48 protein-coding genes (2 of these 48 only partly in view) are annotated in these 57,357 nt (G+C 71.4%); 14 read left to right on the forward strand and 34 right to left on the reverse strand.

Going from position 1 to position 57,357, the window contains the following annotated elements; translation table 11 throughout:
- From M8H82_RS16700 to M8H82_RS16725, 6 genes are all read left to right on the forward strand, one after another.
- Nucleotides 1-157 carry the 3' end of a DUF742 domain-containing protein gene (locus M8H82_RS16700; RefSeq protein WP_015657618.1) on the forward strand. Its footprint begins 242 nt before the window's first position, so the window shows 157 of its 399 coding nt (coding positions 243-399); the start codon falls outside the window, past its left edge; it ends in the stop codon at nt 155-157.
- Entirely contained in the window at nt 138-713 is a 576-nt protein-coding gene (locus M8H82_RS16705; protein WP_046258886.1) for an ATP/GTP-binding protein, read from the forward strand. Before M8H82_RS16700 ends, M8H82_RS16705 begins: the two co-directional genes overlap by 20 nt.
- A gap of 379 nt (nt 714-1,092) precedes the next feature.
- Complete coding sequence (locus M8H82_RS16710; protein ID WP_250074678.1) at nt 1,093-4,317, forward strand: nitrate- and nitrite sensing domain-containing protein; 3,225 nt, start codon at nt 1,093-1,095, stop codon at nt 4,315-4,317.
- Nucleotides 4,318-4,327: 10 nt separating this feature from the next.
- Complete coding sequence (locus tag M8H82_RS16715; RefSeq protein WP_030948713.1) at nt 4,328-4,741, forward strand: roadblock/LC7 domain-containing protein; 414 nt, start codon at nt 4,328-4,330, stop codon at nt 4,739-4,741.
- Between the two features lie 96 nt (nt 4,742-4,837).
- Complete coding sequence (locus M8H82_RS16720) at nt 4,838-5,428, forward strand: DUF742 domain-containing protein (protein ID WP_250074679.1); 591 nt, start codon at nt 4,838-4,840, stop codon at nt 5,426-5,428.
- Nucleotides 5,409-5,990: an ATP/GTP-binding protein gene (locus tag M8H82_RS16725; RefSeq protein WP_026248371.1), complete on the forward strand. Its 582-nt coding sequence runs from the start codon at nt 5,409-5,411 to the stop codon at nt 5,988-5,990. The genes M8H82_RS16720 and M8H82_RS16725 overlap by 20 nt, the downstream gene beginning before the upstream one ends.
- 72 nt (nt 5,991-6,062) lie before the next feature.
- Here the strand turns inward: M8H82_RS16725 and M8H82_RS16730 are convergent, their stop codons facing one another.
- The 3 genes from M8H82_RS16730 to M8H82_RS16740 form a co-directional block, all read right to left on the reverse strand.
- Complete coding sequence (locus tag M8H82_RS16730; RefSeq protein WP_250074680.1) at nt 6,063-6,254, reverse strand: acyl-CoA carboxylase subunit epsilon; 192 nt, start codon at nt 6,252-6,254, stop codon at nt 6,063-6,065.
- A 46-nt stretch (nt 6,255-6,300) separates the two neighbouring features.
- Nucleotides 6,301-7,884 (reverse strand): acyl-CoA carboxylase subunit beta, encoded by a 1,584-nt coding sequence (locus M8H82_RS16735; protein ID WP_250074682.1) that lies wholly within the window; start codon nt 7,882-7,884, stop codon nt 6,301-6,303.
- Between the two features lie 154 nt (nt 7,885-8,038).
- Entirely contained in the window at nt 8,039-10,336 is a 2,298-nt protein-coding gene (locus M8H82_RS16740) for a polysaccharide lyase 8 family protein (RefSeq protein ID WP_250074684.1), read from the reverse strand.
- A gap of 142 nt (nt 10,337-10,478) precedes the next feature.
- Between M8H82_RS16740 and M8H82_RS16745 the strand changes: the two genes are divergently transcribed.
- Entirely contained in the window at nt 10,479-11,075 is a 597-nt protein-coding gene (locus tag M8H82_RS16745; RefSeq protein WP_250074686.1) for a YceI family protein, read from the forward strand.
- 43 nt (nt 11,076-11,118) lie between these two features.
- Here the strand turns inward: M8H82_RS16745 and M8H82_RS16750 are convergent, their stop codons facing one another.
- Nucleotides 11,119-11,718: a YdeI family protein gene (locus M8H82_RS16750; protein WP_250074688.1), complete on the reverse strand. Its 600-nt coding sequence runs from the start codon at nt 11,716-11,718 to the stop codon at nt 11,119-11,121.
- 173 nt (nt 11,719-11,891) lie between these two features.
- Here M8H82_RS16750 and M8H82_RS16755 point away from each other — a divergent pair, with 173 nt between their 5' ends.
- Nucleotides 11,892-12,671, forward strand: coding sequence for a serine protease (locus M8H82_RS16755; protein WP_250074690.1), 780 nt, complete (start codon nt 11,892-11,894; stop codon nt 12,669-12,671).
- Nucleotides 12,672-12,720: 49 nt separating this feature from the next.
- Here the strand turns inward: M8H82_RS16755 and M8H82_RS16760 are convergent, their stop codons facing one another.
- The 7 genes from M8H82_RS16760 to ureA all read right to left on the reverse strand — a co-directional run bounded on the left by M8H82_RS16760 (nt 12,721) and on the right by ureA (nt 21,530).
- On the reverse strand, nt 12,721-14,076 hold the full coding sequence (locus tag M8H82_RS16760) for a hypothetical protein (RefSeq protein WP_250074692.1): 1,356 nt from the start codon (nt 14,074-14,076) through the stop codon (nt 12,721-12,723).
- Between the two features lie 106 nt (nt 14,077-14,182).
- The gene (cimA, locus tag M8H82_RS16765) at nt 14,183-15,787 is read right to left on the reverse strand and encodes a citramalate synthase (RefSeq protein ID WP_250074694.1); all 1,605 of its coding nucleotides are present in this window, start codon (nt 15,785-15,787) and stop codon (nt 14,183-14,185) included.
- A gap of 323 nt (nt 15,788-16,110) precedes the next feature.
- Nucleotides 16,111-17,379, reverse strand: a complete 1,269-nt coding sequence (locus M8H82_RS16770; RefSeq protein WP_250074696.1) for a hypothetical protein — start codon at nt 17,377-17,379, stop codon at nt 16,111-16,113.
- 108 nt (nt 17,380-17,487) lie between these two features.
- Nucleotides 17,488-18,087: a TetR/AcrR family transcriptional regulator gene (locus M8H82_RS16775; RefSeq protein ID WP_250074697.1), complete on the reverse strand. Its 600-nt coding sequence runs from the start codon at nt 18,085-18,087 to the stop codon at nt 17,488-17,490.
- Between the two features lie 10 nt (nt 18,088-18,097).
- Nucleotides 18,098-19,117 carry an agmatine/peptidylarginine deiminase gene (locus M8H82_RS16780; RefSeq protein WP_250074699.1) on the reverse strand — a complete coding sequence of 340 codons (1,020 nt, stop codon included), beginning with the start codon at nt 19,115-19,117 and terminating at the stop codon, nt 18,098-18,100.
- A gap of 8 nt (nt 19,118-19,125) precedes the next feature.
- A complete protein-coding gene (locus tag M8H82_RS16785) occupies nt 19,126-20,838 on the reverse strand; it encodes an urease subunit alpha (protein ID WP_250074701.1) in 1,713 nt (570 codons plus the stop codon).
- Nucleotides 20,835-21,530 carry an urease subunit gamma gene (gene ureA, locus M8H82_RS16790; protein WP_250074704.1) on the reverse strand — a complete coding sequence of 232 codons (696 nt, stop codon included), beginning with the start codon at nt 21,528-21,530 and terminating at the stop codon, nt 20,835-20,837. The genes M8H82_RS16785 and ureA overlap by 4 nt, the downstream gene beginning before the upstream one ends.
- Before the next feature lie 148 nt (nt 21,531-21,678).
- Between ureA and M8H82_RS16795 the strand changes: the two genes are divergently transcribed.
- Nucleotides 21,679-23,115: a cytosine permease gene (locus tag M8H82_RS16795; protein WP_250074705.1), complete on the forward strand. Its 1,437-nt coding sequence runs from the start codon at nt 21,679-21,681 to the stop codon at nt 23,113-23,115.
- Here the strand turns inward: M8H82_RS16795 and M8H82_RS16800 are convergent.
- The gene (locus M8H82_RS16800) at nt 23,112-24,200 is read right to left on the reverse strand and encodes a branched-chain amino acid aminotransferase (protein WP_250074707.1); all 1,089 of its coding nucleotides are present in this window, start codon (nt 24,198-24,200) and stop codon (nt 23,112-23,114) included. The two genes, M8H82_RS16795 and M8H82_RS16800, sit on opposite strands and share 4 nt — an antisense overlap.
- 244 nt (nt 24,201-24,444) lie before the next feature.
- The gene (locus M8H82_RS16805; RefSeq protein ID WP_250074709.1) at nt 24,445-25,497 is read right to left on the reverse strand and encodes a 3-isopropylmalate dehydrogenase; all 1,053 of its coding nucleotides are present in this window, start codon (nt 25,495-25,497) and stop codon (nt 24,445-24,447) included.
- Between the two features lie 142 nt (nt 25,498-25,639).
- Between M8H82_RS16805 and M8H82_RS16810 the strand changes: the two genes are divergently transcribed.
- Nucleotides 25,640-27,199, forward strand: coding sequence for a metallophosphoesterase family protein (locus M8H82_RS16810; RefSeq protein WP_250074712.1), 1,560 nt, complete (start codon nt 25,640-25,642; stop codon nt 27,197-27,199).
- 51 nt (nt 27,200-27,250) lie between these two features.
- On the opposite strand, the gene M8H82_RS36445 is transcribed toward M8H82_RS16810, so the two are convergent.
- From M8H82_RS36445 to M8H82_RS16820, 3 genes are all read right to left on the reverse strand, one after another.
- Nucleotides 27,251-27,379 (reverse strand): hypothetical protein, encoded by a 129-nt coding sequence (locus tag M8H82_RS36445; protein WP_284048964.1) that lies wholly within the window; start codon nt 27,377-27,379, stop codon nt 27,251-27,253.
- Nucleotides 27,380-27,651: 272 nt separating this feature from the next.
- Complete coding sequence (gene pruA / locus M8H82_RS16815) at nt 27,652-29,283, reverse strand: L-glutamate gamma-semialdehyde dehydrogenase (protein ID WP_250074714.1); 1,632 nt, start codon at nt 29,281-29,283, stop codon at nt 27,652-27,654.
- 39 nt (nt 29,284-29,322) lie between these two features.
- On the reverse strand, nt 29,323-30,249 hold the full coding sequence (locus M8H82_RS16820; protein WP_250074716.1) for a proline dehydrogenase family protein: 927 nt from the start codon (nt 30,247-30,249) through the stop codon (nt 29,323-29,325).
- Nucleotides 30,250-30,411: 162 nt separating this feature from the next.
- Here M8H82_RS16820 and M8H82_RS16825 point away from each other — a divergent pair, with 162 nt between their 5' ends.
- Nucleotides 30,412-31,599: a helix-turn-helix domain-containing protein gene (locus M8H82_RS16825; protein ID WP_250074718.1), complete on the forward strand. Its 1,188-nt coding sequence runs from the start codon at nt 30,412-30,414 to the stop codon at nt 31,597-31,599.
- 21 nt (nt 31,600-31,620) lie between these two features.
- Here M8H82_RS16825 and M8H82_RS16830 read toward each other — a convergent pair whose 3' ends face one another.
- On the reverse strand, nt 31,621-32,205 hold the full coding sequence (locus M8H82_RS16830) for a TetR/AcrR family transcriptional regulator (protein ID WP_250074720.1): 585 nt from the start codon (nt 32,203-32,205) through the stop codon (nt 31,621-31,623).
- A gap of 84 nt (nt 32,206-32,289) precedes the next feature.
- Between M8H82_RS16830 and M8H82_RS16835 the strand changes: the two genes are divergently transcribed.
- Nucleotides 32,290-33,828 carry an MFS transporter gene (locus M8H82_RS16835; protein WP_250074721.1) on the forward strand — a complete coding sequence of 513 codons (1,539 nt, stop codon included), beginning with the start codon at nt 32,290-32,292 and terminating at the stop codon, nt 33,826-33,828.
- A gap of 12 nt (nt 33,829-33,840) precedes the next feature.
- Here the strand turns inward: M8H82_RS16835 and serA are convergent, their stop codons facing one another.
- The 6 genes from serA to M8H82_RS16865 all read right to left on the reverse strand — a co-directional run bounded on the left by serA (nt 33,841) and on the right by M8H82_RS16865 (nt 43,760).
- Complete coding sequence (gene serA / locus M8H82_RS16840; protein WP_250074723.1) at nt 33,841-35,430, reverse strand: phosphoglycerate dehydrogenase; 1,590 nt, start codon at nt 35,428-35,430, stop codon at nt 33,841-33,843.
- 228 nt (nt 35,431-35,658) lie between these two features.
- Nucleotides 35,659-36,657, reverse strand: a complete 999-nt coding sequence (ilvC, locus tag M8H82_RS16845) for a ketol-acid reductoisomerase (protein ID WP_250074725.1) — start codon at nt 36,655-36,657, stop codon at nt 35,659-35,661.
- 118 nt (nt 36,658-36,775) lie between these two features.
- On the reverse strand, nt 36,776-37,300 hold the full coding sequence (gene ilvN / locus M8H82_RS16850) for an acetolactate synthase small subunit (RefSeq protein ID WP_007496172.1): 525 nt from the start codon (nt 37,298-37,300) through the stop codon (nt 36,776-36,778).
- A gap of 21 nt (nt 37,301-37,321) precedes the next feature.
- The gene (locus M8H82_RS16855; RefSeq protein WP_250074728.1) at nt 37,322-39,178 is read right to left on the reverse strand and encodes an acetolactate synthase large subunit; all 1,857 of its coding nucleotides are present in this window, start codon (nt 39,176-39,178) and stop codon (nt 37,322-37,324) included.
- 214 nt (nt 39,179-39,392) lie between these two features.
- A complete protein-coding gene (locus M8H82_RS16860) occupies nt 39,393-42,395 on the reverse strand; it encodes an EAL domain-containing protein (protein WP_250074730.1) in 3,003 nt (1,000 codons plus the stop codon).
- A 390-nt stretch (nt 42,396-42,785) separates the two neighbouring features.
- Nucleotides 42,786-43,760 (reverse strand): 2-hydroxyacid dehydrogenase, encoded by a 975-nt coding sequence (locus M8H82_RS16865; RefSeq protein WP_250074732.1) that lies wholly within the window; start codon nt 43,758-43,760, stop codon nt 42,786-42,788.
- Between the two features lie 76 nt (nt 43,761-43,836).
- On the opposite strand from M8H82_RS16865, the gene M8H82_RS16870 reads away from it, so the two are divergent.
- Nucleotides 43,837-44,835 carry an aldo/keto reductase gene (locus tag M8H82_RS16870; RefSeq protein WP_250074734.1) on the forward strand — a complete coding sequence of 333 codons (999 nt, stop codon included), beginning with the start codon at nt 43,837-43,839 and terminating at the stop codon, nt 44,833-44,835.
- A gap of 103 nt (nt 44,836-44,938) precedes the next feature.
- Nucleotides 44,939-46,111, forward strand: coding sequence for a sorbosone dehydrogenase family protein (locus tag M8H82_RS16875; protein WP_250074736.1), 1,173 nt, complete (start codon nt 44,939-44,941; stop codon nt 46,109-46,111).
- 5 nt (nt 46,112-46,116) lie between these two features.
- On the opposite strand, the gene M8H82_RS16880 is transcribed toward M8H82_RS16875, so the two are convergent.
- The 11 genes from M8H82_RS16880 to M8H82_RS16930 form a co-directional block, all read right to left on the reverse strand.
- Nucleotides 46,117-49,176, reverse strand: coding sequence for a helix-turn-helix transcriptional regulator (locus tag M8H82_RS16880; RefSeq protein WP_250074738.1), 3,060 nt, complete (start codon nt 49,174-49,176; stop codon nt 46,117-46,119).
- Nucleotides 49,177-49,241: 65 nt separating this feature from the next.
- Entirely contained in the window at nt 49,242-49,427 is a 186-nt protein-coding gene (locus tag M8H82_RS16885; RefSeq protein ID WP_250074741.1) for a hypothetical protein, read from the reverse strand.
- Nucleotides 49,428-49,615: 188 nt separating this feature from the next.
- Complete coding sequence (locus tag M8H82_RS16890) at nt 49,616-50,158, reverse strand: hypothetical protein (protein ID WP_250074743.1); 543 nt, start codon at nt 50,156-50,158, stop codon at nt 49,616-49,618.
- Nucleotides 50,159-50,193: 35 nt separating this feature from the next.
- Entirely contained in the window at nt 50,194-50,769 is a 576-nt protein-coding gene (locus M8H82_RS16895; protein ID WP_250074744.1) for a GNAT family N-acetyltransferase, read from the reverse strand.
- Nucleotides 50,747-52,990, reverse strand: coding sequence for an MMPL family transporter (locus M8H82_RS16900; RefSeq protein WP_250074747.1), 2,244 nt, complete (start codon nt 52,988-52,990; stop codon nt 50,747-50,749). The genes M8H82_RS16895 and M8H82_RS16900 overlap by 23 nt, the downstream gene beginning before the upstream one ends.
- A gap of 194 nt (nt 52,991-53,184) precedes the next feature.
- On the reverse strand, nt 53,185-53,487 hold the full coding sequence (locus tag M8H82_RS16905) for a hypothetical protein (protein WP_250074749.1): 303 nt from the start codon (nt 53,485-53,487) through the stop codon (nt 53,185-53,187).
- Nucleotides 53,488-53,607: 120 nt separating this feature from the next.
- Nucleotides 53,608-55,125 carry an Asp-tRNA(Asn)/Glu-tRNA(Gln) amidotransferase subunit GatB gene (gene gatB, locus M8H82_RS16910; RefSeq protein WP_250074830.1) on the reverse strand — a complete coding sequence of 506 codons (1,518 nt, stop codon included), beginning with the start codon at nt 55,123-55,125 and terminating at the stop codon, nt 53,608-53,610.
- 12 nt (nt 55,126-55,137) lie between these two features.
- On the reverse strand, nt 55,138-55,377 hold the full coding sequence (locus tag M8H82_RS16915; protein WP_086601598.1) for a hypothetical protein: 240 nt from the start codon (nt 55,375-55,377) through the stop codon (nt 55,138-55,140).
- Nucleotides 55,374-56,867, reverse strand: coding sequence for an Asp-tRNA(Asn)/Glu-tRNA(Gln) amidotransferase subunit GatA (gene gatA / locus M8H82_RS16920; protein WP_250074751.1), 1,494 nt, complete (start codon nt 56,865-56,867; stop codon nt 55,374-55,376). The genes M8H82_RS16915 and gatA overlap by 4 nt, the downstream gene beginning before the upstream one ends.
- Before the next feature lie 4 nt (nt 56,868-56,871).
- Nucleotides 56,872-57,168, reverse strand: coding sequence for an Asp-tRNA(Asn)/Glu-tRNA(Gln) amidotransferase subunit GatC (gene gatC / locus M8H82_RS16925; RefSeq protein WP_007384860.1), 297 nt, complete (start codon nt 57,166-57,168; stop codon nt 56,872-56,874).
- Between the two features lie 168 nt (nt 57,169-57,336).
- Nucleotides 57,337-57,357: the final stretch of a bifunctional diguanylate cyclase/phosphodiesterase gene (locus M8H82_RS16930; RefSeq protein WP_250074753.1), read on the reverse strand. It continues 2,199 nt past the right edge of the window; 21 of the gene's 2,220 nt are visible here — the last part of the coding sequence; its start codon lies off the right edge, out of view — the gene reads right to left on this strand; it ends in the stop codon at nt 57,337-57,339.

The following is a 57,357-nucleotide window of genomic DNA, read 5'->3' on the forward strand; positions in this document are numbered from 1 at the left end:
GCTGTCGATGCCTCTCGGTGTGGCCCGGATCCTCGTCGCGGACCTCGCGGAGGCGGGCCTGGTCGCCATCCACCAGCCGGGTGGTGACGAGAACAACGGCGGTGCACCGGACGTGACACTGCTCGAAAGGGTGCTCAGTGGACTTCGCAAGCTCTGACGGAGGCCGGGCGACCACCTCCGCGAAGATCGTGGTGGCGGGCGGCTTCGGCGTCGGCAAGACGACGTTCGTCGGCGCCGTCTCCGAGATCAACCCGCTGCGCACGGAGGCCGTGATGACGTCCGCGAGCGCGGGCATCGACGACCTCACCCACACCGGAGGCAAGACGACCACCACGGTCGCCATGGACTTCGGCCGCATCACGCTCGACCAGGACCTGATCCTGTACCTGTTCGGCACGCCCGGCCAGGACCGCTTCTGGTTCATGTGGGACGACCTGGTGCGCGGTGCCATCGGCGCGATCGTGCTGGTCGACACCCGGCGGCTGGCCGACTGCTTCCCGGCGGTCGACTACTTCGAGAACAGCGGGCTGCCGTTCGTCGTGGCGCTCAACGGCTTCGAGGGGCACCAGCCGTACGCCCCCGAGGAGGTCCGCGAGGCGTTGCAGATCGGGCCCGACACCCCGATCATCACGACGGACGCGCGGCACCGCTCGGACGCCAAGAGTGCGCTGATCACGCTGGTCGAGCACGCCCTGATGGCACGCCTGCGGTAGTGGATCAAGTTTTCGTTCGCGTACGGCAGTTGTCGTAGATGTCCCGGAGCCGGCTGTGGCTTTTGACACGGTCGGCTTCGGTGTTCATAACGTTTCGGCAGAGGTATCGGGTGGTACGGCCACGCGTCGCGGTCAACCGGTCTCACTGCGCTCACGTAAGCCCCGCCTTTTGGCGGGGCTCGCTCTTTATGACCGTTTTATCTGGGGCGTGCGTCACGTGGAACCAGCGCTCTTCACTGTTTGGAACTGCGCTGGTCCACGTGCTGGAATGCCTGAACTGCCCAATAGTCAATGACGTACTCCCCAGCCGAGGACGTACCGGGCTCTGAGACACTGCGGCACAACGATAGGTGCCGACCGCCGAGAGGTTGTTGGTCGAGTGAGGCGAAGCAAGAACAGTCCCGAGCCGTCGGCCCGGGGCAACTTCACCCCGCCGCCGCGCGGAGCGGCGCCCGCCCCTGTGCCTGGTTCGGAGCCGACGTCCGGCCCCGCTCCGAGCGGCGGCCGGCTCTCCCCGCGCAACTGGCGGGTGCCGACCCGGCTGAACGCGATCCTGCTCATACCCGTGCTGGTCGGCCTCGTCATGGGCGGCTTCCAGGTGAAGAGCTCGATCGACACCTGGCAGGAGGCGGAGGACGCGGAGAGCACCGCCGTTCTGGTGCGGGCCTCCCTCGCCTACGCGGACGCGCTGTACAACGAGCGCGACATCACCGCGGCGCCCCTGCTGCTGAAGCAGGACGAGGACGTCGTCACCACGGCCCGCAAGAAGACGGACGCCGCCGCCGACGCCTTCGACGAGGCGGCCCGGGGCATGCCCTCGAAGGCCGGCCTCGAACGCCGTCTGACGCTGTTCCGCAAGGTCGAGCCCGAGTTGGCGATCCTGCGCGAGGAGGCGTACACCACCAAGCGCCCCGGCGTGGAGACCGAAGAGGGCTACGTCGACATCGCCCACCCGCTGACCGAGTTCGCCAACGAGCTCGGCCTGGGCACCGGCAACATCACCTCCTACGGCCGTACCGTCTACGCGATCGAGCTGACCAAGGGCGCCCTGTCGCTCCAGCGCTCCATCGGTATGCACATGCTGGTCGCCCCCGGTCCCGGCACCGGCAGCTTCACCAGCCAGAAGGTCGCCCTGACCTCGTACGCCTACCTGGAGGGCATCGCCGTCCAGGAGTACCTCGGCGGTGGTACCGAGGCGGACGCGCAGAAGCTGGCGGACGCCGAGGCGGACATCAAGGCCAAGGGTGCGGCGATGGCCAAGGAGGCGGCCCAGAAGGCCGCCGCCGAGGGCAAGGAGTACGTCCCGCCGCCCGCCAAGACCACCGCCATGGTGGGGCTGATCGCGGGCCTGAAGTCCACCGACCCCGCCGAGCGGCAGACCCTCGCCCAGAAGGGCGTCACCGCCGAGAACTGGTGGGCGGTCAACACCCTCAAGTACGACGCCTACGGGCAGATCGAGTCCGACCTCGCCGACAGCGCGGTGAACGAGGCCGCGACGATCGCCGACGAGGCCAAGCGGGACGCCTTCATCGTGGGTGCCGCCGTCGTGATCGCCCTGCTCGCCGCGTTCATCCTGGCCGGCATGATGGCCCGCCAGATGTCCCGCGCCATGCGCCAGCTGCGCAACGCCGCCTTCGGCATCGCCGAGCAGCGGCTGCCGATGCTGGTCGACCAGCTCTCGCGGACCGACCCCGGCCGGGTCGACACCCGCGTGCAGGCCATCCCGATCACCACCACGGACGAGATCGGCGAGGTCGCCCGCGCCTTCGACCAGGTTCACCGCGAGGCGGTCCGGCTCGCCGCCGAGCAGGCCCTGCTGCGGGGCAACATCAACGCGATCTTCACCAACCTCTCGCGCCGCAACCAGTCCCTGATCGAGGGCCAGCTGACCCTGATCACCGACCTGGAGAACAACGAGGCCGACCCGGACCAGCTGGAGAACCTCTTCAAGCTGGACCACCTCGCGACCCGTATGCGCCGCAACGGCGAGAACCTCCTGGTCCTCGCCGGCGAGGAGCCCGGCCGCCGCTGGGACCAGCCGGTCCCGCTGGTCGACGTGCTGCGCGCCGCCTCCTCCGAGGTGGAGCAGTACGAGCGCATCGAGCTGTCCGGTGTCCCGGAGGCCGAGATCCACGGCCGCGCCGTGACCGACCTCGTGCACCTGCTCGCCGAGCTGCTGGAGAACGCGACGACGTTCTCCTCCCCGCAGACCAAGGTCCGCGTCACCGCGACCCGGCTGCCCGACGGCCGTGTGATGGTCGAGATCCACGACAAGGGCATCGGCCTCACCGCCGAGGACTTCGCGGACATCAACCACAAGCTGGCCAACCCGCCGACCGTGGACGCCGCGATCTCGCAGCGCATGGGCCTGTTCGTGGTCGGCCGGCTGTCCGACCGGCACGGCATCCGCGTCCAGCTGCGCCCCTCCGGCGAGCAGGCCGGCACGACCTCGCTGGTCATGCTGCCCGACGCGATCACCCACGGTGGTGGCGGCGACACCCCGATGCAGGACCAGTTCACCGTCTCGCAGATCATCCCGGAGCAGAACTTCCAGGGTGAGGACTTCAACCGCCAGCCGATGCGCACGGCGGCCGAGCTCGGCTTCGACGACAGCCGCTACGAGGTCCCGGACGACATCCGCGACCTGGACCCGGTCGGCCGCTCCCTGACGCGCCAGGAGCGCCGGGCGGCCCTGGAGTCCCAGTCGCACGGCGAGGATCCCGGCCAGAACGGGCCCGAGGGCGCGTACGACGACTACGCCGGTCAGCAGCACGGCTACGACGGCACCGGCGCGAACGGCCACGGCGGCTACCCCGAGCAGCAGGGGACGTACGACCCGCAGACGGCGTACGAGGAGCAGCAGCCGGCGTCGTACGAGGGGCAGTACTACGCGCCCAACGGCGGCCTGCCCCAGAACGACGCCTTCTCCTCCGGTGGCGGCTACTCCGGCCCCGGTTATGCGGAGCCCGTCCGGGAGGAGCCCGCGGCCGCGCAGCAGCCGGCCCCGGAGGCCTTCCCGGCCTTCGAGGAGCGGCGCCACCAGGATGACTGGCCGCAGCAGGACGATTACCGCAACGGCTACCCGGACCAGTACGCTCCGGAAACGGAACCTGTGCAGGCCGCTGACACACATGAGCGGGACCGCGTAGGCTTCGACCGTCCGGGACCGGCCCCCTCCGCCGCCCACGAGCTGACCGACGCCGGGCTTCCGCGCCGCGGATCCCCCGCGAGCGGCTCGAACGGCGCCCGGCCCGTGAGCCAGGAGACGCCGGCCCCCGCGGAGAACCCCAAGGACGACAGCTGGCGTTCGGCGAACGACGACCGCTGGCAGCAGGCGGCACAGCTCCGCAAGCCCAAGGCGGGCGGAGTCACCTCCTCCGGTCTGCCCCGGCGGGTGCCCAAGGCCAACCTGGTCGAAGGAGCCGCCGAGACCACCCCTCAGGGAGGTCCACAGATCTCCCGCGCTCCCGAGGACATCCGGGGCAGGCTGAGCAACCTGCGCCGCGGGGTCCAGCGGGGCCGCAGTGCGGGAAGCGAAACGAACGGCCAGGCCACTAGGAATCAGCACAGTGGTCCTGACAGCACCTACAACCAGGAGCGTTAGTGTGAGCCCGATGAGCCAGGCGGCGCAGAACCTGAACTGGTTGATCACCAACTTCGTGGACAACACCCCCGGGGTGTCTCACACGGTGGTGGTCTCCGCCGACGGACTCCTTCTGGCGATGTCCGAAGGCTTTCCGCGTGACCGCGCCGATCAGCTCGCGGCGGTCGCCTCCGGTCTGACCTCGCTGACCGCCGGTGCCTCGCGCATCTTCGAGGGCGGCAGTGTGAACCAGACGGTTGTGGAGATGGAGCGGGGATTCCTCTTCCTCATGTCCATCTCCGACGGTTCCTCGCTCGCGGTTCTTGCCCACCCGGAGGCGGACATCGGCCTCATCGGGTACGAGATGGCCCTTCTGGTGGACCGTGCCGGTACGGTCCTGACCCCGGATCTGCGTGCGGAGCTCCAAGGGAGCCTTCTCAACTAACAGACAGACGGTGCGTTTTGGCGTCCTGGGGCCGTAAGGTTTCGGGACGCGGCTCCCCGTTGATGGGTGCCAGGCACAGTCGGAGGAGGAGAGAAAGTGGCAACACCCCCAGACGGTTCGTCATCGGGCAACTGGTCGTACGGCCCTGCCCAGGGCCAGAACGACGGTTCCCAGAACCGGTACAACTTCCCCTCCGCGCCCAGCCAGCGGCAGCAGCAGCCGTACGGACAGCCGCAGGGCCCCCAGGGCCCGGGGCAGTCCCCGTACGACCAGCCGCAGGCGCCGCGCATCCAGCCCCATCAGCCGCAGCGACGCGCCCCTGAGCCGACGCCCGCCGGGGCGTCACACAACCCCTTGGTGCGCCCGTACGCCATGACCGGCGGCCGGACGCGCCCGCGCTACCAGCTCGCCATCGAGGCGCTGGTGCACACCACCGCGCAGCCGCACCAGATGCAGGGCCAGCTGCCCGAGCATCAGCGGATCTGCAACCTCTGCCGGGAGATCAAGTCGGTGGCCGAAGTCTCGGCCCTGCTCACGATCCCTCTCGGCGTGGCCAGGATTCTCGTCGCCGACTTGGCGGAGGCGGGCCTGGTCGCCATCCATCAGCCCGGCGGCGACGAGAACGCCGGCGGCCAGCCAGACGTGACACTGCTCGAAAGGGTGCTCAGTGGACTTCGCAAGCTCTAGCGGCGGTCCTTCCCGCTCCACCACCTCGGCGAAGATCGTGGTGGCGGGTGGCTTCGGCGTGGGCAAGACCACGTTCGTCGGGGCCGTTTCGGAGATCAACCCGCTGCGCACAGAGGCCGTCATGACGTCTGCTTCGGCGGGCATCGACGACCTCACCCACACCGGAGACAAGACGACCACCACGGTCGCCATGGACTTCGGCCGCATCACCCTGGACCAGGACCTGATCCTGTACCTCTTCGGTACGCCCGGCCAGGACCGCTTCTGGTTCATGTGGGACGACCTGGTGCGCGGCGCGATCGGCGCGATCGTGCTGGTGGACACCCGGCGCCTGGCCGACTGCTTCCCGGCCGTCGACTACTTCGAGAACTCCGGCCTCCCCTTCGTGATCGCCCTGAACGGCTTCGACGGCAACCAGCCGTACAACCCGGACGAGGTGCGTGAGGCCCTGCAGATCGGCCCCGACACCCCGATCATCACGACGGACGCCCGCCACCGCGCGGACGCCAAGAGCGCGCTGATCACCCTGGTCGAGCACGCCCTGATGGCGCGTCTGCGGTAGTCCCGGGTATGCGGAAGGGCCCCTCTCCTCAGGAGAGGGGCCCTTCTCGTGCTGTCTGCAGGTGCCGCGGGCTCAGCGCCAGCTGTGCGGGGCGCGGAAGCCGGGCTCGCGCTCCAGGCGGCGCCAGCCTGCCCGGGCACGGCCTCGGTGGGCCGGTGCGGACGCGGGCTGGGCGGCCGCGCGGGCCAGGAGGATCGCCGTGATGGCGGCGACTTCCTCGGGTCCGGCGTGGCCCTTCTCGACGCGAATGTCAGGGAGGTTCATGGGTGTCAGTCTCCGTGAGAGAGGTTTCCGCAGCGGTACCGGTGGGTTACTGCGGGGGGTTGCCGTGCTTGCGGGACGGCAGGTCGGCGTGCTTCGACTGGAGCATCGCCAGGGAGCGGATCAGGACCTCGCGGGTTTCCGCCGGGTCGATCACGTCGTCGACCAGACCGCGCTCCGCCGCGTAGTAGGGGTGCATCAGCTCGGACTTGTACTCCTTGACCATGCGTGAGCGCATGGCCTCGGGGTCCTCGGCCTCCGCGATCTGGCGCCGGAAGATGACGTTGGCGGCACCTTCGGCGCCCATCACGGCGATCTCGTTCGTCGGCCACGCGTACGTCAGGTCCGCACCGATGGACTGGCTGTCCATGACGATGTACGCACCTCCGTAGGCCTTGCGCAGGATCAGGGAGATCCTGGGCACGGTCGCGTTGCAGTAGGCGTACAGCAGCTTCGCGCCGTGGCGGATGATCCCACCGTGCTCCTGGTCCACACCGGGCAGGAAGCCGGGCACGTCCAAAAGGGTGAGGATCGGGATGTTGAAGGCATCGCACATCTGGACGAAGCGAGCCGCCTTCTCCGACGCCTCGATGTCCAGCACACCCGCCAGCGACTGGGGCTGGTTGGCCACGATGCCGACGACCTGGCCGTCGAGCCGGGCCAGCGCGCAGATGATGTTCCGCGCCCAGCGCTCGTGGACCTCCAGGTACTCCCCGTCGTCGACGATCTCCTCGATGACCTTGGCCATGTCGTACGGGCGGTTGCCGTCGGCCGGGACCAGGTCGAGGAGCACGTCGCCACGGCGGTCCACGGCGTCCGAGGACTCCACCCGCGGCGGGTTCTCGCGGTTGTTCTGCGGCAGGAGCGACAGGAGGTAGCGGACCTCCGCGATGCACGTCTCCTCGTCGTCGTACGCGAAGTGGCAGACGCCGCTCGTCTCGGCGTGCACGTCCGCGCCGCCCAGGCCGTTCTGGGTGATCTCCTCGCCGGTGACCGCCTTCACCACGTCCGGGCCCGTGATGAACATCTGGGAGGTCTCGCGGACCATGAAGACGAAGTCGGTCAGGGCCGGGCTGTAGGCCGCGCCGCCCGCGCACGGGCCGAGCATCACCGAGATCTGCGGGATGACGCCGGAGGCCTTGGTGTTGCGCTGGAAGATGCCGCCGTAGCCGGCGAGGGCCGAGACGCCCTCCTGGATCCGGGCGCCCGCGCCGTCGTTGAGCGAGACCAGCGGCGCACCGGCCGCGATGGCCATGTCCATGATCTTGTGGATCTTGGTGGCGTGGGCCTCGCCCAGCGCGCCGCCGAAGATGCGGAAGTCATGGGCGTAGACGAAGACCGTGCGGCCCTCCACCGTGCCCCAGCCGGTGATGACACCGTCGGTGAACGGCTTCTTGGACTCCAGTCCGAAGCCCTGGGCCCGGTGCCGGCGCAGCTGCTCGACCTCCTGGAAGGAGCCCGGGTCCAGCAGCAGCTCGATCCGCTCCCGGGCGGTCAGCTTGCCCTTGGCGTGCTGCGCCTCGGTCGCCTTCTCGCTGGGACCGGCCAGTGCCCGGGCACGGATCTCGTGCAGCTCGGCGACCCGGCCGCGCGCGTCCGTGGGCTCACCCGTCGTCTCTTCCAAAACGGTCATGTAGCGACCTTACGAAGAACGCGTGGGAAAGCGGGCCGTCGACTCCGTACAGTCTCCGGCCCGTTTTCCTGGTACCCCTGAACAGAACCGTGCCGGTATGCAGCCGTTCCGACTGCTCAGAGGGCGTTCGGCTTGTAGAGGTCACACAAAGCCGTCAGCTGAGAGTCAGCTCACATTCGTGGCTCGCACATGCCATCCCCGGAGTGACACGGACGCGCAGTCGGCGGCCTGTGGCGATCACTTCGACGCTGTCGTCGGCCCGGATCACCGAGCGCACCGGACGGTCCCAGACGATCTCCACGGGTGCGCCGGTGCGCGGCGGCTCGCTGACCGAGAGGGTAGCGGTACGGCCGTGGCGGCGGACCAGGACGCTCGCCCCCGCGGAGGAGGTGAGCGGGCCCGCGGTGGCCGCCCGCCAGAAGTTCGCCGCGGTCAGGCCGAGGGAGGGCACCTGGACCGCCTGGCATCCGGCGTCATTGGCGAGGACCGACAGCCAGGCCCGGTCGGCGGCCCGGGCGGCGACCGCGCGGCGGGAGGCGCCGGGCATCAGGACATACCGGTAGGAGGCGTCCACCGGGTCCGTGCCGTGGTCCAGCCACAGCGTCTGCCAGCGGCGGGTGCGCCGCTCGGCCGTACCGGCGGTGTTGATGTCGGCCCAGGCGCCCGTGCGGTCCTCGCGCAGGGTCCGCACCTCCCCGTCCGGGAGCAGCCATCCGCCGTGTCCTTCCAGATGGGCCCAGCCCTCACCCCGTACGAAGGTCTGCTCGCCGCTCTCGCCCAGGTTCCGGTTGTCCACCACCGTCTCGACGGGGACGCCGTCGGCGCAGGTGATCCCGGCGCCCAGGCAGATCACCGCGTCCGCCACGCAGAACCACGTCTTGCGGGCCTGGAGCGTCGAGCCGAGGCCCTTCAGGTGCTGTCCGATCGCCGCGTACTCGCCGTCGGTCACGCCGCCCACCCAGCGCGCGTCGGGGCGGGGCTCGCCCCATTCGCCGCCGGCCCGGTCGGGCAGCCGCCGCGTCGAGACGGTCGTCCCGGGGAGCCGGTACCAGTCGACGGTCGGCCAGTACCAGTCGGTGTACTGGTCGCCGAGCCCGGCCGCCCACCAGGAGAGCATCCCGGCGCCGGTGTGCCAGCCGCGCGGGTTCTCGCCGTTGCCGCATTCGTAGTGGGCGATGCGGTCGCTGGCCATCGCGATGTTCGCGACGAAGCCGGGGCGGCGGTGGACGGCCCGGTCCATGGCGGCGAAGAGGTGGTGGCCGGTGGGTTCGGGCGCGGCGGGCACGGGAGAGGCGGCGACGGCGTGCAGCCGGGCGAGGTCGGCGACCCCGAACTGCCGCCCGGTCAGGACCGGGGAGACGGTGTCCCGCTCGATCCACCCCTTGATGCAGCCGTACCAGCGCTCCCGTTCCGCCTCGCCCGCCGCGCCCGCGAGCAGCGCGACGGCGGCGATGACGGCGTGCCCGTGGACGTGGTCGCTGCGCATGACGCCCCGGTCGTCGCCCTTGAGACAACCCCGGCTGATAGCCCGGCCGTTGACGCTGTCCATGATCAGTCCGTCGTGGACGAGCGGGGCGAAGGCCCGCTCGACGCTGTCGAGGACGGTCTCCCGGTGGGGATCGGTCACCTCCCACTCGGACCCGGCGAGCAGGGCGAAGAGCCGTCCGAGCCCGTCGAGCAGGACCTGCCCGTAGGTGCCGGTGTAGGCGACCCGGGTGTGCTGCACGAACGACCCGTCCGCGTACAGCCCGTCCCCCCGGGTGACGTACGGGAAGACCGGTGAGAGCGCGTCCCGGGCGAGGCCGATCCTGGCGGGCTCCTGGCCCAGGATGCCGCGCAGGGCGACGGAGCGGCACAGGTCGACCCGGTTGGCGCCGGTGGAGGTGCCGGAGTAGTCGGTGAGCGCGGAGTCTGGGACGAAGTGGTCGACGGCGGCGCAGGCGGCCGTGCGCCGGGCGTCGCCGAGCCGGTCGTGGAGCGCGACCGCGATGTCCATCAGCAGCCTGGGGCTGCCGATCTGCCACTCCCACCAGTTGCCGTAGGGCGTGGTGGCCGGGTGGTAGACGGTGGCGGAGAGGTGGTCGAGCCCGCGCAGGACGTCCGCGAGCAGACCGGCGTCACCGGTCGATCCGGTGCCGGGCTGGACGTAGGCCTGGGTCATGGTCCACAGCCGGCCGTAGCTGCGGGTGATGCCGGAGGGCGGGTCGTAGGGGGTGCCGGGCCAGAGGGATCCGGGGGCGGGCGCCATGGAGGCACGGAACCCGCGCGCGAGCACACCGGTCTCGGCGAGGCGGGAGGCGTACGGCTCGGCCGTGGGGTCGTACCCGGTCCCGAGGGCGAGATCGAGCCATCGGCGCCTCAGGGCGGCGTACGGGTCGGTGATCCCCTGCGGGGTCGCCGCCGTGAGGCTCAGCCCGGCGGCGAGCAGGAGGGCCCGGCGAGTGAAGCGCATGCCCTCTCCTCCCCTCGAACACCGCCCGGTAACCACTCCCCGAAGGTAGTTGAATTCTCAACGGAATAGGTCTACTGTCGTCCCTGTTGGAGCTGGTTGAACATTCAACTTAACCGGCGCTACCGTCCCCAAGGAGAACGTCATGAGCATCTTCGGCCGCAAGACCACCGTCGAGTCCCCCGCCGCCGTCACCCCGGAGCTCGCCGCCCTGACCGGCGACTACGCCATCGACGCCGCGCACTCCACGCTCGGCTTCGTGGCCCGGCACGCCATGGTCACGAACGTCAAGGGCAAGTTCCTCGACTTCACCGGCTCGCTGCACCTGGACGGCTCCGACCCGAGCCGGTCGACCGCTTCCCTGGACGTGAAGATGGACAGCATCGACACCGGTTCCGCGGACCGCGACGGCCACCTCAAGAGCGCGGACTTCTTCCGCACGGACGAGTTCCCGGCCATGACCTTCCGCTCCACCGCGGCGGAGTCCCTGGGCGGCGACGACTACCGCATCACCGGTGACCTGACGATCCTCGGCACCACCCGGCCGCTCACCATCGACCTGGAGTTCAACGGCGCCGCGAAGGACCCGTTCGGCAACGAGCGCGTCGGCTTCGAGGGCAAGGCAGAGATCCTGCGCTCCGAGTTCGGCCTGACCTGGAACGCGGCCCTGGAGACGGGTGGCGTACTGGTCTCCGACAAGATCAAGCTGAACTTCGACATCTCGGCGATCCGCAACGCGTGACCCGTCCGCTCCTGCACAGCACCCCCCGAGCGCGCCCGCCCTCCTACTCCCCCGCACGGGAGGAGGGCGGGCGCTCGGCCGTCCACAGACCCTCGAGCCTGGCGACCGCCGCGGCGAGCCGGGCCGCCCGGGTCCCGGGCGTACGGGCCTGGAGCAGACCGAGGACCACCTGGTAGCGGTCGCTCCTGCCGAGACCCTCGAAGGCCTCCCGGGCCCGTGGGCTCCGCTCCAGTTCCGCCGTCAGGTCCTCCGGCACCGTGGCGTTGCGCTGCGACTCGTACGCCGCCGCCCACCGTCCGTCGGCCCGGGCCGCATCGACCTCCGCGACCCCGGCGGGCCGCATGCGCCCGGCGGCGCTCAGCTCCGCGATCCGCCGCACGTTCACCATCGACCAGAGGCTCCCGGGCCGGCGCGGAGTGATCTTCTGCAGGAAGTACGACTCGTCCAGCGGCTTGCGCTGCCCGGTGATCCAGCCGTGGCACAGGGCCACGTCGTTGACGTCGGCGAAGTCCGCGGACGCGATGCCCGACCCCTTCTTGGCGACCTTGACCCACAGCCCCGGATGGGGGGCGGGGTGCTCGGCGAGCCAGGCGTCGAGGGCGTCGGCGGAGTCGAAGAAGAGGGGGCCTGCGATCTCGGTCATGGGACGACCGTAGCCGGGCAATAGGCCACTTTCTGTCCTAGATGACGCGTGGCCGGATCACCCCCCTTGTGCTCGCGTGCACGGCGTTCTCATAATCCGAGCACAGTTTGACGTGTTCGCGACAATCTTGCGGACGCGGCACGCCTCCACCGACCCCCACGGAAGGCACCCCCTTGAAGTCTCTCCTCAAGGCGCTCAAGAGATGCGCCGTCGCCGCCACGGCCGCGCTCGCCGTCGTCAGCCTCCAGCCCGTGTCCGCCGCGCAGGCGGCCCCCGCCCCCGTCGTCGGCGGAACCCGCGCCGCGCAGGGCGAGTTCCCGTTCATGGTGCGGCTCTCGATGGGCTGCGGCGGCGCCCTCTACACCCAGCAGATCGTGCTCACCGCCGCGCACTGCGTGGGCCGTACCGGCGCCAACACGAGCATCACCGCCACCGCCGGCGTCGTGGACCTGCAGTCCAGCAGCCGGATCCAGGTGCGCTCCACCTACGTCTACCGCGCCCCCGGCTACAACGGCGACGGCAAGGACTGGGCGCTCATCAAGCTCGCCCAGCCGATCAACCTGCCCACCCTGAAGATCGCCACGACCACGCAGTACAACACCGGCACCTTCACCGTGGCCGGCTGGGGCGCGGCAACCGAGGGCGGCTCCCAGCAGCGCTACCTGCTCAAGGCGACCGTGCCGTTCGTGAGCGACGCGACCTGCCGCTCGTACAGCGGCTACGGCGGTCTCATCGCGAGCGAGGAGATCTGCGCGGGTTACACCGCGGGCGGCGTCGACACCTGCCAGGGCGACTCCGGTGGCCCGATGTTCCGCCGGGACGCGGCGAACCAGTGGATCCAGGTCGGCATCGTCAGCTGGGGCATCGGCTGCGCCCGCCCCAACGCCCCCGGTGTCTACACCGAGGTCTCCACCTTCGCCTCCGCCATCGCCTCGGCGGCGGCCGGGCTCTGAGTCCTGACGCAGAAGGGGCGCGTACGGGCCCGTACGCGCCCCACCTCGGTCAGAACCCGCCGCCGAAGTCCCCGCCGCCCCCGAAGTCCCCGCCTCCGAAGTCGCCACCGCCGAAGCCGCCGGTGAAGTCGTCCGAGGCGAAGTCGGCGCCCGAGACGTCACCGCCCTCGTAGCCGCCGAAGTCGCCGTACCCGGCACCGTAGTCGGCGCCGTAGGCGGGGCTCGCCATCATGCTGCCGAGCATCGTGCCGATGAGCAGGCCCGGGAGGATGCCGCCGCCGAAGTAGCCGCCGGCGTACGGCCCGTAGGCGGGTCCTGCGTCCCAGTAGGGGCGGCGGGCGCCGGTGTCGGTGGTGACCTCGCGGATCATCGGGTCCCGGCCGTCGGCGAGGCGGGCCCGGTCGGCGGCGCAGACCGGGACCTCGCGGGTGGCGCCGCCGGACGGTGTCCAGGTCGCGTCGGCAACCGAGGGGCCGTGCCGGGGATCGAAGAAGCAGGGCGGCCGGCGGTCGGGCAGCGGGCGGCCCTCGCGGCGGGCGGCGAGCAGGGCCAGCGCGTGGCGGCCGTCCTCCAGGGCCTGGGTGACGGCCTTGACCTCCTCCGGTCTGGTCGCCGCGGCCATCAGCCGCTTGGCCTGTTCGTAGGAGTCCAGGGCGTGTTCGTAGTCGGTGCGCATCGCGTCGTCGGCGCCGGGTTCGCCGGGGTGGAAGTCCAGGCGGTCCAGTTCCTCGCCGAACGCGGTGATGTCCTCGTCGACCACCACCCGCAACTTCTCCAGCGCGGCCCGCTGCTCCTGCTCGTGCGCGAGGCGGCGGCGCCGGGTCAGGGCGTAGACGCCCGCGCCGCCCGCCGCCAGGACCACTCCGGTGGTGACCAGACCGGCGACCGGCACGCCGTCGTCGGCCGTCGAACCCCAGGAGGAGGGTGCGGAGCCGCCCACGTTGTTCAGCGCGGCGTCGACGAAGTCGTTCAGCTGGGCCTTGACGTCGTCGGTGCCCCGCACGGACGTCACCAGGTTGTCCACTCCCTGGTTGCTCAGCACCGAGGAATCGGCCTGGGCGCCGAAGCGGTCGCCGCTGCGCACCGCGTACAGGCCGGTGATCCCGGTCTCCGTACGCAGGTTCAGGAAGAGGTTCTCCTCGGGCTGGTCGGCCGGGAGGACGGCGACGAAGACGGGTTTGTCGGCGTCCCTGATCTTGTCCGCGAGCGCCTCGGCGTCCGCGGACGAGAGCTGGTCGGAGGCGGCCGGGTCGACGTAGACGGGGTCTTCGCGCAGTGCCTCGGCGACCGTCGACGGGTCCGCGGCGGCGAACGCGCCGGGCGCACCCGTCGTCAGCACCGCCAGCGTGGCGGCGACCGGAAGGAGGGCCCACCGCACAAGGCCCCGGAGCAACGGAGTCCTCATACCTCGACGCTACCTGACGAAACGGGCAAACGTACCGGGCCCGGCGGGGGCAATCCCGCCGAGGGGTACCGCGTGTGCGCGGCACCCCCGGCCCTGGGACCCGTGCCTACTGCGCCGGCGAGACTCCCGCCCGCAGCAGCCCGTACGTGTACGCGTCCTCCAGCGCCTGCCAGGACGCCGCGATGACGTTCTCCGCCACGCCGACCGTCGACCACTCGCCCGTGCCGTCGGAGGTGGAGATCAGGACGCGGGTGGTGGACTGGGTGCCGTGGACGCCCTCCAGGATGCGGACCTTGTAGTCGACCAGGTCCAGCTTGGCGAGCTGGGGGTAGATCTTCTCCAGGGCGACGCGCAGGGCGCGGTCCAGGGCGTTGACCGGGCCGTTGCCCTCCGCCGTGGCGACGATGCGCTCGCCCTTGGCGAAGAGCTTCACGGTGGCCTCGTTGGCGTGGCTGCCGTCGGGGCGGTCCTCGACGATCGCGCGCCAGGACTCGACACCGAAGTACTTCAGGGGCTTGCCCTCGACCTCGGCGCGCAGCAGGAGTTCGAAGGACGCGTCCGCCGCCTCGTAGGTGTAGCCCTCGAGCTCGCGCTCCTTCACCCGCTCGACGACCCGGCCGACCAGCTCGCGGTCGCCGCCCAGGTCGATGCCGAGTTCCTTGCCCTTGAGCTCGACGGAGGCGCGGCCCGCCATGTCGGAGACCAGCATCCGCATGGTGTTGCCGACCTGCTCGGGGTCGATGTGCTGGTACAGGTCCGGGTCGACCTTGATCGCGGAGGCGTGCAGGCCCGCCTTGTGGGCGAAGGCCGAGACGCCGACGTAGGGCTGGTGGGTGGAGGGGGTGAGGTTCACGACCTCGGCGATGGCGTGGGAGATCCGGGTCATCTCCCGCAGGTGTCCGTCGGGGAGGACCTTCTTGCCGTACTTCAGCTCCAGCGCGGCCACGACCGGGAACAGGTTGGCGTTGCCGACCCGTTCGCCGTAGCCGTTCGCCGTGCACTGGACGTGCGTGGCGCCCGCGTCCACCGCGGCGAGGGTGTTGGCGACCGCGCATCCGGTGTCGTCCTGGGCGTGGATGCCGAGCCGGGCGCCCGTGTCGGCCAGCACCGTCGCGACGACCGCCTGGACCTGCGCCGGGAGCATGCCGCCGTTGGTGTCGCAGAGGATCACCACGTCGGCGCCCGCCTCCGCGGCCGTACGGACGACGGCCTTGGCGTACTCGGGGTTGGCGCGGTAGCCGTCGAAGAAGTGCTCGCAGTCGACGAAGACCCGGCGGCCCTCGCCGGCCAGGAACGACACCGTGTCCCGGACCATCTCCAGGTTCTCGTCCAGGGTGGTGCGCAGCGCCAGTTCCACATGCCGGTCATGGGACTTGGCGACCAGCGTGATGACCGGGGCGCCCGACTCCAGGAGCGCTCTGACCTGCGGGTCGTCGGCTGCCTTGGCGCCCGCCCGGCGGGTGGCGCCGAAGGCGACCAGCTGCGCGTGCCGGAAGTCGATCTCCTGCTGGGCGCGGGCGAAGAACTCGGTGTCCCGCGGGTTGGCGCCGGGCCAGCCGCCCTCGATGAAGCCCACGCCGAAGTCGTCCAGGTGCCGTGCGATGGCCAGCTTGTCCGCGACGGTGAGGTTGATGCCCTCGCGCTGGGCGCCGTCGCGCAGGGTGGTGTCGAAGACGTGGAACGAGTCGTCGAGCTCGCTGGTGTCCGTCATGGTCTGAAGGCTCCTGAGGTATGGATCTCGGTCTGTACCGGAATGACCGGCTCCACCGTCCTCCAATGATCCCTCGCGCTACGGTCCCGGCTGCAGGTGGGCCAGAAATGCGAAAAACCCCTCGCGGGTGCGAGAGGTCTGCGCGCGGGTCGAGGACGACGGTGTCCGCCCGTACCTGGTCGTACGTGGCGGTCACTGCGGACCGGCGCGCCTGCTGCCAATAATCATGGCGAACGAGAGCACGGGGGCAGTCTGGCACAGACCGCCCCCGCGCTCACCGCCGTCTCAGCATGCGAACCCGTTCCTGGTCACCGCGGCCGGGGTCACCGCAGCCGGAACAGGAAGCCGTCGCCCGCCGCGTTGGTGTCGCCGGGGACGAGTTCGGACGAGGCGGAGTAGACGGACAGCAGCCGGCCGCCCCGGGCGAAGGCGCTGGGTGCCGCGGATCCCTCGCTCTGCGGTCCGCCCGCCAGGGTGCGGGTGACGAGCTGGGTACGGCCGCTGCGCAGATCCCGGACGTGGACGTTCTCCGCGACGACCTCGTCGCCGGACCGGGTCTCGGTGGTGTAGGCGAGACGGCGGCCGTCGGGGCTGAGCAGACCGGCGCCGAGCCCGCCCGCGCCGTCGTGGGTGATCCACCGGGTCGTCCCGGTGCGGCTGTCGTACACGTACAGCTCCCAGGTGTACTCCGGCGCCTCGGGCACCACGCTCTCGTCGAAGGAGGCGTACGAGAGGTACCGGCCGTCCGCCGAGAGCGTCACGCCCCCCGGGCTGCCGTCGGTGAACTCGCCCGCGACCGCGTTCACCGGCTTCTGCTCCCCGGTGCCCAGGTCGACGTGCCACAGCTCGTGCCGCCCACCGCGCGGGTGCCGCTGCACGTAGGCGAGGTGGCTGCCGTCGGCGCTCAGGGTGACGCCGGAGACGTACCAGTCCGCCGGGACGCGGTCGCTGACCCGCTGGGCGGTGCCGGTGCGGCGGTCGACGACGTAGGCGAGGGTCCGGTCGTTCGCGGCCCCCTCCATCCGCTGCGCCGAGGCGCCGAAGGCGACGTACCGGCCGTCGGCCGACATGTCGAAGGTGTCGAACGCCCAGGCGGAGCCGCCGTCGGCGCCGACACTGACCCGTTCCGTGCGGCCGGTGCTGCGGTCGTGGACGTAGACGTCCTCCACATGGCCGGCGGGCGGTCCGGAGGGCCACTCCGCGAGGTTCTTCGCCGTGGACATGAAGGCGACGTACCGGCCGTCGGCACTGATCTCCGCCCGGTGGCTGCCCGAACCGCCCTCCGCCTGGCTCCCGTCCGAGGAGACGTTGACCCGCTCGACGGTGCCCCGGCGCAGGTCCCGGACGAACACGTCGCTGCGTTCGTTGGTGTCCCCCGGCACCACGTCCGGGTCCTCCGAGACGAACGCGGCGAAGCGCCCGTCCGCGGTGAGCGCCGCGCCGCCCGACCCCCGCTCGATCTGCTCCCCCGTCGCCGTCAGCGTGATCCGCTCGGGTCCGGGCCCCGGCGCCGGTGCCGCGGACGTCGCCGACAGCGCGACCATCGCCCCCGCGAGCACGGCGACGGACACTCCTCGCTTGGTTCTGAACACGTTTCCCCCGTGATGCTTCCCCGGCCCTGCGCCAGGGCTCCCGTCGAGGGGAACGCACCCCGCGCCACCGCGTCAATCCGCAGAATTGAGTACAACCCGGGCGTACCGTCAAGCGTCCGCGAGGAGGCCTTCGCGCAGGAACTCCTGTACGTGGCCGAGAACTTGCGCCCGGTCCGTGCCACGCAGCCCGATCGCCACATGGATGGAGAAGCCGTCGAGGAGGGCCCTGAGGCGGGCCGCGAAACGGTCCGGGTCGACCGCTCGGAACTCTCCCCGGGAGATCCCCTCGGCGAGCAGGGCGACCAGGTCGCGGTGCCAGGCGCCCTCGATCGCGGCCTGCCGGTCGCGGGCGGCGTCGTCGGCGTTCTGCGAGCGGTTCCAGACCTCCAGCCACAGCGTCCAGTGCGGGTCGCGATGCCCGTCCGGGACGTACAGGTCGACGTAGGCGTCGAGCCGTTCCCGGACCGGCCCCGTCCGGGTCAGCAGCCGGCCGCGCTCGGCGCCGAGCCGGCCCTCGCTCCACTCCAGGGTCGCCAGCAGCAGTTCGTCCTTGGAGCCGAAGTAGTAGAGCAGATGGCCGCTGCTCATCCCGACCTCGCGGCCGAGCGCCGCCATGGTGAGCTTCTCCAGCCCGCGCTCGGCGATCATCTCCATGGCGGCGACGAGGACGTCCTCCCGCGGCGGCGCGTGCTTGCGCGCACCGGCCATCCGACGGCTCCTAGCTCTTCGGCTGCTGCTGGGTGATGCAGTGGATGCCTCCACCGCCCGCGAAAATGGTACGGGCGTCCACCAGCGTCACCGTCCGCTCGGGGAACAGCCGCCGGAAGATCCCGGCCGCGATCTCGTCCCGGGGGTCGTCGAAGGCGCACAGGACGACTCCGCCGTTGCAGAGATAGTGGTTGATGTAGGAGTAGTCGACCCAGTCGCCGTCCTCGTCCTTGAGGACGGTGGGCGCGGGGATCTCGACGACCTCCAGGCGGCGGCCCTTCGCGTCGGTCTGGCCGCGCAGGATTTCCAGGTACTGCCGGGAGCGGGCGTGGTCCGGGTGGTCCGGGTTCTGCTGGCTGTGCACGACGACGGTGCCGGGCCGGGCGAACGCGGCGACGATGTCGACGTGGCCCTGGGTGCCGTACATCCCGTAGTCGCCGGCCAGGCCGTGCGGGAGCCAGATCGCCTTGGTGGTGCCGAGCTTGGCGTGGATCTCCGCCTCGACCCGCTCCCGGCTCCAGTCGGGGTTGCGGCCCGCGCCGAGCTGGACGGTGTCGGTCAGCAGGACCGTGCCCTCGCCGTCGACGTGGATCGCGCCGCCCTCGTTGACGAGCGTCGAGGGGAGGACGGGCACCCCCGCCAGGTCGGCCACATGCCGGGCGATCTTGGAGTCGTGCTCCCAGCGGGCCCAGTCCTGGCCGCCCCAGCCGTTGAACACCCAGTCCACGGCGGCCAGTCGGCCCTCCTCGTCCTTGACGAAGGTGGGACCGATGTCGCGCATCCACGCGTCGTCGAGCTCGCGCTCGGCCAACTCGATGTCCGGGCCGAGCAGTTCGCGCGCACAGTCGCCCTGTCCCGGGCCGTGCACCACCGTCACCGGTTCGAAGCGGCGCACCGCGCGGGCCACGGACGCCCAGGCGGCGCGGGCCTCGGCCAGCTCCTCCTCGGTGGTGAAGGTGGGGTTGGGGCCGGGCCAGGCCATCCAGGTGCGCTCGTGCGGAGCCCACTCGGGGGGCATGCGGAAGGTCATCGCGGGTCCTAGAGGAAGTAGAGGCGGTTCAGGGAGACCGAGTCGGCCGGCTCGGACCGCAGCGGCTCGCCGTCGAGCGTGACGAGCCCGGTGCGCTGGTCGACGTCGACCGCTCCGGTACGGGAGTTCAGGCGCAGGTCGGCCGGTCCGATGCCGCGGGTGCCGCGGACGGCGACCCGGCGGCGCCGGGTCGGCATGGTGTCGTTGCCCTGGTCGAGGGCGGCCCGGGCGACGAACGCGACGGAGATCTCGGCGGGGGTGGCGCCGTGCGCGCCGAACTGCGGGCCCAGTACGAGGGGTTCGCAGGTGTCGGTGGCGGCGTTGGGGTCGCCGGTCACGCCGTAGGCCGGGAAGCCGGACTTCAGCACCAGCTGCGGTTTGGCGCCGAAGTACTCGGGGCGCCAGAGCACGATGTCGGCGAGCTTGCCGACCTCCAGGGAGCCGACCTCGTGCGAAAGCCCGTGGGCGATGGCCGGGTTGATGGTCAGCTTGGCCATGTAGCGCAGGACGCGCTCGTTGTCGTGGCCGACGCCGGGGTCGCCGAGCTCGGCCTTCATCTTCCCGGCCATGGCGAACGTACGGCGGACGGTCTCGCCGGCGCGGCCCATGCCCTGCGCGTCGGAGGAGGTGATGCCGATCGCGCCCAGGTCGTGCAGCACGTCCTCCGCGCCCATCGTCCCGGCGCGGATGCGGTCCCGGGCCATGGCGGCGTCGCCGGGCAGGTCCGTCTTCAGGTCGTGGACGGAGACGATCATGCCGTAGTGCTCGGCGACCGCGTCCCGCCCGAAGGGCAGCGTGGGGTTGGTCGAGGAGCCGATGACGTTCGGGACGCCCGCCATCTTCAGCACGTTGGGCACGTGTCCGCCGCCGCAGCCCTCGATGTGGAAGGCGTGGATGGTGCGGCCCTCCAGCACCCGCAGGGTGTCCTCGACCGACAGGCACTCGTTCAGGCCGTCGCTGTGCAGGGCGACCTGGACGTCGTGCTCCTCGGCGACCCGCAGCGCGGTGTCCAGCGCCCGGGTGTGCGCGCCCATGTCCTCGTGCACCTTGAAGCCGGACGCGCCGCCCTCGGCGAGCGCCTCCACCAGGGGCGCGCCGTGGGAGGACGAACCCCGCCCGAGGAAGCCGATGTTGACCGGCCAGGCGTCGAAGGCGGCGAAGGCGTGCTTCAGCGCCCACGGCGAGTTCACGCCGACGCCCCACACGGGCCCGAACTCCTGCCCGATGACCGTGGTGACGCCGGAGGCCAGGGATGCCTCCATGATGCGCGGCGACAGCAGATGGACATGGGTGTCGACGGCACCGGCGGTGGCGATGAGCCCCTCGCCGGAGACGATGGACGTACCGGTGCCGACCACGACGTCGACCCCGTCGAGGGTGTCGGGGTTCCCGGCCCGCCCGATCGAGTGGATGCGGCCCTCGCGGATGCCGATGGAGACCTTCCGGATCCCCTGGACGGCGTCGATCACGACGACATTGCTGATGACGACGTCACAGGTGTCCCGGACGGCGGCGGCCTTGAGGTGGAGTCCGTCGCGGGCGGTCTTGCCGAACCCGGCCAGGAACTCGTCGCCGTGGCGCTGGGAGTCGGACTCGACCTCGACGGTCAGGCCGGAGTCCCCGAGCCGGATCCGGTCGCCCGCGCGGGGGCCGTGGGTGGCGGCGTACTCGTGCGGCGTGAGGCGGCGGGCCTCGGCGGGGTGGCCTCCGGGGCGGCTCATCGGGCGGCCTCCTCTCCGGGAACGCCCAGGTAGCCGCAGGCAGCGGCCCTGCGCAGGGCCTCTTCCTTCGCTCCCGGCGCGTCCAGCGGCCCGTCGACCAGCCCGGCGAAGCCGATCGCGATCCGGGCGCCGCCGATCGGCACCAGGCCGACCTCGGCGCTCTCGCCCGGTCCGAAGCGCACGGAGGACCCGGCGGGGACCGCAAGCCGCATGCCGTAGGCCCGCTCGCGGTCGAAGTCGAGGCGCGGGTTGGCCTCGAAGAAGTGGAAGTGGGAGGTGACGGAGACCGGCACGGCGGCCGTGTTGGTGACCGGAAGGCGCACGGCGGCCTCGGGTTCGGGGTGCTCGGGGCCGGGCAGCAGCGCGCCGGGCGCCTCCGCCCCGAGTCCGGCGCCGATCGGGTCGGAGACGACCGCGAGCCGGGAGCCGTCGTCGAAGACGGCCTCCACGTGCACCTCGGTGACCACGTCCGCGACCCCGGGCAGCACATCGTCCGGACCGAGCACCGAGCGGGCGGCCTCGACGGCCTCCGCCAGGCGTCGGCCGTCCCGGGCGGCCTCACAGACGGTGTCCGCGATGAGGGCGGTGGCCTCCGGCACGTTCAGCCGCAGGCCGCGGGCCCGGCGGGCGCGGGCCAGCTCGGCGGCTCCGAAGAGCAGCAGCCGGTCACGTTCCGTGGGAGTCAGTCTCATGCCGCGGGCACCTCCTTGTCTTCCAGTCGTTAGAGCAACACTCTAAACATCAGATTCTCACGAGGGAAACATTGACGCGCCAGCTTTGGAAACGTCACATTGAGCGTCGCTCTAACTTTTCAAGGCGGCCGATCAAGGGAGACCAGCCATGCCGATGGAACGACGCGGAGTCGACACCATCCCCGACGAGGAACGCACCAGCGGACCCCGTGACCTCGTCTCGATCCTGGTGGGGTCGAACCTCTGCCTCGGCGTGATCATCTTCGGGTGGCTGCCGCCGTCCTTCGGCCTCGGCTGGTGGGCGTCGGTCAGCTCGATCCTGGTGGGCACGGCCGTCGGCATCGCCCTGACCGCCCCGCTCGCCCTGATCTCCCTGCGCACGGCGACGAACCTGTCCACGTCCTCCGGCGCCCAGTTCGGGGTGCGCGGCCGGCTGGTCGGCTCGGTGGTCGGCCTGCTGCTCGCCCTCGGCTACACCGCGCTGACCGTGTGGATCGGCGGCGACGTGATGCTCGGCGTCCTCACCCGCCTGTTCGGCATCCCCGCGAACGACCTCTCCTACGGCCTCGTCTACGCCCTGCTCGCCGCGGCGACGGTCACCGGCGCGGTCTACGGCTACCGGGTGCTGCTCGCCCTGTCCCGCGTCCTCGCGGTCGGCATGACGGCCCTGCTGCTGCTCGGCGTCCTCGCCTACGCCCCCGACTTCACCACCACCGCGCTCCCCGAGGCCGGCGGCTATCTGCTGGGCGGGTTCTGGCCGACGTGGCTGCTGGCCGCGGTGGCCGCGGGCCTGTCCGGCCCCATCGCCTTCATCACGCTGCTCGGCGACTACACCCGCTACATCTCCCCGGCCCGCCACTCCTCCCGCAAGGTCCTGCACGCCACCTGGCTCGGCCTTGCGCTCGGCCTGCTCGTCCCGCAGCTCTTCGGCACCTTCACGGCGTACGCGGCGGGCGCCGCCCTCGACTACGCCGGTCCCCTCGTCGACGCGGCACCCACCTGGTACCTGGTCCCGCTGCTGCTCGCCGCCTCCGCGGGCTCGGTCGGCAATGCGGGTCTGATGCTCTACTCCATGGGCCTCGACCTGGACGCCATCCTGCCGCGCGCCTCCCGGGCGACCGCCACCTATACGGTCGCGGTGATCGCCACGGTCTGCGTCTTCGTGGGCCACTACGCCTCCACCGCCCAGGACGCGATGACCTCCTTCGTCCTGCTGCTGACGGCGATCGGCACCCCGTGGGCGGTCATCACCCTGATCGGCTTCGCGCGCTGCCGTGGGGTCTACGACGCGGAGGCCCTCCAGGTCTTCAACCGCCGCGCGCGGGGCGGGATCTACTGGTTCACCGGCGGCTGGAACATCCCGGCGACGGTGTCCTGGGCGCTGGGGGCGACGGTCGGCGTCCTCGCGGTGGCGCTTCCCTCGTACGAGGGCCCGCTGCTGGCGCTGACCGGCGGGGTGGACTGCAGCTTCCTGCTGTCGGGCGCGGTGGGAGGCGCCCTGTACCTGGCGCTCACGGCCCGGGAGAGCACGAAGGCCGCCGTGGACCCGCGGTCCACGACGGCCCTGGCGAACAGCGAGGCCTAGGCGAGCCGGTGCATCCAGCCGTGCTTGTCCTCGGCGGTGCCGCGCTGGATGTCCAGGAGGGCCCGGCGGAGCCGCATGGTGACCTCGCCGGGCTCCCCGCCCGACTGCGTCCACTCGGCGCCGGTCCGCTTGACCGTGCCGACCGGCGTGATGACGGCCGCCGTACCGCAGGCGAACACCTCGGTCAGCGTGCCGTTCTCGGAGTCCCGCTGCCACTGGTCGACGGAGATCCGGCCCTCCTCGGCCTTGTAGCCGAGGTCCCGGGCGACGGAGAGCAGGGAGTCGCGCGTGACGCCCTCCAGGATGGACCCGGTGAGGGACGGGGTGACGATCCTGTCGCCGTACACGAAGTACAGGTTCATCCCGCCGAGTTCCTCGACCCACGTGCGCTCGACCGCGTCGAGGTAGCAGACCTGGGCGCAGCCCTTCGCGGCGGCCTCCGCCTGGGCCAGCAGGGACGCGGCGTAGTTGCCGCCGGTCTTGGCGTAGCCCATGCCGCCGGGCACCGCGCGGACGTGGTCCTCGGAGACCCAGATGGAGACCGGCTGCACGCCGCCCGGGAAGTAGGCGCCGGCCGGGGAGGCGATGACCAGGAAGAGGTAGTCGTTGGCCGGCTTCACGCCGAGCCCGACCTCCGTCGCGATCATGAACGGGCGCAGGTAGAGGGACTCCTCGCCGCCGTGCGCCGGAACCCAGGCGGCGTCCTGCTGGACGAGCGCGTCGCACGCCTCGATGAAGGTCTCGACCGGCAGCTCGGGCATGCCGAGGCGGCGGGCGGACTCCTGGAAGCGCTTGGCGTTCTTGTCCGGGCGGAAGGTGGCGACGGTGCCGTCGGGCTGCCGGTAGGCCTTCAGGCCCTCGAAGATCTCCTGCGCGTAGTGCAGCACCATGCTGGCCGGGTCGAGGGAGATCGCCGCGTACGGGACGAGCTGACCGTCGTGCCAGCCGCGGCCCTCGGTCCACTTGATGGTCACCATGTGGTCGGTGAAGTGGCGGCCGAACCCCGGGTTGGCCAGGATCGCCGCGCGCTCGGCGGCGGCGAGCGGGCTGGCGGAGGGCTTGAGCTCGATCGTGGGCGTCGTCATGAGTGGTTGTCCTTCACCGGTTTTGGTTGTGGCGGGCCGCGCTCGCGCCAGTACTGTCAGTGGCCAGTGCTAGGACGTCCGAGCATTCCCTCATTCCGCGGCTCCGCGTTCGATTATCGCTCGCGGGGTGCCGTGGAAGAAAACGGCGTGAATGCGGCCCAGGGGTTGATGGTGACACCCGGCGGGGACATGCGGAAGCCGCCGGGTGCTGAACAGACCCGGTGGCTTCGAGTGGCGCGACGGGTCAGCCGGCTACCCGTACGGCGAGCGCGTCGCCGATCTCGGAGGTGCTGCGGGCGGGCTTGCCGACCCGCCCGGTGAGGTCGGCGGCGACCGCCTCGTCGATCCGGGCGGCCTCGGCGTCGTAGCCGAGGTGACGCAGCAGGAGCGCGACGGACAGGACCGTGGCGGTGGGGTCGGCCTTGCCCTGGCCCGCGATGTCGGGAGCGGAGCCGTGCACCGGCTCGAACATCGAGGGGTACTGGCCCGAGGGGTTGATGTTGCCGCTCGCGGCGACGCCGATGCCGCCGGAGACGGCCGCGGCGAGGTCGGTGATGATGTCGCCGAAGAGGTTGTCGGTGACGATGACGTCGAACCGCTCAGGCTGGGTGACCAGGTAGATGGTCGCCGCGTCGACGTGCATGTACTCGGTGGTGACGTCGGGGAACTCCGTGGCCACCCGGTTGAAGACCTCGGTCCACAGGTGACCGGCGAAGGCCAGCACGTTGTTCTTGTGGATCAGCGCGAGCTTCTTGCGCGGCCGGGCCTGGGCGCGGGCGAAGGCGTCCCGGACGACCCGCTCGACACCGAAGGCCGTGTTCACCGAGACCTCGGTGGCGACCTCGTGCGGGGTGCCCTTGCGGATGGTGCCGCCGTTGCCGGTGTAGGGACCCTCGGTGCCCTCGCGGACGACCACGAAGTCGATGGCCGGCTGGCCCTTCAGGGGCGTCTCCACACCCGGGAGGAGCTTCGACGGACGCAGGTTGACGTGGTGGTCGAAGAGGAAGCGGAGCTTGAGCAGGAAGCCGCGCTCCAGCACGCCGGACGGGACCGTGGGGTCGCCGATCGCGCCGAGCAGGATGGCGTCGTGCTTCCTGAGCGCCTCGGCGTCGGCGTCGGTGAGGGTCTCACCGGTGGCGTGGTAGCGCCGGGCGCCGAAGTCGTACTCCTTGGTCTCCAGCTTCACATCCTGCGGGAGGACGGCGGAGAGGACCTTCAGGCCTTCGGCCACGACTTCCTGCCCGATGCCGTCACCGGGGATCACTGCGAGATTGAGGATGCGAGAGCTTGCCGACATGCGCTGCACCCTACTCCTCGTCCCATGGGATGACACGCCATGTCCGCGATACGGACACCCGACCAGCGGCAACTCCATCGTGTCGGCTGCCGTTCACCCGTACGTCCCAGGGGCGTTGGGGTTCGCTGGGAAGTTCTGCGTCATGGACCTCCCCGACATCGGCATCCCACCGCGGCTCGCGCGCCGGATGAGCATGGCCGAGCAGTACGAGTACGCGCGCACCAGGCTGACCCGGCGCCGCGCGCTGGTGACGGCGGGCGCGGTGGCGGGCGGAGTACTGACCGGCTGCTCGGGGACGGGTACGACGGCCTCCCCGGCCCCGTCCCGGTCCGCGACCACGGCGGTGTCCGGCTCGGCGGTCACGCCCTTCGGCCGCCACCTCGCCTTCGGCGCCGACCCGCGCACCCAGATGCGGATCTCCTGGCAGGTCCCGGCGGCGGTGCGGAAGCCGTACGTGCGCGTCGGCGCCCGCCCGGACGAGCTGGGCCGCAAGGTGGCGGCCGAGATCCGCGCCCTGCACACGCCGGGCGTGGAGGGCGTACGCCTGGCGCTGGAGCAGTACTACGTGCACGCGGCCCTGGACGACCTGCTGCCGGGCACGACGTACTACTACGGCGTGGGCCACGAGGGCTTCGACCCCGCCGCACCCCCGCACCGCTCCACCGTCGCCTCCTTCCGTACCGCGCCGGCGAACCCGGAGTCCTTCGTGTTCACCGCCTTCGGCGACCAGGGCGTCAGCGACGCGGCCGAGGCCGGCGACCAGTTGCTGCTGCGCCAGGATCCGGCCTTCCATCTGCACGCCGGGGACATCTGCTACGCGAACGTCAAGGGCCGGGGCGAGGAGTCGGACGGCTACGACCCCGGGTTCTGGGACCTGTTCCTGAAGCAGAACGAGCCGGTCGCGAAAACCGTGCCGTGGATGGTGACGACCGGCAACCACGACATGGAGGCCTGGTACTCCCCGGACGGCTACGGCGGCCAGGTGGCCCGCTTCAGCCTCCCGGAGAGCGGCTTCGACCCGCGTACCGCACCGGGGGTGTACTCCTTCGTCTACGGCAACGTCGGCTTCGTGGCGCTGGACGCCAACGACGTGTCGTACGAGATCCCGGCGAACCTCGGGTACACCGGGGGCCGGCAGACGAGGTGGCTGGCCGGGCGGCTGCGGGAGCTGCGGGCGTCGGCGGCGGTGGACTTCGTCGTCGTCTTCTTCCACCACTGCACCTACTCGACGTCCACGCACGCCTCGGACGGCGGGGTGCGCGCGGAGTGGCTGCCGCTGTTCGCCGAGCACCGGGTGGATCTGGTGATCAACGGACACAACCATGTCTACGAGCGGACCGACGCCATCAAGAACGGCGAGGTGGGCCGCCCGGTGCCGATCGGCGCGGCGACCGACCCGGCGCGGGACGGCACGGTGTACGTCACGGCCGGCGGGGGCGGCAAGGACCTGTACGGCTTCCCGGCGGGCGTCGAGGAGAGCTACGAGGGCCGGGTGAAGGACCGCGAGTCGGTGGACACGTTCCAGTGGACCCGGTCGCGGTCGGTGAAGAAGGAGACCGTGGAGTGGTCCCGGGTGCGCTACCGGGGCTTCTCGGTCCTGAAGGTGGAGGCGGTCAGCGGCGCCGGTGCGCGGCTGAAGGTGTCCGCCCTCGCGCACGACGGGAAGCGCATCGACCATTTCGAGGTGCGGCGCGGCGCCTGAACCCCGCGCCGCACCTCGCGCGGGTGCGGCTCCCGGCGTGTGCGGTCCGGCTCAGTGGCCGGTGGCGCCGCCGTTGTCACGGCGGTCGAGTGCGCGCTGGAGGGCGGCGGCGGCGTTCTTGCGGTCGGACTCGGTCGAGCGCGAGAGGTGACGGACTCGGCGGGCGGTCGTCTCGGCCATGGGAAATCGACTCCTTCGAAACAATCCTGGAGTGCGGAAGAGGGGTTACGAGACGCCGGGTGGGGCGGGGAGCGGTGCCGCAGGGGTTGCCTGCACGGGGCCCGGCTCACGACCGCCATTCGCTTGATCGAGCGAGACGTTCGGCTCCTACAAAGTTAAGGGAGCGGGACGCTTCTGTCTCCACAATTACTCGGACTTCCTACTATCTGAGACGGCGGGCACGCGAACGGGCCGGATCCCGAAGGATCCGGCCCGTTCGCGGCGGTCGGCGATCAGCCCATGTGCGGGTAGGTGTAGTCGGTCGGCGGGACCAGCGTCTCCTTGATGGCGCGGGTCAGGGTCCAGCGCATCAGGTTCTGCGGGGCGCCGGCCTTGTCGTTGGTGCCGGAGGCCCGGCCGCCGCCGAAGGGCTGCTGGCCGACGACGGCGCCGGTCGACTTGTCGTTGATGTAGAAGTTGCCGGCCGCGTAGCGCAGCTTGTCCATGGTGTACGCGGTGGCCGCACGGTCGCTGGAGATGACCGCGCCGGTGAGGGCGTAGTCGGAGGCGGACTCCATCTGGGTCAGCATCTCGTCGTACGTGTCGTCCTCGTAGACGTGCACGGCGAGGATCGGGCCGAAGTACTCGGTGGTGAACACCTCGTTCTCCGGGTCGGAGCACTCGATGACGGTCGGGCGGACGAACCAGCCCACCGAGTCGTCGTAGGAGCCGCCCGCCACGATCGTGCAGGACGGGTCGGACTTGGCGCGGTCGATGGCGGCCTTGTTCTTGGCGAAGGCACGCTCGTCGATGACCGCGCCGATGAAGTTCGCCAGGTCGGTGACGTCACCCATGGTGAGGTAGTCGACCTCGGCGGCGAACTCCTCCTTGAAACCGGAGTTCCAGATCGACGCCGGGATGTAGGCGCGGGAGGTCGCCGAGCACTTCTGACCCTGGTACTCGAAGGCGCCGCGGGTCAGCGCGGTCTTCAGGATGGCGCGGTCGGCGCTCGGGTGGGCGACGACGAAGTCCTTGCCGCCGGTCTCGCCGACCATGCGCGGGTAGGTGCGGTACTTCTCGATGTTGTTGCCGACCGTCTTCCACAGGTACTGGAAGGTCTTGGTCGAGCCGGTGAAGTGGATCCCGGCGAGATCGCGGTGCTCCAGGGCGACCTTGGAGACCTCGATGCCGTCACCGGTGACGAGGTTGATGACGCCCTTGGGCAGGCCCGCCTCCTCCAGCAGCTGCATCAGCAGCACGGCGGCGTGGGTCTGCGTCGGGGACGGCTTCCACACGACGACGTTGCCCATGAGCGCCGGGGCGGTGGGCAGGTTGCCCGCGATGGCCGTGAAGTTGAACGGCGTGATCGCGTAGACGAAGCCCTCCAGCGGGCGGTGGTCGAGCCGGTTCCACACGCCGGGGGAGTTCGCCGGGGGCTGCTCGGCGAGCAGGTCACGGGCGTACTTGACGTTGAAGCGCCAGAAGTCGACGAGCTCGCAGGGGGTGTCGATCTCGGCCTGCTGGGCGGTCTTGGACTGGCCGAGCATGGTGGAGGCGGCCAGCGTCTCGCGCCAGGGGCCGGCCAGCAGTTCGGCGGCGCGCAGGATGATCGCCGCGCGGTCGTCGAAGGACATCGCGCGCCAGGCCGGGGCGGCGGCGAGGGCGGCGTCGATGGCGTCCTGGGCGTCCTGCTGGGTGGCGTGGGCGAAGGTGCCGAGGCGGGCCTTGTGGTTGTGCGGCTGCACGACGTCGACACGCTCGCCGCCGCCCATGCGCTTCTCCCCGCCGATGGTCATCGGCAGGTCGATCGGGTTGTCGGCCAGCTCCTTGAGCTTGGCCTCGAGCCGGGCGCGCTCGGGCGAACCGGGGGCGTAGCCGTGCACCGGCTCGTTGACGGGGGTGGGGACCTGGGTCACAGCGTCCATGAGATCCGTAACTCCTTGTACGTGAGCGGGTGTTCGGGCTCAGCCCTTGGTGACCATCGAGCGGACGAAGAAGCGCAGGTTCGCCGGCTTCTCCGCCAGACGCCTCATGAAGTAGCCGTACCAGTCGGTGCCGTAGGCGGTGTAGACGCGCATGCGGTGGCCCTCCGCGGCCAGGCGCAGGTGCTCGTCGCCGCGGATGCCGTAGAGCATCTGGAACTCGTACTCGTCGAGCTTGCGTCCGGCGCGGTGGGCCAGCTCCTGGGCGATGGAGATCAGGCGCGGGTCGTGGGACCCGATCATCGGATACCCGGAGCCCTCCATCAGGATGCGCATGATCCGGACGTACGCCTTGTCGATCTCGGCCTTGTCCTGGTACGCGACCTCGGCGGGCTCCTTGTAGGCGCCCTTCACGATGCGCACCCGGCTGCCGTTCGCGGCGAGGCGGCGGGCGTCGGCCTCGGTGCGGAACAGGTAGGCCTGGATCACGCAGCCCGTCTGCGGGAAGTCCTTCCGCAGCTCCTCGTGGATGGCGAACATCGAGTCGAGGGTCGTGTGGTCCTCCGCGTCCAGGGTGACCGTGGTGCCGATGGCGGCGGCGGCCTCCACCACCGGACGGACGTTCGCGAGCGCCAGCTCATGGCCGCCGGGCAGCGCCTGGCCGAACATGGAGAGCTTCACGGACATCTCGGCACGGGTGCCGAGGTCCAGCCCCTTGAGCCGGTCGATCAGCGCCAGGTAGGCGTCCCGGGCGGCCTCGGCCTGGGCGGGGGTGGTGATGTCCTCGCCGACCACGTCCATGGTCAGCTCCAGGCCCTTGGCCGTGAGGTCCTCGATGATCGGGACGATCTCGTCCACGGTCTCACCGGGGATGAAGCGGTCGACGACCTGCTTGGTGACCGGAGCGGCCGAGACCAGACGTCGCATCCGGTCGCTGCGCGACGCGGCGAGAATCACGGGACCCAGCACGGGGCACCTCCACAACCATCAGAAACAGGCCGTATCCCAACGGTTCGGGTACGGCACGGAGAACCACCGTGAAACCTAAGGATCCCTCCGATCCTCGGCCATCGACAGCTGTCACGCATCCGTGCCGCGGATCTCATACAGATGTATGAGGCACCTCGGAAAATGCGGGAGAATGCCCGGGTGACGTCGGAATTCAAGGGTGACTACCAGGAGCTGGTCGACGAGATCTCGGAGCTGCTGGGCGCCCCGGCGACCCTGGAGAACCGCGACTTCGAGCTGATCGCCTTCGGCGCCTACGACAGCGAGGACGAGCTGGACGCCTCCGCGCTGGACCCCGTGCGCACCCGCTCGATCCTCACCCGCCGTTCCACGGCCGCCGTCCGCGCCTGGTTCGAGGGCTTCGGCATCACCCGGGCGAGCGCCCCCGTCCGCATCCCGCGCACCCCGGAGGCCGGCGTCCACCGCGGCCGGATCTGCCTGCCGGTCCGTCACCGGGGCGTGGTCCTCGGGTACGTCTGGCTCCTGGACGACGACCCGGGCCCCACCGACCGGCAGCTGGCCGCCGCGATGGACGTCACCGTCCGGATCGGCGCCCTGCTCGCCGACGAGGCCCAGCACGGCGCCGACCTCACCCGTGAACTGCGGGCCGTCCTCACCGCCGAGCGCGACTGGCAGCGCGAGATGGCCGTCGCCGAACTCCGCACCGCCCTGGGCGCCCGCGCCGACTCCCTCCACACGGTCGTCTGCGTGGCCCCCTGGCCCTCGGCGGACCCGGACGACGCCCCGTCGGTGCGCACGGTGCCGGGCGCCACGGCCCTGTGCACGGTGCCGTGGGGAGCGACGGCCCACGCCCTGGCGCTGCTGATCCGGCTGCGCTCCCCGGAGGTGCTGACCCCGGCGACCACCGCGGCCGGACGGCTGCTGGAGCGGGCGGGCGGACCCGGGGGCGCGGGCATCGCGGCCGCCCGGGCCGGGCTCGTGGAGCTGGGGGCGGCCTGGCGGGAGGCGTCGGCGGCGGCGCGCGCGGTGCTGGCCGAGCCGCGGCTCGGGCCCGTCGCTCAGTGGGCCCGCATCGGCCCGTACCGCCTGCTCACCGCGCTGCCGCCGGGGACGGCGCGCGATCCGGCGGTGACCCCGCTGCTCGCCCCCGCGCACCGGGAACTGGCGCGCACCGCCGAGGTCTACCTCGACCTGGCGGGGCAGGCGGCCCGGACGGCCGCCGAACTGGGGATCCACCGGCAGACGCTCTACTACCGGCTGTCCCGGGTCGAGCAGCTGACGGGCCTGGACCTGGACGACGGGGAGCACCGGCTGCTGCTGCACATGGCGCTGAAGGGGGCACGGCTGTAGCCGGACCCCTCCCGGTTCCGCCTAGTCCCGGGTGGCGGCCTCGATCACCTGGCGCAGCCCCTCGGTGAGCGCGTCGGCGTCGGGTGCGCGCTCGGGGTCGAAGTTCCACTGGGCGATGAGGCCCGTCATCAGCGTGGTGTAGAACCGTCCGACGGTGTCCAGGGCCTTGTCGGGGATCTCGTCCTCGGGGATGTCCATGAACAGCGCCACGAGAGCACGCTCGGCGTCCCGCTGCTGCGCGGCCAGATGGTCGCGCACCGCGGGCAGCTGGTCCCCCATGGCCACGATCTCCATGCTGAGCCGCCACATCGAGCCGGGGCCGCGCATGGTGCCGATGATGTTCGACCACACCTCGTGGAAGCGCTCGGCGGAACCGGGCGCGGTGGTGCTCGCGGTGGTGCCGTCGCCGTCGAAGGCGTCGGAGACATCGCCGACCAGCGCGAGATAGGCCTGCGCCAGCAACGCGTCCTTCGAGCCGTAGTGATAGCCGATCGACGCCAGGTTGGTCCCCGACTCCTTGACGATGTCGCGCGCGGTCGTCCGCACGAACCCCTTCGCCAGCAGGCAGCGCTTGGCGCCTTCGAGCAGATCCTCACGGTGTCCCATGGCGGACAGCCTACCCCCGATCCATACACTCGTCCTATACAGTCGTCATAGACAGTCGTTTAATACGTGTGTACATTCGCCGCCATGACAACGAACCGACCAGTCCCCGCTCGTGCCGGCCGCCGTGAATGGGGCGCGCTCTGCGTGCTGATGCTGCCGCTGCTGCTGGTGTCGATGGACGTCTCGGTCCTCTACTTCGCCGTCCCGGCGATCGGCGCCGACCTGGAACCCACCGGCACCCAGCAGCTCTGGATCTTCGACATCTACGCCTTCGTCCTGGCCGGCCTGCTGATGACCATGGGCTCGCTCGGCGACCGCATCGGCCACCGCCGCCTGCTGCTGATCGGCGCCGCCGCCTTCGGCACCGCCTCCCTGGCCGCGGCCTACGCCGACAGCGCCGGGACGCTCATCGCGGCCCGCGCGGTGCTCGGCATCGGCGGCGCGACCCTGATGCCCTCGACGCTGGCCATGCTCCGCACGATGTTCACCGACCCCGGCCAGCGCGCCAAGGCGATCGGACTGTGGTCCGGCGTGATGACGGCCGGGGTCGCACTCGGTTCGGTGCTCAGCGGTGTCCTGGTGGAGTACTTCTGGTGGGGCTCGGTCTTCCTGGTCAACCTGCCCGCGATGGCGCTCCTGCTGCTGCTCGGCCCGCTGCTGCTCCCCGAGTCGAGGAACCCCGAGCCCGGCCGCTTCGACCTGCTGAGCGTCCCGCTGTCGATGGCGGCCGTACTCCCCGTGATCTACGGCCTGAAGGAGATCCCCTCCGAGGGCTGGAACGTCCGCTACGTCGTCTCCATCACCGTCGGCCTGCTCTTCGCGGCCCTCTTCATCCACCGCCAGCGCACGGCCGCCTCCCCGATGATCTCCCCCGCGCTCTTCCGCGGCCGGGGCTTCGCCCCCTCGGTCGCCCTGAACCTCGTCTCGGCGTTCGGCATCATGGGCTCGGCGTACTTCACCACCCAGTACCTCCAGTCCGTCCTCGACAAGAGCGCGCTGGAGGCGGCCCTGTGGGCGCTGCTGCCGTCGGTGCCGATCGGGGCGGCGGCGCCCCTCGCCACCCTGCTGGTGCAGAAGGGCGTCCACCGGGCCCATGTGGTCACCGGCGGCTTCCTGATCGCCGCCTCGGGCTTCGCCCTGCTGTCCCTCGCCAGTACGGACGCGCTGTGGCTGGTGCTGACCGCGTGCGCGGTGCTCGCCGTCGGCGCGGTCGTGGTGATGTCCCAGATCATGGACCTGGCGATGGGCGCCGCCCCGGTGGAGCGGGCGGGCTCCGCGTCCTCCCTGATGGAGACCGGCGCCGAGTTCGGCGGCGCGCTGGGCATGGCCCTGCTCGGCTCCATCGGTACGGCGGTCTACCGCCACGAGATCCCGGACTCGGCCCCGGCAGCGGCCCACGAGACGCTGGGCGGTGCGCTGGCCGTCGCCGACCGGGTGCCGGGCCTCGCCACGGCCGCCCGGGAGGCCTTCACCAGCGGGATGCAGGGGGCGGCGGTCGCGGGAGCGGTGGTGCTGACGGGGGCGGCGGTGCTGGCGGCGCTCACCCTGCGGCGGATCGAGGTACGGGGGCAGACATGCGAAACGCCGGACGAGCCGAGGAACCTCAGCGCGTCCGGCGTGTGAGCAGCGGTGGCGTCAGGTCAGGTTCACCGCGCGGGCGGACGTCGCCCCGATCTCCTCGGCGACCTCGGCCAGCACCCCGGCGGGCACCGTGTCGTCGACCGTCAGCACGGCCAGCGCCTCGCCACCGGCGACCGCGCGGGACACCTGCATGCCGGCGATGTTGATGCCCGCCTCGCCGAAGACCCGGCCCACGGTGCCGACGACACCGGGACGGTCCTCGTAGCGCAGCACCACCATGTGGTCGGCGAGCGCGAGGTCCACGTCGTAGTCGCCGACCGCGACGAGCTTCTGCAGGTGCTTGGGGCCGGCCAGGGTGCCGGAGACCGCGACCTCCTCGCCGCTGCCGAGCGTGCCGCGCACGGTGACGACATTGCGGTGGTCGGCCGACTCCGAGCTGGTGGTCAGCCGCACCTCGACGCCGCGCTCCTGGGCGAACAGCGGGGCGTTGACGTAGGACACCGTCTCGGCGACGACGTCCTCGAAGACGCCCTTGAGCGCGGAGAGTTCGAGCACCTTGACGTCGTGCTGGGTGATCTCGCCGTACACCTCGACGTCGAGGCGGACCGCGACCTCACCGGCGAGCGCGGTGAAGATCCGGCCGAGGCGCTCGGCGAGCGGCAGGCCCGGCTTGACGTCCTCGGCGATGACGCCGCCCTGGACGTTCACCGCGTCCGGGACCAGCTCACCGGCGAGCGCGAGGCGCACCGAGCGGGCGACGGCGATGCCGGCCTTCTCCTGCGCCTCGTCGGTGGAGGCACCGAGGTGCGGGGTGGCGACCACCTGGTCGAACTCGAAGAGCGGGGAGTCCGTGCAGGGCTCCTTCGCGTACACGTCGAGACCGGCACCGGCGACCCGGCCCTCCTTGAGGGCGGAGTACAGCGCCTCCTCGTCGACGATCCCGCCGCGCGCGGCGTTGACGATGCGGACGCTCGGCTTGACCTTGCGCAGCGCCTCGTCGCCGATCAGGCCGACGGTCTCCGGGGTCTTGGGCAGGTGGACGGTGATGAAGTCGGAGACCTCGAGCAGCTCGTCCAGCGACAGCACCTTGACGCCCATCTGCGCGGCGCGGGCGGGCTGGATGTACGGGTCGTAGGCGACGACCTTCATGCCGAAGCCGGACATGCGCTGGGCGACCAGGGCACCGATCCGCCCGAGGCCGACGACGCCCAGGGTCTTCTCGGCGAGCTCGACGCCCGTGTACTTGCTGCGCTTCCACTCGCCGTTCTTCAGCGCGGCGTTGGCCTGCGGGATGTGGCGGGCGGTGGCGACGAGGAGGCCGCAGGCCAGCTCGGCGGCGGTCACGATGTTGGACGTCGGCGCGTTGACGACCATCACGCCGGCCTTGGTGGCGGCGGAGACGTCGACGTTGTCCAGGCCGACGCCGGCTCGTGCGACGACCTTCAGCTTGTGCGCGGCGGCGATGGCCTCGGCGTCGACCTTGGTGGCCGAGCGGATCAGGATCGCGTCCACGTCGGCGATGGCCGGGAGCAGCTCGGCCCGGTCGGCGCCGTTGCAGTGGCGGATCTCGAAGTCGGGGCCGAGCGCGTCGACGGTGGCGGGCGACAGCTCTTCAGCGATGAGTACGACGGGTTTCGAGCTCACGTGAGTCCTCACATGTCCAATGCGGACGGCCGTCCCGACGGCCGCTGGCGGTGGAGGGGCTTGCCGCGTGGAAGACGCACGACGCTGTGGGCCTGACGCGTATGTTGTGCAGAAGTGTAGTGCTGCGGGCCGAGGCGTCTTACGCCGCAGCGGAAGGATCACCCGTCCGTGGCTGGACGTGGTGGACAACGGGGCCGGAGCGATCGCTCCGACCCCGTGACACGCGGCTTACGCCTCCTCGTCGACCCAGCTCATGAGCTTGCGCAGCTCCTTGCCCGTGGTCTCGAGCAGGTGCTCGGAGTCCTGCTGCTTGTACTCGTTGTACTTCTTCAGACCGCCGTGGTACTCGTCCATCCAGGCCTGGGCGAAGGTGCCGTCCTGGATCTCCGCGAGGACCTTCTTCATCTCGGCCTTGGTGGCCTCGGTGATGATCCGCGGGCCGGTGACGTAGTCGCCCCACTCGGCGGTCTCGGAGATCGACCAGCGCATCTTCTCCAGGCCGCCCTCGTACATGAGGTCCACGATCAGCTTCAGCTCGTGCAGGCACTCGAAGTACGCGATCTCGGGCTGGTAACCGGCCTCGGTCAGCGTCTCGAAACCAGCCTTGACCAGGGCGGCGGTGCCACCGCAGAGGACGGCCTGCTCACCGAACAGGTCGGTCTCGGTCTCCTCGGTGAAGGTCGTCTTGATGACGCCGGCGCGGGTGCCGCCGATGCCCTTGGCGTACGACAGGGCGAGCGCGAAGGCGTTGCCCGTGGCGTCCTGCTCGACGGCGGCGATGCAGGGAACGCCGCGGCCCTCCTCGTACTGGCGGCGGACCAGGTGGCCCGGGCCCTTGGGGGCGACCATGCAGACGTCGACGCCGGCCGGGGGCTTGATGAAGCCGTAGCGGATGTTCAGGCCGTGGCCGAAGAACAGCGCGTCGCCGTCGTTCAGGTTCGGGGCGATGTGCTCCTCGTAGACCTGGGCCTGGATCGGGTCCGGGACGAGGATCATGATGACGTCGGCCTCGGCGGCGGCTTCCGACGGCGTCACCACGCGCAGGCCCTGCTCCTCGGCCTTGGCCTTGGACTTGGAGCCCTCGTGCAGACCGACGCGCACGTCGACACCCGAGTCACGGAGCGACAGCGCGTGGGCGTGGCCCTGGCTGCCGTAACCGATGACCGCGACCTTGCGGCCCTGGATGATGGACAGGTCGGCGTCGGCGTCGTAGAACAGCTCGGCCACTTTGGGTTCTCTCCTTGTGTGCAGGTGTTGCGTCCCACCGTATGACGGCGGGCGGAAGGGAAGTTCGGGGGTCTCGGTATGCGGGCGGCCGGTGTTCCCCGGCCGCCCGGATCCGTCGTTATGCCGACCGGTCGAGGGCGCGCAGCGATCGGTCCGTGATCGAACGGGCTCCGCGTCCGATCGCGATCGTGCCGGACTGGACGAGCTCCTTGATGCCGAACGGCTCCAGCATCTTCAGCATCGCCTCCAGCTTGTCGCTGGAGCCGGTGGCCTCGATCGTGACGGCCTCCGGGGAGACGTCGACGGTCTTGGCGCGGAACAGCTGGACGATCTCGACGATCTGGGAGCGCGTCTCGTTGTCGGCGCGCACCTTCACCAGAACGAGTTCGCGCTGCACGGCCGAGCCGGGCTCCAGCTCGACGATCTTCAGCACGTTGACGAGCTTGTTGAGCTGCTTGGTCACCTGCTCCAGCGGCAGGTCGGCCACGCTGACCACGATGGTGATGCGGGAGATGTCGGGGTGCTCGGTGACACCGACCGCGAGCGAGTCGATGTTGAAGCCGCGGCGGGAGAACAGGGCGGCGATCCGCGCCAGGATGCCGGGCGTGTTCTCCACCAGGACCGAGAGCGTGTGCTTGGACATTTTTCTCTACGTCTCTCTCGCTCAGTCGTCTTCGTTGTCGCCGAAGTCGGGGCGGACGTCCCGGGCGGCCAGGATCTCGTCGTTGGAGGTGCCGGCGGCGACCATCGGCCACACCATCGCGTCCTCGTGGACGATGAAGTCCACGACGACCGGGCGGTCGTTGATGGAGTTGGCCTCCTCGATCACCTTGTCGAGGTCGGCCGGGTCCTCGCAGCGGATCGCGTAACAGCCCATGGCCTCCGACAGCTTGACGAAGTCGGGGACGCGGGTGCCGGCGCTGGGCTGCCTGCCGTCCGCCTCCGGGCCGCTGTGCAGCACGGTGTTGGAGTAGCGCTGGTTGTAGAAGAGGGTCTGCCACTGGCGGACCATCCCGAGGGCGCCGTTGTTGATGATGGCGACCTTGATCGGGATGTTGTTCAGGGCGCAGGTGGTCAGTTCCTGATTGGTCATCTGGAAGCAGCCGTCGCCGTCGATCGCCCAGACGGTCTGGTCCGGGGCTCCGGCCTTGGCGCCCATCGCGGCCGGGACCGCGTAGCCCATCGTCCCGGCGCCGCCGGAGTTGAGCCAGGTGGCGGGCTTGTCGTACTCGATGAAGTGCGCGGCCCACATCTGGTGCTGGCCGACGCCCGCCGCGAAGATCGTGCCCTCGGGGGCGAGTTGGCCGATGCGCTGGATGACCTGCTGCGGGGAGAGCGAGCCGTCCTCGGGCTGGTCGTAGCCGAGCGGGTAGTTGTCGCGCCAGCGCGTCAGGTCCTTCCACCAGGCCGCGTAGTCGCCCTGGTGGCCCTCGCTGTGCTCCTTCTGCACGGCCTGGACCAGATCGGCGATGACCTCGCGGGCGTCGCCGACGATCGGCACGTCCGCGGCGCGGTTCTTGCCGATCTCGGCCGGGTCGATGTCCGCGTGCACGATCTTGGCGAACGGCGCGAAGCTGTCCAGCTTGCCGGTGACGCGGTCGTCGAAGCGGGCGCCGAGGGCGACGATCAGGTCGGCCTTCTGCAGTCCGGTGACGGCGGCCACCGAGCCGTGCATGCCGGGCATGCCCAGGTGCTGCGGGTGGGTGTCGGGGAACGCGCCGAGCGCCATCAGGGTGGTGGTGACGGGCGCGCCGGTCAGCTCGGCGAGCACCTTCAGCTCGGCGGTGGCGCCGGCCTTCAGGACGCCGCCGCCGACGTAGAGGATCGGCCGCTTGGCGGCGGTGATCAGCTTGGCGGCCTCGCGGATCTGCTTGGCGTGCGGCTTGGTCACCGGGCGGTAGCCGGGCAGGTCCATGACGGGCGGCCAGGAGAAGGTGGTCCGCGCCTGGAGCGCGTCCTTGGCGATGTCGACCAGGACCGGGCCCGGGCGGCCGGTGGCGGCGATGTGGAACGCCTGCGCGATCACCCGCGGGATGTCCTCGGCCTTGGTGACCAGGAAGTTGTGCTTGGTGATCGGCATGGTGATGCCGACGATGTCCGCCTCCTGGAAGGCGTCGGTGCCGATCGCCTTGGAGGCGACCTGCCCGGTGATCGCGACCATGGGCACGGAGTCCATGTGCGCGTCGGCGATCGGGGTCACCAGGTTGGTGGCGCCGGGGCCCGAGGTCGCCATGCAGACGCCGACCTTGCCGGTGGCCTGCGCGTAGCCGGTGGCGGCGTGCCCGGCGCCCTGCTCGTGGCGGACCAGCACGTGGCGCACCTTGGTGGAGTCCATCAGCGGGTCGTACGCCGGGAGGATCGCACCGCCGGGAATGCCGAATACGGTGTCGGCGCCGACCTCCTCGAGAGAGCGGATGAGGGACTGCGCACCCGTGACGTGCTCGGGGGCGGACTGCTGTCCTCCGGAACGGGGCCGCGGCTGCGGATGATGGGCCCCGGTGGCCTGCTCGGTCATCGGCATTCTCTTCTCGATGCTGAGGGTTTTTGCGAAGTTTGTGCGGTGTACGACTGCTGCTGGTGCAACAAAAAACCCCTCGTGCCGTCAGGCAAGCGAGGGGAGCGCGCCGGGAGTGGGTCGCTGAGCGGTCAAGGGCTCAGCGTCAGCCGACGCGCTTTCCAAGTACGAGAATTCGGGTGCGCATGGCACTGACCCTCCCCCCGGCACGCACCGTGTGTCAAGGTGGTGGGACGGGAGTCTCATTATGTGAGCGAAGGGCGCCGCCGCCTCCCAGAACAGCGGGCACGCCCCGGCCCTGCGGCTCCCGCACCCCGGCGAACGCCGGCTCCCCCGGCCCGTGCGGGACCGGGTAGTGGCCGGATCCGAGCGCCCGGCGCAGCCGGTACTCGTCCAGCGGGCCCGAGAACGCCATGCCCAGGCCATGGGTGCAGCCCATCGCCCGCAGCGCCACCACCTGCTCGGGCAGGTCCACGCCCTCGGCCACGGACTGGAGCCCCAGGTCGCCGGCGATCCGCAGCAGCCCGCTGGTGATCTTGTGCAGCCGCGCGGACTCCACGACCCCCTCGACCAGGCCGCGGTCCACCTTGAGCACGTCCACGGGCAGCCTGCGCAGCGCGGTGATCGCCGCACAGCCGCTGCCGAAGCCGTCCAGCGCGATCCGCACGCCCAGTCTGCGCAGCGCGCCGAGGCGGCGCTCCAGCTCGTCCAGCGAGCCCCGGACGTCGGTGTCGGCCAGCTCGAGCACCAGGGAGCCCGACGGCAGCCGGTGCCGGGTGAGCAGGGCCGCGATCGAGTCGGGCGGCATCGAGCGGTCCAGCAGCCGGCGCGCGCTGATCCGGACGGCCACCGGCACCGAGAGCCCCGCCGCGGCGCGCTCGGCGGCCTGCTCGACGGCCTCCTCCAGCATCCAGCGGCCCAGCTCGGCGGTCTTGTCGCTGTCCTCGGCGACCCGCAGGAACTCGGCGGGCGTGAACAGCACGCCTTGCGAGGACCGCCAGCGCGCCTGGGCGGCGACCGACGCGATCCGCCCGTCCTGCAAGGACACCACCGGCTGGTGCAGCAGCGCGAACTCGCCGTCGTGCAGCGCGGCCCGCAGTCGCGTGGCCAGCTCGGCCTTGCGTACGACGTCCTGCTGCATCTGCGGCTTGTACAGCTCCACCCGGCCCTTCCCGGACGCCTTGGCCCGGTACATCGCGAGGTCGGCGTTGCGCAGCAGCTCGCCCGCGCCCAGGCCCGGCTCGGCGAACGCGACGCCGATGGAGGCGGCGACCCGGACATCGTTGCCGTCGATGACGTACGGCTGCGACAGCGTGACCCTGAGGCGGTCGGCGAGCTCCAGGATGTGCCGTTCGCGGGCGGACCGGTCACGGGTGCCGTCCCCGACGATGAGCGCGGCGAACTCGTCGCCGCCGAGCCGGGAGGCGGTGTCCCCGTGCCGGACCGCCTCCTGGAGCCTGCGGGCGGCCTGTACGAGCAGTTCGTCGCCGGCCTGGTGCCCGATGGTGTCGTTGACGGCCTTGAAGCCGTCCAGGTCGATGAAGAGGACGGCCGTGCCGCGCAGGGCGGCGCCCCGGTCGGAGGCGCGGCGGCCGGACAGGGCCTGCTGCACGCGCTTGGTGAACAGGGCGCGGTTGGGCAGGTCGGTGAGCGGGTCGTGCTCGGCGTTGTGCTGGAGCTGCGCCTGCAGGCGCACGCGCTCGGTCACGTCCCGGCTGTTGAAGATGAGGCCGCCGTGGTGGCGGTTGACGGTGGACTCCACGTTCAGCCAGCCGCCGTCGCCGGAGCGGAACCGGCACTCGATGCGCGTGGTGGGTTCCTCGTGCGGGCTGGCGGCGAGGAAGCGGCGCACCTCGTGCACCACGCAGCCCAGGTCCTCCGGGTGGATGAGGTTCGCCAGTTCGGTGCCCACCAGCTCCTCCGCGGGGCGGCCGTAGACGCCGGCCGCGGCCGGGGAGACGTAGCGGAGGATGCCGTTCGGTGCGGCGATCATGATGACGTCGCTGGAGCCCTGCACCAGGGAGCGGAAGTGGTTCTCCTTCTGCGCCAGTTCCTGGGTGAGGGTGATGTTGTCGAGCAGCATGATGCCCTGGCGGACCACGAGGGCGAGCACGACGGTGCCGCCGGTGATGAGCACGACGCGGTCGACGCTGCGGCCGTTGAGGACGTTGTAGAGGATCCCCAGCGTGCAGACGGCGGCGGCGAGGTAGGGCGTGAGGGCGGCCAGCGAGCCGGCGATCGGCCGGGCCGCCGGGAACCGGCTGTGATCACCTCCCTGCGGGGGCAGGTGGTGGTGACCGCCGCCGCCCCGCTGTCCGGGCAGGTGCTCGTGCACCACGCGCGTGTACCCCTCGCCCTCGTGCCGCTCCGCGTCGCCGCCCCGGGGGGCGGCCCAGGGGGCGTAGGCGAGCAGCAGCGAGCCGGCGAACCAGCCCGCGTCGAGGAGCTGGCCGGAGCGGTAGTTGTTGTGCATCAGCGGCGAGGTGAACAGGGCGTCGCACATCACGGTCAGGGCGAGTGCCCCGATCGCGGTGTTCACCGCCGTGCGGTTCACCGACGAGCGCCGGAAGTGCAGCGCCAGCACCATGCTGACCAGCGCGATGTCCAGCAGCGGGTAGGCCAGCGACAGCGCGGTGTGCGCCACGCTCGTCGCCTCGGACTCGGCGGCGGTCTGGGCGAGGGCGAGGCTCCACGACAGCGTCAGCAGGGAGCCGCCGATCAGCCAGGCGTCGAGGCCGAGGCAGACCCAGCCGGCCCGGGTCACCGGGCGCTTGGCGAGCACCAGCAGTCCCACGATGGCGGGCGGGGCGAAGCAGAGGAAGAACCCGTCCGCGTAGCTGGGGCTCGGCACGGGCCGTTCGAGGACGACCTCGTACCACCCCCAGACGAGGTTGCCGAGGGAGGCCATCACCGAGGAGAGGCCGAACAGCAGCCAGGCCGGCCGGAAGCGGATCCGGCGGCTGCGGGCGTACAGGAAGCAGGAGACCGCGGCGGCGCCGGCCGCGGCGCTCAGCCCGAAGTCACCCATGATCAGCGCGAGTTCGGCCGAACCCCAGCCGAGCGCGGAACCGAGGGCGTATCCCGCGCAGACCAGGGCCAGGACGAGTTGGGGGACCATGCCGGCCCCGCCGCCGGTGGACGGCAGGCGGGGCAGCGCCCCCGACGAAGGATGGGCCCGCAACGCTCCGTTGAGGGTCGTCGTGGGAGGCGGCGGCGAGCTCACCGGTCCCTCCCGGTCCGCGCCGCTCCCGGGTCCCTCGGGTCCCGGTGCGCTGGATGGGCATGCCTGCGGCGGCTGCTGTGCCTGCGGTGATGGCTGTGGTGACCGCCCTGACTGCCGTGGTGGCCGCGTCGGCGCGCGGCCGTGCGCCAGGGTCGCCGCCGGCGGCCCCGCCGCGTCGGATCGTTGGTCCATAGGCCGTGCATCGCCCGTCGCCCCCCTCACAGTCTGCAATGTCCATCCCCGGCGCCGAACGGTGCGCGGCGCAGCCCCTGTCGGGACGATACACCAGTCTCGTCACTCAGGGACATAGGTTCTCTACGCTCCGTGACGACCAGCGGGGATGCGGGCACGGACCGCGTCCGGAAGGTTGCGGAGGGTACCCGAACCGGGTTACGTGGCTGTCGCGTTGGTCAACGGGCCGCTGTCAGCGCCCGTCGTAAGGATCACGTTTCGCAGCGGCTCCCGGTTCACGAAACGGCTCAACTGGTCCACCAGCAGCCGCTTGGCGCGGGGCAGGAAGGCGGACGTCGGGCCACCGACGTGCGGAGTGATGAGCACGCCGGGAGCCTGCCACAGCGGGTGGCCCGGGGGCAGCGGTTCGGGGTCGGTGACGTCGAGGGCCGCGGTGATGCGCCCGCTCTCCAGTTCGGCGAGGAGGGCCTTGGTGTCGACGACGCCGCCGCGCGCGACGTTCACCAGCAGCGCCCCGTCCTTCATCCGGGCCAGGAAGTCGGCGTCGGCCAGGTGCCGCGTGGTCTCGGTGAGCGGGGTGGAGAGCACGACGACGTCCGCCTCCGGGAGCAGGGCGGGCAGCCGGGTGAGTGGATGCACCGGCCCGCGCTCCGTAGTGCGCTCGGAGCGCGCGACGCGCGCCACCCGCGCGAGCTCGAACGGCGCGAGCCGGTCCTCGATGGCGGCGCCGATCGAGCCGTAGCCCACGATGAGGACGGTCTTGTCGGCGAGGGCGGGCCGGAAGCCGCCGCGCCACTCCCCCTCGTCCTGGGCCCGCACGAAGCCGGGGATGCCGCGCAGCGAGGCCAGGATCAGCGCGAGGGTGAGCTCGGCGGTGCTCGCCTCGTGCACCCCGCGCGCGTTGCAGAGCCGGACGCCCGCACGCAGATGCCGCAGTCCGGGCTCGACGTGATCGATGCCGGCGGACAGCGTCTGCACGACCTCGACGGAGCTCATCACGGGCAGCGGGCGCTGTCCGAGTCCCGGCGGCTTCATGTAGGGGACGACGTAGAAGGCGCACGCGGCGGGGTCCGCGGGATAGTCCTCGGCGCCGTCCCAGAAGCGGTAGTCCGGCCCCTCGGGGAGCCCTTCGATCTCGTCCGGCGGGATGGGAAGCCACACGTCAGCAGTCATGCTCCGGAGGCTATGTCAGGTCCCCGGCACGGCAGAGGTTAGGTTGGGGTGGCGGAAGAGGGAGGGTCACGGGCAGGTGGAGCGCAGGACGATCGGCGCGGCGGCGCTCGCGGTGGGGGCTGTCGGACTCGGGTGCATGCCGATGAGCTGGGCGTACAGCGGATCACGGCAGCGCGGTGACGAGTCGCTGCGGGCCGTGCACCGGGCGCTCGATCTGGGCTCGACGCTGCTGGACACGGCCGACATGTACGGCCCGTTCACCAACGAGCTGTTGCTGGGGCGGGTGTTGAAGGAGCGCCGGCCGGACGCCTTCGTGTCGACGAAGGTCGGGCTGCTGGTCGGCGAGCAGCACATCGTGGCCAACGGCCGCCCCGGGTACGTGAAGCGGGCGTGCGACGCGTCGCTGCGGCGACTCCAGACGGACGTGATCGACCTGTACCAGCTGCACCGGGCCGATCCCGAGGTGCCGGTCGAGGAGACCTGGGGGGCGATGGCGGACCTCGTCCGGGCCGGGAAGGTACGGGCGTTGGGCATGTGCGCGGTGGGTGCGCGCGGCGGTCGCCGCTCCGGGGGCCGCCTGCACGACACCACGCTCCGGCAGTTGCGGCGGATGCAGCAGGTCTTCCCGGTGAGCGTGGTGCAGGCGGAGCTGTCGGTGTGGTCGCCGGAGGCGCTGGAGTCCCTCCTGCCGTGGTGCGAGGCGCGCGGCATCGGCTTCCTGGCGGCGATGCCGCTGGGCAACGGCTTCCTCACCGGCACGCTGACGCCGGGCGAGGGCTTCGAACCGGACGACGTGCGCGCCCGCCATCCCCGCTTCACGGCGGAGATGATGGCGGCCAACCAGCCGATCGTGGTCGGTCTGCGCCGCATCGCCCGCCGCCACGGGGAGGACGTCACCCCGGCGCAGGTGGCGCTGGCGTGGGTACTGGCGCAGGGACGGCACGTGGTGCCGGTGCCCGGGGCGAAGCGGGAGCGGTGGGTCACCCAGAACGCCGGGGCGGCACGGCTGCGGCTCACGGCGGAGGATCTGGCGGAGATCGGGGCGCTGCCCGGGGCGCGCGGGTCCTGGGACTGAGACCGGCGGTTGCCGGGCGGTCTTGGTGCGGGAATCATTGATCGGGAACCTGTGGGGCGCGAGCGGTGTATGACAAGGAGAAGCCGCCCGCGTCGAAGGGACCATGATCGTGCAACGTCGAGCTGTGTCGGCCGTACTGGCCGCGGCCGCGCTCCTGCTGACGGCCGGGTGTTCCTCCGACGGCGAAGGGGGCTCGTCCGGCGCGGGTGACGGCGCGGCGTCGAGCGGTGCGGCCTCCCAGGCACCGCCGTCGTCCCGGGCGACGGATGACACCCCGCCCGCCGAGGGATCGGCCAAGGTGGTGCGGACGGTCGCCGAGGGTCTGAAGAGCCCGTGGGGCCTGGCCCCGCTGCCGGACGGCGACCTGCTGGTCTCCTCGCGTGACGAGGGCACGATCACCCGGGTCGACACCGAGACCGGCAAGAAGACCGAGGTGGGCGAGGTGCCCGGGGTGTCCCCGGCCGGAGAGGGCGGCCTGATGGGCCTCGCGCTCTCCCCGGACTACGCCTCGGACCACATGGTCTACGCGTACTTCACCTCGGCCTCGGACAACCGCATCGTCCGGATGCTGGTCGACGAGGACAAGCCGGCCGGTGAGCAACTGGGCGCCCCGGACACGATCTTCAGGGGCATCCCCAAGGGCTTCATCCACAACGGTGGCCGGATCGCCTTCGGCCCCGACAAGATGCTGTACGCGGGCACGGGCGAGAGCGGTGAGGAGGGTCTGTCGCAGGACAAGGAGTCCCTGGGCGGCAAGATCCTGCGGATGACCCCGGAGGGCGAACCGGCGCCGGGCAACCCCTTCCCCGACTCCCCGGTGTACTCCTACGGCCACCGCAATGTGCAGGGCCTGGCCTGGGACACCGAACAGCGCCTGTTCGCCGCGGAGTTCGGCCAGAACACCTGGGACGAGCTGAACGCGATCAAGCCCGGTGACAACTACGGCTGGCCGGAGGCCGAGGGCGAGTCGGACGACCCGGCGTTCCGCAGTCCGATAGCCCAGTGGTCGACGGACGAGGCCTCCCCCAGCGGCATCGCCTACGCTGAGGGCTCGGTCTGGATGGCGGGCCTGAGGGGCGAGCGTCTGTGGCGCGTCCCCCTGAAGGGCACCGAGGCCGCGGCCGACCCGCAGTCCTTCCTGGAGGGCGACTACGGCCGGCTGCGCACGGTGGTCGCGGCGGGCGGCGACAAGCTGTGGGTGACGACGAGCAACACCGACGGACGGGGCTCACCCAAGGGCGCGGACGACAGGATCGTGGAGGTGCAGGTCTCCTAGCTAAGCTAGGCGGCGCCGCCCACCCGCTCCCCGTCCTCCGTCCGGAACAGCCCCATCCGGTGCGCCAGCGCCGCGGCCTCGCCGCGCCCGGCGACGCCCAGCTTGGCGAGGATGTTGGAGACATGGACGCTGGCCGTCTTCGGGGAGATGAAGAGTTCCTCGGCGATCTGGCGGTTGGTGCGACCGGCGGTGACCAGGCGCAGGACGTCCCGTTCGCGGCTGGTCAGGCCGAGGGTGTCGGCGGTGGGGCGGGGCTCGTCGGGCCTGAGGGGGAGGCGCGCTCGCCGGGCGAGCGAGGCGACCTCGTCGGCCAGGGGGCGGGCGCCCAGGTGGTCGGCGACGGCGTGGGCGAGGCGGAGGAGTTCCTCCGCCGAGGCGCGGTCATCCTCGCCGCCCGCCACCAGGGTCTCGGCGAGCCGGTGGCGGACGCGGGCGAGGTCGTAGGGCCGCTGGAGCTGCTCGAAGGCGGTGACCACCGACGACCACAGGTCGCGGGGCGCCCGGCCCTCGGCGCGGTGGAGTTCCGCGCGGACCCACTGGTCGTGGGCGTGCCAGATGGGGGCGTCGGTGGTGAGGGTCTTCACCGCCTCGAAGAGGCGCTCCAGGATGCCGGCCCGGCCCTCGTCGGCTGCGGGGAGGTCCCGGGCGTCGGCCTCGGCGGTGGCGGCGGCCAGCAGCAGGGGCCAGGCGTAGCGCTGGGTGCCGGGCTGGAAGCCGGCGTCGAGGACGCGCGTGAGTTCGGCGCGGGCGTCCAGGATGCGGCCCTCGGCGGCCGCGAGGGCTATCGCGAGCCGGGACAGGGGCAGGTCGTTCTGCGGCATGGGGTCGTGGGTGCCGTAGGCGAGGCGGCCGTCGGCCAGGTGCCGGGCGGCCTCGTCCAGGTGCCCCCGGGCCAGTGCGATCTGGGCCAGGCAGTGGGCGGCGCAGCCGCGCGGCTTGGCGACCTGGCCCACCCGCTGGGCGGCGAGCGCGGCCTCCGCTCCGTCGTCCCAGTGGCCCAGGGAGATCAGCGCCTCGGCGAGATTGGCCCAGATCCAGGCCTCCGAGTCGCGCAGGCCCCGGTCCTGGGTGAGCCGCAGGCCCTCGCGCAGGATGCCGACCGCGTCCTTGGAGCGGCCGATGCCTTCGAGGACGGACGCCAGGTTGATGTGGCTGCGGCCGAGCACGGACGGCAGTCCGAGCGGCAGCGCCTGCTCCCGGACCTCGTACATCTGGGCGAGTCCGGTCTCGATGTCCCCGGCGTCGACGAGCAGCACCCCGAGGGTGAGGCGGGCGTTCAGTTCGATGTCGGAGGCGCCCACCATGCGCGCGTACTCGACGGCGCGCTCGGCGGCGGTCATGGCGTCCGGGCCCGGTGCCCGGACCATGGCCCAGGCGGCCGCGGTGGCCAGCACGTCGGCGTGCACCTCGGACGGCGGCAGGCCCCGGACCAGTTCCTGGGCGGTGCCGATCTCCTGCCAGCCGTCGCCGCGGGCCTGGGCCTGGACCAGCCGGGAGCGCTGGATCCAGAACCAGGCGGCCCGCAGGGGGTCGTCCTCGCCGTCCAGCAGATGCAGCGCCCGCTTGGTGATCTTCAGCGCGCGTTCCCGTTCCCCGCACAGCCGTCCGGCGACGGCGGCCTCGGCCATCAGGTCGAGATAGCGCAGGGGTGCGGTGGCGGGGTCGCAGCCGCAGGGCGGGTAGACCTCGGTGTAGTCGACGGGGCGCAGGGTGGCCCGTACGTCCTCGGGCGCGGAGTCCCACAGCTCCATCGCGCGTTCCAGGAGCCGCAGTTGTTCGGAGTAGGCGTGCCGGCGGCGGGCCGTGACGGAGGCGTCCAGGACGGCGGGCAGGGCCTTGGCGGGGTCGTGGGCGTGGTACCAGTAGCTGGCCAGGCGCATGACGCGTTCGTCGGCGGGGACCAGGCTCGGATCGGCCTGGAGGGCCTCGGCGTAGGCGCGGTTGAGGCGGGAGCGCTCGCCGGGCAGCAGGTCGTCGCTGACCGCCTCGCGGACCAGGGAGTGCCGGAAGCGGTAGCCGTCGCCGCCGGGCGCGGCGCTCAGGATGTTGGCGTTGACGGCGGCCCGCAGCGCCTCCAGGAGATCGTCCTCGGCGAGCCGGGCGACGGCCGCGAGCAGCCGGTACTCCACGGTGGAGCCGCCCTCGGCGACGATCCGGGCGACCCGCTGGGCGGACTCGGGAAGGGCCTCGACCCGCACGAGGAGCAGATCGCGCAGGGAGTCGGTGAGTCCGGTGCAGCAGCCCTCGTGGGCGGCGACGGCGAGTTCCTCGACGAAGAAGGCGTTGCCGTCGGAGCGTTCGAAGATCTCGTCGACCTGGGCCGGGTCGGGTTCGGCGGCGAGGATGCCGGCCATCTGGCGGCCCACCTCGGCGCGGCTGAACCGGGCGAGCTCGATCCGGCGGACCGTGCGCAGCCGGTCGAGTTCGGCGAGCAGGGGGCGCAGCGGATGGCGGCGGTGGATGTCGTCGGAGCGGTAGGTGGCGAGGACGACCAGGCGGCCGGTGCGCAGGGTGCGCAGCAGGTAGGCCAGCAGGTGGCGGGTGGAGGCGTCGGCCCAGTGCAGGTCCTCCAGGACGAGGACGACCGTGCGGTCGGCGGAGACGCGTTCCAGCAGCCGGGCGGTGAGTTCGAAGAGGCGGGCCATGCCGTTCTCGTCGTGCCGCTGGGAGCCGGTCTCGCCGAGTTCGGGCAGCAGCCGGGCCAGTTCCTCCTCCTGGCCCGCCGCGGCGGCGGCGAGTTCGGCGGGGAGTTCGTGGCGCAGGGCGCGCAGGGCGGTGGAAAAGGGCGCGAAGGGCAGCCCGTCGGCGCCGATCTCCACGCAGCCGCCGAGGGCGACGACGGCTCCCGCGCGGGCGGCGCGGTTGGCGAACTCCTCGACGAGGCGGGTCTTGCCGACGCCGGCCTCGCCGCCGAGGAGCAGGGCCTGGGGCTCTCCCCCGGTGCCGAAGGCCTGGGAGATTCCCCCGGCTTCGGCACGGGCGAGCGCGTCGTTCAGGATCTGCACCTCGTCGGCACGACCGACGAACACCGGGCTGACGGACTGGTTCTCCACGGGCCAGAGCATTGCACGCGGCCCTGACAGCACGGCACCGGTTTTCGTGGGGCGCCCCGGCGCCGGTCCCCCGGTTCTCACGCGGTGCGGGTGGTCCGGAGCCGGCCGAGACGGGAGGTATGCACCTCGCCCTCGGCGGCCTGGCGGGCCGCTTCCCGGCGGGCGGCGCGGCGGCCGCGGACGACCTCACGGACCAGGCGGTCGTTCTGGGCCTCGCGCATGAGGTCGGCGGTGCGGATGCGGTACAGCTCGTGCTCGAACATCGTGTCCCCTTGGGAGAGTTGGTCTCGCTTGTTGCGATGCCTCAACTCTCGTCTCCCAGGGGGGTCCGCCACATCGGGAGAGTTCCGCATCTTCGGCCGCGCCCGGGGCCTTAGAAGCGGGTGAGGGGCCTCAGATGCTCCGTAAGGTGCTCACGGACGCTCTAAGACCCCTCAGGACCTGCGGTGACTCAGCCGGTGGAGGGCAGGCCGAGCAGGACGTCGGTGTACTTCAGTACGGCCATCAGCAGGCCGATCACACCGAGGGCGACGCCGCCCCAGGCGACCGACTTGATCCACAGGGGCTGCGGCTTGCCGGGAACGCCGAAGGCGGGCCGGGCCAGCACCACGACGCCGACGATCAGGGCGATGAGCGCGAACAGGCCCGCCCACAGGGCGGTGGTCCGCCAGGCGTCGCCGTAGACCTGCTCGACCTGCTGGGCGACCGTCGCGCTGGTGGAGGTCTCCAGCTGGCCGATGAGGGTCTCGCGCGCGGCGGCGACCGTACCGATCCAGCCACCCGTCAGGGAGACCAGGCCGAGCCCCGCGGAGACGACGGCTCCGGCGCCCTGCCCGACGAAGGAGGAGGACCCCGCAGGCGCCTCCTCCTCGGTCCCGTCGGCGGCGGCCTCGGCCTCCGTCACCTCATCCGTCACTTCGTCGTCGGGCTCGGTGGCCTCCACGGCCTCCGGCTCCTCGGCTGTCTTCGTCACGTCCACTGTCTTCGTTCCCATGTCTCGCACCGTACGGAGGCTGTCTGAGAGGTTTCTTAATGATCCGTGTGAGCGGTACGCGCGCGTGCCTGCGCCCACTCGGCGGCGAGGATCGCCCACACCTCGGTGTCGTGGCGGACGCCCCGGTGCGGATAGTTCTGCCGCAGGACGCCCTCCCGGGTCATGCCGAGCCGCCGCGCCACGGCGATGCTGGGTTCGTTGGCCGCCGCCGCGTGCCACTCCACGCGGTGCATGCCGCGCGCGCCGAACGCCCAGTCCAGGAGCGTCCGCATCGCGCGGGTGACGAGTCCGCGTCCGGTCGCGGCCGGTTCCAGCCAGCACCCGACCTCGCAGTTGCGGCTCTCGGCGTCGAAGTTCAGGAAGAGCACCCCGCCGACCAGCTTGCCGTCCAGCCACAGCCCGTGCAGGGACCCGGTGTCGGCGGCCCGCATGTCGGCGTACCGCTGCAGGACCTCACGCGCACCGGCGGTGTCCCCGGCCTTCGAGCCGAACGGGACGTACTGGTTGATGAAGTCCCGGCCGCGCTCCAGGTGCGCGAGGAACTCCTCGGCGTGCCAGGGCTCCAGAGGACGCAGTTCGGCGCCGTCGTCACCCAGCGATATCGCGTACATCCTGCCGCTGCTCCTTCGCCAGTACGTCCGCCACCTCGGCGTCCGTCGCAGCGGCCAGCCTCTCATGGGCGGCGCGCGCCTCGGGCGGCTCGATGCTGATGCGGGGCAGCCGGGCGTCCAGCCAGCGCGGCAGCCACCAGTTGGCGCCGCCGAGCAGGTGCATCAGGGCGGGCACGAGCAGGGTGCGCAGGACGAAGGCGTCCAGGGCGACGGCGGCGGCGAGCGCGATGCCGAACATGGCGATCACCCGGTCGCCGCTGAGCACGAAGGCGAGGAAGACCGAGATCATGATGACCGCGGCGGAGTTGATCACCCGGCTGGTCTCGGCGAGGCCGATCCGTACGGCCCGCCGGTTGTCGCCGGTCTCCAGCCATTCCTCGTACATCCGGCTGACCAAAAACACCTGGTAGTCCATGGAGAGCCCGAAGAGCACGGACACCATGATCACCGGGAGGAAGGGCTCGATCGGCCCGGCGCGGCCGAGCCCGAGCAGCTCGCTCCCCCAGCCCCACTGGAAGACGGCGACGACGACGCCGAAGGACGCGGCGACGGCGGCGATGTTCATCGCGGCGGCCTTCAGCGGGATGCCGATGGACCGGAAGGCGAGCAGGAGCAGCAGACAGCCGAGTCCGACGACGACGCCCACGAACAGGGGCAGCTTGCCGACGATGACGTCGGCGAAGTCGTCGTAGCCGGCCGTCACCCCGCCGACCTGCACATCGAGCGAGGTGCCGGTCTCCGCGCGCGGGAGCACCTCGGAGCGGAGCCGCTCGACGAGGTCGCTGGTGGAACGGGACTGCGGCGCGGACTCGGGGACGAGCGTGAGGTACGCGGTGTCGCCGGTCGCGTTGAAGGTCACCGGGGTCACCGCGGCGACGCCCTCGGTGCCGCGCAGGGTGGCGTCGAGGCTGTCCAGGGCGAGCTTGTCGTCGCCGCCGTCGACCTGGGTCACCAGGGTCAGCGGGCCGTTGACGCCGGGGCCGAAGCCGTCGGCGAGGAGGTCGTAGGCCTGCCGGGTGGTGGCGGTGTCGGGGTTGTTGCCCTGGTCGGAGGTGCCCAGGCGCAGCGAGAGGGTGGGCAGGGCGAGGATCGTGATGACGACCAGGGCGAGGGCGCCGAGCAGCTTGGGGTGGCGCTCCACGAACGCCGACCAGCGGGCGGCGAACCCGGTCGGCAGCTCGGGTTCGGGCCCGTGCTCGGCGAGCCTGCGCCGCTCACGGCGGCTGAGGGCGCGCAGGCCGATGAAGGACAGCAGGGCGGGCAGCAGGGTCACGGAGGCCGCGACGGTGAGCACCACGGTCAGGGAGGCCGCGACGGCGACGCCGTTGAGGAAGTTCAGCCGCAGGATCAGCATGCCCAGCAGGGCGATGCAAACGGTGGCACCCGCGAACACGACCGCCCGTCCGGTGGTCGCGACGGCCTCGGTGATCGACTCGGTGACGTCCAGTCCGCGCTTCAGGCCGCGCCGGTGCCGGGTGACGATGAACAGCGCGTAGTCGATGCCGACGCCGAGCCCGACCAGCATGCCGAGCATGGGCGCGAAGTCGGCGACGGTCATGACGTGCCCGAGCAGCACGGTCCCGGCGTAGGCGGTGCCGACGCTGACCAGGGCGGTGGCGATGGGCAGCACGGAGGCGGCGAGCGAGCCGAAGGCGAGGAAGAGGACGACCGCGGCGACGGCCACGCCGACCACCTCGGCCAGGTGCCCGCCGGAGGACTCGGTGAGCCCGATCGCGGTGCCGCCGAGCTCCACCCGCAGGCCGTCGGCCTCGGCCCCCTCGGCGGTGTCGACGACCGCCCGGGCCTCGGCGCGGTCGATGTTCTCGGCCCGGTCCTCGAAGGTGACCGTGGCGTAGGCGGTCCGTCCGTCCTCGCTGACCTGGGCCGCGCCGGGGCCGTCGTAGGGGCCGGCCACGGAGGCCACGCCGGGCAGGTCGGCGATCTCCTCCAGGGTGCGGCTCATCGTCTGCTGGACGTCGGCGGCGCGGACGGTGCCGGCGTCGGTGTGCCAGACCACGGTGTCGCTGTCGCCGCCGAGACCCCGGAAGCCGTCCTCGAGGAGCTGGGTGGCGCGGCCGGACTCGGTGCCCGCGACCTCGTAGTCGTTGGAGTACGCGGTGCCCGCGGCGACGGCCGCCGCGCCCACTCCCCCGAGGGCGAGAAGCCACAGCAGGACGGCGAGAAGGCGGCGCTGGACACACCAGCGGGCGAGGGCTGCCACGAAACGTGCTCCCAGGGGTGCGATTTATGGATCTTTGACCGGGAACAGCGGTTCATGTGGTGAACAACCCGCAAAGAACGCATGAGCAATGCGAGGACCACTCTTACAGGCGAAAGTGATCGTTTGATGCGTTCGTGTGCTTATTCACAGGAATGGGAGAGGGATCACAGGACAGTAACGGCGGCTCTGTCAGGTCAGTCGAACTGGTCCCCGAACGCCATCACGGTCACCCCGGCGATCAGCAGCCACAGCGCCCGCCGGGTGCGGCCCCGGGAGCCGAGGTGGGCGGCGAGGCCGCAGACGGCGGCGCCGAGGGCGTAGGCGGCCGGGACGAGCGGCGGGGCGGAGCCGGTGGCGCGGAGTGTCGAAGCGGCGAGTCCGGCCAGGGCCAGCAGCGCACCGGCCGCGGCCGCCGTCCAGCGGGCCCGCCGGGCGTCGTGCACCTCGTGGGCCTCGGCTATGTCCGCGGGGTTCTCGGAATCGGGGCGTCCACTCATGGCGGGCGAGCGTAGCGGGTCCCGCCGAGGCCACGGGTGCGGGGTCCGCCCGGCCCGGGACGCACTCAGGGGGATGCATCGGCTGCGATGCATCCCCCCGGGGCTCGGGAAACGGGACCGTCAGCCCTCGCTGACGCCCAGCTTCTCCAGGATCAGCTCCTTGACGCGCGCCGCGTCGGCCTGACCGCGGGTCGCCTTCATGACGGCGCCGACCAGGGCACCGGCCGCGGCCACCTTGCCACCGCGGATCTTGTCCGCGATGCCCGGGTTGCCGGCGATGGCCTCCTCGACGGCCGTGGTCAGGGCGCCCTCGTCGGAGACGACCTTCAGACCGCGCTTGTCGACGACCTCGTCCGGGGTCCCCTCGCCCGCGAGGACGCCCTCGATGACCTGACGGGCCAGCTTGTCGTTCAGGTCACCCTTGGCGACGAGCTCGGTGACCCGGGCGACCTGCGCCGGGGTGATCGCCAGCTCGTCGAGCGAGGTGCCCGACTCGTTGGCGCTGCGGGCCAGTTCGCCCATCCACCACTTGCGGGCGGAGGCGGCGTCGGCACCGGCGTCGATGGTGGCGACGATCGGGTCCAGCGCACCGGCGTTGAGGATCGACTGCATGTCGGTGGCGGAGATCCCCCATTCCTCGCGCAGCCGGTTGCGGCGTACCAGCGGCAGCTCCGGCAGCACGGCGCGGATCTCCTCGACCCACTCGCGGGACGGGGCGACCGGCACCAGGTCGGGCTCCGGGAAGTACCGGTAGTCCTCGGCCTCCTCCTTCACGCGGCCCGAGGTCGTGGACCCCGTGTCCTCGTGGAAGTGGCGGGTCTCCTGGATGATCGTGCCGCCGGAGGACAGCACGGCCGCGTGGCGCTGGATCTCGAAACGGGCCGCACGCTCCACGGACCGCAGCGAGTTGACGTTCTTCGTCTCGGACCGCGTGCCGAACTTCTCGCGGCCGTGCGGGCGCAGCGACAGGTTCACGTCGCAGCGCATCTGGCCCATCTCCATCCGGGCCTCGGAGACACCGAGCGCCCGGATGAGCTCGCGCAGTTCACGGACGTACGCCCGCGCGACCTCGGGAGCACGCTCGCCCGCACCCTCGATCGGCTTGGTGACGATCTCGATGAGCGGGATGCCGGCGCGGTTGTAGTCCAGCAGCGAGTGCGAGGCGCCGTGGATGCGGCCGGTGGCACCGCCGACGTGCGTCGACTTGCCGGTGTCCTCCTCCATGTGGGCGCGCTCGATCTCCACGCGGAAGGTCTCGCCGTCCTCCAGCTGCACGTCGAGGTAGCCGTTGAAGGCGATCGGCTCGTCGTACTGGGAGGTCTGGAAGTTCTTCGGCATGTCCGGATAGAAGTAGTTCTTCCGGGCGAAGCGGCACCACTCGGCGATCTCGCAGTTCAGCGCGAGACCGATCTTGATGGCGGACTCGACGCCGGTCGCGTTGACGACCGGGAGCGCGCCGGGCATGCCGAGGCAGACCGGGCAGGTCTGGGTGTTCGGGTCGGCACCGAGCGCGGTCGAACAGCCGCAGAACATCTTGGTCTTGGTGCCGAGTTCGACATGGACCTCGAGGCCCATGACGGGGTCGTACGACGCCAGCGCGTCTTCGTACGACACCAGGTCGGTCGTGGTGGTCACGATGAAACTTCCCTCTCAGCCCAGCAGGACGTCGTCGTCGCCCAGCCGCTTCAGCTCGCGGTAGAGAATGGCCAGGTTGGTGACGACCGCGGCACCGGTCACGACGGCGTCGAGCAGCCGCAGCGTGTCGTTGTCGCCGCGGGCCTTCTTGATCTGCTTGTAGACGCCTACGGCACCGAAGGCCGACGTGGCCATCGAGATGTACAGACCGGACTTGGAGCTCTTGAAGCCCTTGGCCTTGGACAGTGCGCTCACAGCGACGGAGCCTCCTCGATCAGCGGGTGGCCCCACTTTTCCACGAAGGCGGCCTCGACGGCGGCGCCGACCTTGTAGAGGCGTTCGTCCTTCATGACCGGGGCGATGATCTGCAGTCCGACCGGGAGGTTGTCCTCCGGGGCGAGGCCGCACGGCAGGGACATGGCCGCGTTGCCCGCCAGGTTGGTCGGGATGGTGCACAGGTCGGCGAGGTACATGGCCATCGGGTCGTCGGCGCGCTCGCCGATCGCGAAGGCGGTGGTCGGGGTCGTCGGGGAGACGATCACGTCGACCTGCTCGAACGCCTTGTCGAAGTCCTGCTTGATGAGCGTGCGGACCTTCTGGGCGCTGCCGTAGTAGGCGTCGTAGTAGCCGCTCGACAGGGCGTACGTGCCGAGCATGATGCGGCGCTTGACCTCGGGGCCGAAGCCCGCCTCACGGGTGAGGGAGGTGACCTCCTCGGCGGAGTGCGTGCCGTCGTCGCCGCTGCGCAGGCCGTAGCGCAGGCCGTCGAAGCGGGCGAGGTTGGAGGAGCACTCCGAGGGCGCGATCAGGTAGTACGCGGAGAGCGCGAGGTCGAAGGAGGGGCAGTCCAGCTCGACGATCTCGGCGCCCAGCTCCTTGAGCAGGGCGACGGACTCGTCGAAGCGCTGGATGACACCGGCCTGGTAGCCCTCGCCGCGGAACTGCTTGACGACGCCGACGCGCATGCCCTCGACGCTGCCGTTGCGGGCGGCCTCGACGACCGGCGGGACCGGGGCGTCGATGGAGGTGGAGTCCAGCGGGTCGTGCCCGGCGATGACCTCGTGCAGCAGGGCCGCGTCCAGGACCGTACGGGCGCAGGGGCCGCCCTGGTCGAGGGAGGAGGAGAAGGCGACCATGCCGTAGCGGGAGACCGCGCCGTACGTCGGCTTCACGCCGACCGTGCCGGTGACGGCGGCCGGCTGGCGGATGGAGCCGCCGGTGTCGGTGCCGATGGCGAGCGGGGCCATGTGCGCGGCCAGCGCGGCGGAGGAGCCGCCACCGGAACCACCGGGGATCTTGGTCAGGTCCCAGGGGTTGCCGGTCGGGCCGTAGGCGCTGTTCTCGGTGGAGGACCCCATGGCGAACTCGTCCATGTTGGTCTTGCCGAGGATGACGACGTCGGCGGCCTTGAGGCGCTTGGTGAGGGTGGCGTCGTACGGCGGGATCCAGCCCTCGAGGATCTTCGAGCCGACGGTCGTCGGGATGCCCTCGGTGGTGAAGATGTCCTTGAGCGCGAGCGGTACGCCCGCCAGCGGGCCGAGCTTCTCGCCGCGCTCCCGCTTCTCGTCGACGGCACGGGCCTGGGCCAGCGCGCCCTCGCGGTCGACGTGCAGGAAGGCGTGCACCTTCTCGTCGACGGCCTCGATGCGCGCGAGGTGGGCCTCGGTGACCTGGACCGCGGTGAGCTCGCCGGAGGCGATCCTGGCGGCGGTCTCGGCGGCCGTGAGCTTGATGATGTCCGTCATGCGATTAGTCCTCCCCCAGGATCTGCGGCACCTTGAAACGCTGCTGCTCCTGGGCCGGGGCGCCGGAGAGCGCCTGCTCGGGGGTGAGCGACGGACGGACCTCGTCCGCCCGCATGACGTTGGTCAGCGGGAGCGGGTGCGAGGTCGGCGGTACGTCTTGGTCGGCGACCTCACTGACGCGGGCGACCGCGCCGATGATGTCGTCCAGCTGTCCCGCGAAGTGCTCGAGCTCTTCGGGCTTCAGCTCCAGACGCGCCAGCCGGGCGAGGTGGGCGACCTCCTCGCGCGTGATGCCAGGCATGCAGCGATCCTCTGGGTGAGAGTGTGTGGTGTGGCCCCAATCCTATGGGGCGGGGGGCCGTGCCGGTGAAACGGTTTCGGCAGCGCCCCGGACGGGCCGCGGGGAACCGCCCGACCAGCCACGCGAACCGCAGCCGCAGCAGGCGACGAGGCACCCGTTGCGAACGCGCTAGTCGGCCGCCGGCAGAGC

Source organism: Streptomyces sp. YS415 (assembly GCF_023544665.1).
GTDB lineage: Bacteria > Actinomycetota > Actinomycetes > Streptomycetales > Streptomycetaceae > Streptomyces.

What these genes read in the sequence shown, in the direction of transcription:
- M8H82_RS16715 (WP_030948713.1), top strand. Translation starts at nt 4,328, where the DNA reads ATGAGCCAGGCGGCGCAGAACCTGAACTGGTTGATCACCAACTTCGTG.
- M8H82_RS16730 (WP_250074680.1), bottom strand. Translation starts at nt 6,254, where the DNA reads ATGAACCTCCCTGACATTCGCGTCGAGAAGGGCCACGCCGGACCCGAG.
- M8H82_RS16735 (WP_250074682.1), bottom strand. Translation starts at nt 7,884, where the DNA reads ATGACCGTTTTGGAAGAGACGACGGGTGAGCCCACGGACGCGCGCGGC.
- M8H82_RS16740 (WP_250074684.1), bottom strand. Translation starts at nt 10,336, where the DNA reads ATGCGCTTCACTCGCCGGGCCCTCCTGCTCGCCGCCGGGCTGAGCCTC.
- M8H82_RS16745 (WP_250074686.1), top strand. Translation starts at nt 10,479, where the DNA reads ATGAGCATCTTCGGCCGCAAGACCACCGTCGAGTCCCCCGCCGCCGTC.
- M8H82_RS16750 (WP_250074688.1), bottom strand. Translation starts at nt 11,718, where the DNA reads ATGACCGAGATCGCAGGCCCCCTCTTCTTCGACTCCGCCGACGCCCTC.
- M8H82_RS16760 (WP_250074692.1), bottom strand. Translation starts at nt 14,076, where the DNA reads ATGAGGACTCCGTTGCTCCGGGGCCTTGTGCGGTGGGCCCTCCTTCCG.
- cimA (WP_250074694.1), bottom strand. Translation starts at nt 15,787, where the DNA reads ATGACGGACACCAGCGAGCTCGACGACTCGTTCCACGTCTTCGACACC.
- M8H82_RS16775 (WP_250074697.1), bottom strand. Translation starts at nt 18,087, where the DNA reads ATGGCCGGTGCGCGCAAGCACGCGCCGCCGCGGGAGGACGTCCTCGTC.
- M8H82_RS16780 (WP_250074699.1), bottom strand. Translation starts at nt 19,117, where the DNA reads ATGACCTTCCGCATGCCCCCCGAGTGGGCTCCGCACGAGCGCACCTGG.
- M8H82_RS16785 (WP_250074701.1), bottom strand. Translation starts at nt 20,838, where the DNA reads ATGAGCCGCCCCGGAGGCCACCCCGCCGAGGCCCGCCGCCTCACGCCG.
- ureA (WP_250074704.1), bottom strand. Translation starts at nt 21,530, where the DNA reads ATGAGACTGACTCCCACGGAACGTGACCGGCTGCTGCTCTTCGGAGCC.
- M8H82_RS16795 (WP_250074705.1), top strand. Translation starts at nt 21,679, where the DNA reads ATGCCGATGGAACGACGCGGAGTCGACACCATCCCCGACGAGGAACGC.
- M8H82_RS16800 (WP_250074707.1), bottom strand. Translation starts at nt 24,200, where the DNA reads ATGACGACGCCCACGATCGAGCTCAAGCCCTCCGCCAGCCCGCTCGCC.
- M8H82_RS16805 (WP_250074709.1), bottom strand. Translation starts at nt 25,497, where the DNA reads ATGTCGGCAAGCTCTCGCATCCTCAATCTCGCAGTGATCCCCGGTGAC.
- M8H82_RS16810 (WP_250074712.1), top strand. Translation starts at nt 25,640, where the DNA reads ATGGACCTCCCCGACATCGGCATCCCACCGCGGCTCGCGCGCCGGATG.
- M8H82_RS36445 (WP_284048964.1), bottom strand. Translation starts at nt 27,379, where the DNA reads ATGGCCGAGACGACCGCCCGCCGAGTCCGTCACCTCTCGCGCTCGACC.
- pruA (WP_250074714.1), bottom strand. Translation starts at nt 29,283, where the DNA reads ATGGACGCTGTGACCCAGGTCCCCACCCCCGTCAACGAGCCGGTGCAC.
- M8H82_RS16825 (WP_250074718.1), top strand. Translation starts at nt 30,412, where the DNA reads ATGCGGGAGAATGCCCGGGTGACGTCGGAATTCAAGGGTGACTACCAG.
- M8H82_RS16830 (WP_250074720.1), bottom strand. Translation starts at nt 32,205, where the DNA reads ATGGGACACCGTGAGGATCTGCTCGAAGGCGCCAAGCGCTGCCTGCTG.
- M8H82_RS16835 (WP_250074721.1), top strand. Translation starts at nt 32,290, where the DNA reads ATGACAACGAACCGACCAGTCCCCGCTCGTGCCGGCCGCCGTGAATGG.
- ilvN (WP_007496172.1), bottom strand. Translation starts at nt 37,300, where the DNA reads ATGTCCAAGCACACGCTCTCGGTCCTGGTGGAGAACACGCCCGGCATC.
- M8H82_RS16855 (WP_250074728.1), bottom strand. Translation starts at nt 39,178, where the DNA reads ATGCCGATGACCGAGCAGGCCACCGGGGCCCATCATCCGCAGCCGCGG.
- M8H82_RS16865 (WP_250074732.1), bottom strand. Translation starts at nt 43,760, where the DNA reads ATGACTGCTGACGTGTGGCTTCCCATCCCGCCGGACGAGATCGAAGGG.
- M8H82_RS16875 (WP_250074736.1), top strand. Translation starts at nt 44,939, where the DNA reads ATGATCGTGCAACGTCGAGCTGTGTCGGCCGTACTGGCCGCGGCCGCG.
- M8H82_RS16880 (WP_250074738.1), bottom strand. Translation starts at nt 49,176, where the DNA reads ATGCTCTGGCCCGTGGAGAACCAGTCCGTCAGCCCGGTGTTCGTCGGT.
- M8H82_RS16885 (WP_250074741.1), bottom strand. Translation starts at nt 49,427, where the DNA reads ATGTTCGAGCACGAGCTGTACCGCATCCGCACCGCCGACCTCATGCGC.
- M8H82_RS16890 (WP_250074743.1), bottom strand. Translation starts at nt 50,158, where the DNA reads ATGGGAACGAAGACAGTGGACGTGACGAAGACAGCCGAGGAGCCGGAG.
- M8H82_RS16895 (WP_250074744.1), bottom strand. Translation starts at nt 50,769, where the DNA reads ATGTACGCGATATCGCTGGGTGACGACGGCGCCGAACTGCGTCCTCTG.
- M8H82_RS16905 (WP_250074749.1), bottom strand. Translation starts at nt 53,487, where the DNA reads ATGAGTGGACGCCCCGATTCCGAGAACCCCGCGGACATAGCCGAGGCC.
- gatA (WP_250074751.1), bottom strand. Translation starts at nt 56,867, where the DNA reads ATGACGGACATCATCAAGCTCACGGCCGCCGAGACCGCCGCCAGGATC.
- gatC (WP_007384860.1), bottom strand. Translation starts at nt 57,168, where the DNA reads ATGCCTGGCATCACGCGCGAGGAGGTCGCCCACCTCGCCCGGCTGGCG.